The sequence below is a fragment of the Amycolatopsis tucumanensis genome (assembly GCF_021654135.1).
Lineage (GTDB): Bacteria > Actinomycetota > Actinomycetes > Mycobacteriales > Pseudonocardiaceae > Amycolatopsis_E > Amycolatopsis_E tucumanensis.
In genome coordinates, this window is record NZ_JAKGSD010000001.1 from 592,823 (window position 1) to 649,355 (window position 56,533).

53 protein-coding genes and 1 pseudogene (2 of these 54 cut by a window edge) are annotated in these 56,533 nt (G+C 72.6%); 31 read left to right on the forward strand and 23 right to left on the reverse strand.

The window, feature by feature from the left end:
* A protein-coding gene (locus tag L2C96_RS03030; protein ID WP_237335012.1) for an alpha/beta hydrolase crosses the window boundary here: on the forward strand, positions 1–80 show its end. Its footprint begins 811 nt before the window's first position; the window shows 80 of its 891 coding nt (coding positions 812–891); its start codon lies off the left edge, out of view; its stop codon occupies positions 78–80.
* A gap of 14 nt (positions 81–94) precedes the next feature.
* Complete coding sequence (locus L2C96_RS03035; RefSeq protein WP_237335013.1) at positions 95–1,561, forward strand: flavin-containing monooxygenase; 1,467 nt, start codon at positions 95–97, stop codon at positions 1,559–1,561.
* A gap of 53 nt (positions 1,562–1,614) precedes the next feature.
* On the opposite strand, the gene L2C96_RS03040 is transcribed toward L2C96_RS03035, so the two are convergent.
* Complete coding sequence (locus L2C96_RS03040; RefSeq protein ID WP_237335014.1) at positions 1,615–3,060, reverse strand: aldehyde dehydrogenase family protein; 1,446 nt, start codon at positions 3,058–3,060, stop codon at positions 1,615–1,617.
* Positions 3,061–3,063: 3 nt separating this feature from the next.
* Positions 3,064–4,188, reverse strand: a complete 1,125-nt coding sequence (locus L2C96_RS03045) for an NAD(P)-dependent alcohol dehydrogenase (protein ID WP_027936046.1) — start codon at positions 4,186–4,188, stop codon at positions 3,064–3,066.
* 138 nt (positions 4,189–4,326) lie between these two features.
* On the opposite strand from L2C96_RS03045, the gene L2C96_RS03050 reads away from it, so the two are divergent.
* The 3 genes from L2C96_RS03050 to L2C96_RS03060 are packed head-to-tail and all read left to right on the forward strand — an operon-like array spanning position 4,327 to position 7,242.
* Positions 4,327–5,274, forward strand: a complete 948-nt coding sequence (locus tag L2C96_RS03050) for an amidohydrolase family protein (RefSeq protein ID WP_020419185.1) — start codon at positions 4,327–4,329, stop codon at positions 5,272–5,274.
* Positions 5,275–5,311: 37 nt separating this feature from the next.
* Complete coding sequence (locus L2C96_RS03055) at positions 5,312–6,640, forward strand: MFS transporter (protein WP_237335015.1); 1,329 nt, start codon at positions 5,312–5,314, stop codon at positions 6,638–6,640.
* Positions 6,637–7,242 (forward strand): hypothetical protein, encoded by a 606-nt coding sequence (locus L2C96_RS03060; RefSeq protein ID WP_237335016.1) that lies wholly within the window; start codon positions 6,637–6,639, stop codon positions 7,240–7,242. The genes L2C96_RS03055 and L2C96_RS03060 overlap by 4 nt, the downstream gene beginning before the upstream one ends.
* A gap of 9 nt (positions 7,243–7,251) precedes the next feature.
* On the opposite strand, the gene L2C96_RS03065 is transcribed toward L2C96_RS03060, so the two are convergent.
* Positions 7,252–8,160 carry a LysR family transcriptional regulator gene (locus L2C96_RS03065; protein ID WP_237335017.1) on the reverse strand — a complete coding sequence of 303 codons (909 nt, stop codon included), beginning with the start codon at positions 8,158–8,160 and terminating at the stop codon, positions 7,252–7,254.
* Between the two features lie 172 nt (positions 8,161–8,332).
* On the opposite strand from L2C96_RS03065, the gene L2C96_RS03070 reads away from it, so the two are divergent.
* The 5 genes from L2C96_RS03070 to L2C96_RS03090 all read left to right on the forward strand — a co-directional run bounded on the left by L2C96_RS03070 (position 8,333) and on the right by L2C96_RS03090 (position 13,269).
* Positions 8,333–9,511 carry a CynX/NimT family MFS transporter gene (locus L2C96_RS03070; protein WP_237335018.1) on the forward strand — a complete coding sequence of 393 codons (1,179 nt, stop codon included), beginning with the start codon at positions 8,333–8,335 and terminating at the stop codon, positions 9,509–9,511.
* Positions 9,512–9,626: 115 nt separating this feature from the next.
* Complete coding sequence (locus L2C96_RS03075; protein ID WP_425550233.1) at positions 9,627–11,480, forward strand: DNA polymerase domain-containing protein; 1,854 nt, start codon at positions 9,627–9,629, stop codon at positions 11,478–11,480.
* Positions 11,481–11,517: 37 nt separating this feature from the next.
* The gene (locus L2C96_RS03080) at positions 11,518–12,198 is read left to right on the forward strand and encodes a hypothetical protein (protein WP_237335019.1); all 681 of its coding nucleotides are present in this window, start codon (positions 11,518–11,520) and stop codon (positions 12,196–12,198) included.
* A 52-nt stretch (positions 12,199–12,250) separates the two neighbouring features.
* Positions 12,251–12,586, forward strand: a complete 336-nt coding sequence (locus tag L2C96_RS03085) for an L-rhamnose mutarotase (protein WP_237335020.1) — start codon at positions 12,251–12,253, stop codon at positions 12,584–12,586.
* A 5-nt stretch (positions 12,587–12,591) separates the two neighbouring features.
* Entirely contained in the window at positions 12,592–13,269 is a 678-nt protein-coding gene (locus L2C96_RS03090; RefSeq protein ID WP_020419175.1) for a FadR/GntR family transcriptional regulator, read from the forward strand.
* A 15-nt stretch (positions 13,270–13,284) separates the two neighbouring features.
* Here the strand turns inward: L2C96_RS03090 and L2C96_RS03095 are convergent, their stop codons facing one another.
* From L2C96_RS03095 to L2C96_RS03110, 4 genes are all read right to left on the reverse strand, one after another.
* Positions 13,285–14,334: a hypothetical protein gene (locus L2C96_RS03095; protein WP_237335021.1), complete on the reverse strand. Its 1,050-nt coding sequence runs from the start codon at positions 14,332–14,334 to the stop codon at positions 13,285–13,287.
* Between the two features lie 9 nt (positions 14,335–14,343).
* Entirely contained in the window at positions 14,344–14,718 is a 375-nt protein-coding gene (locus L2C96_RS03100; RefSeq protein WP_237335022.1) for a hypothetical protein, read from the reverse strand.
* An 86-nt stretch (positions 14,719–14,804) separates the two neighbouring features.
* Positions 14,805–15,539 carry an SDR family NAD(P)-dependent oxidoreductase gene (locus tag L2C96_RS03105; RefSeq protein WP_237335023.1) on the reverse strand — a complete coding sequence of 245 codons (735 nt, stop codon included), beginning with the start codon at positions 15,537–15,539 and terminating at the stop codon, positions 14,805–14,807.
* Positions 15,539–16,396: a fumarylacetoacetate hydrolase family protein gene (locus tag L2C96_RS03110; RefSeq protein ID WP_237335024.1), complete on the reverse strand. Its 858-nt coding sequence runs from the start codon at positions 16,394–16,396 to the stop codon at positions 15,539–15,541. The genes L2C96_RS03105 and L2C96_RS03110 overlap by 1 nt, the downstream gene beginning before the upstream one ends.
* A 149-nt stretch (positions 16,397–16,545) precedes the next feature.
* On the opposite strand from L2C96_RS03110, the gene L2C96_RS03115 reads away from it, so the two are divergent.
* From L2C96_RS03115 to L2C96_RS03145, 7 genes are all read left to right on the forward strand, one after another.
* A complete protein-coding gene (locus L2C96_RS03115) occupies positions 16,546–17,823 on the forward strand; it encodes an L-fuconate dehydratase (protein ID WP_237335025.1) in 1,278 nt (425 codons plus the stop codon).
* The gene (locus L2C96_RS03120) at positions 17,816–18,763 is read left to right on the forward strand and encodes an aldo/keto reductase (protein ID WP_237335026.1); all 948 of its coding nucleotides are present in this window, start codon (positions 17,816–17,818) and stop codon (positions 18,761–18,763) included. Before L2C96_RS03115 ends, L2C96_RS03120 begins: the two co-directional genes overlap by 8 nt.
* A complete protein-coding gene (locus L2C96_RS03125) occupies positions 18,760–19,608 on the forward strand; it encodes an amidohydrolase family protein (protein ID WP_237335027.1) in 849 nt (282 codons plus the stop codon). The genes L2C96_RS03120 and L2C96_RS03125 overlap by 4 nt, the downstream gene beginning before the upstream one ends.
* Positions 19,605–21,182 (forward strand): sugar ABC transporter ATP-binding protein, encoded by a 1,578-nt coding sequence (locus tag L2C96_RS03130; RefSeq protein ID WP_237335028.1) that lies wholly within the window; start codon positions 19,605–19,607, stop codon positions 21,180–21,182. The genes L2C96_RS03125 and L2C96_RS03130 overlap by 4 nt, the downstream gene beginning before the upstream one ends.
* The gene (locus L2C96_RS03135) at positions 21,179–22,174 is read left to right on the forward strand and encodes an ABC transporter permease (RefSeq protein WP_237335029.1); all 996 of its coding nucleotides are present in this window, start codon (positions 21,179–21,181) and stop codon (positions 22,172–22,174) included. Before L2C96_RS03130 ends, L2C96_RS03135 begins: the two co-directional genes overlap by 4 nt.
* Before the next feature lie 19 nt (positions 22,175–22,193).
* On the forward strand, positions 22,194–23,159 hold the full coding sequence (locus L2C96_RS03140) for an ABC transporter substrate-binding protein (RefSeq protein ID WP_237335030.1): 966 nt from the start codon (positions 22,194–22,196) through the stop codon (positions 23,157–23,159).
* A 236-nt stretch (positions 23,160–23,395) separates the two neighbouring features.
* Positions 23,396–24,784 (forward strand): FAD-dependent oxidoreductase, encoded by a 1,389-nt coding sequence (locus L2C96_RS03145; RefSeq protein ID WP_237335031.1) that lies wholly within the window; start codon positions 23,396–23,398, stop codon positions 24,782–24,784.
* Here L2C96_RS03145 and L2C96_RS03150 read toward each other — a convergent pair.
* The 7 genes from L2C96_RS03150 to rho all read right to left on the reverse strand — a co-directional run bounded on the left by L2C96_RS03150 (position 24,699) and on the right by rho (position 33,275).
* The gene (locus L2C96_RS03150; protein WP_020419161.1) at positions 24,699–25,700 is read right to left on the reverse strand and encodes an NAD(P)H-dependent flavin oxidoreductase; all 1,002 of its coding nucleotides are present in this window, start codon (positions 25,698–25,700) and stop codon (positions 24,699–24,701) included. The two genes, L2C96_RS03145 and L2C96_RS03150, sit on opposite strands and share 86 nt — an antisense overlap.
* 54 nt (positions 25,701–25,754) lie before the next feature.
* Positions 25,755–27,248, reverse strand: a complete 1,494-nt coding sequence (locus L2C96_RS03155; RefSeq protein WP_237335032.1) for an HD domain-containing phosphohydrolase — start codon at positions 27,246–27,248, stop codon at positions 25,755–25,757.
* A gap of 173 nt (positions 27,249–27,421) precedes the next feature.
* Positions 27,422–29,698 carry a catalase/peroxidase HPI gene (katG, locus tag L2C96_RS03160; protein WP_237335033.1) on the reverse strand — a complete coding sequence of 759 codons (2,277 nt, stop codon included), beginning with the start codon at positions 29,696–29,698 and terminating at the stop codon, positions 27,422–27,424.
* Entirely contained in the window at positions 29,699–30,154 is a 456-nt protein-coding gene (locus L2C96_RS03165; protein ID WP_020419158.1) for a Fur family transcriptional regulator, read from the reverse strand.
* A gap of 344 nt (positions 30,155–30,498) precedes the next feature.
* The gene (locus L2C96_RS03170) at positions 30,499–31,311 is read right to left on the reverse strand and encodes a class I SAM-dependent methyltransferase (RefSeq protein ID WP_237335034.1); all 813 of its coding nucleotides are present in this window, start codon (positions 31,309–31,311) and stop codon (positions 30,499–30,501) included.
* Positions 31,312–31,329: 18 nt separating this feature from the next.
* On the reverse strand, positions 31,330–32,172 hold the full coding sequence (locus tag L2C96_RS03175) for a GNAT family N-acetyltransferase (RefSeq protein ID WP_237335035.1): 843 nt from the start codon (positions 32,170–32,172) through the stop codon (positions 31,330–31,332).
* A 53-nt stretch (positions 32,173–32,225) separates the two neighbouring features.
* On the reverse strand, positions 32,226–33,275 hold the full coding sequence (gene rho / locus L2C96_RS03180; protein ID WP_237335036.1) for a transcription termination factor Rho: 1,050 nt from the start codon (positions 33,273–33,275) through the stop codon (positions 32,226–32,228).
* 271 nt (positions 33,276–33,546) lie between these two features.
* On the opposite strand from rho, the gene L2C96_RS03185 reads away from it, so the two are divergent.
* Genes L2C96_RS03185 through L2C96_RS03195 form a run of 3 tightly spaced genes read left to right on the forward strand, consistent with a single transcriptional unit; the run spans position 33,547 to position 36,864 of the window.
* Positions 33,547–34,572, forward strand: a complete 1,026-nt coding sequence (locus tag L2C96_RS03185; protein ID WP_237335037.1) for an amidohydrolase family protein — start codon at positions 33,547–33,549, stop codon at positions 34,570–34,572.
* Entirely contained in the window at positions 34,569–35,483 is a 915-nt protein-coding gene (locus tag L2C96_RS03190; protein WP_237335038.1) for an amidohydrolase family protein, read from the forward strand. The genes L2C96_RS03185 and L2C96_RS03190 overlap by 4 nt, the downstream gene beginning before the upstream one ends.
* 28 nt (positions 35,484–35,511) lie before the next feature.
* A complete protein-coding gene (locus L2C96_RS03195; protein WP_237335039.1) occupies positions 35,512–36,864 on the forward strand; it encodes an MFS transporter in 1,353 nt (450 codons plus the stop codon).
* Between the two features lie 1,253 nt (positions 36,865–38,117).
* On the opposite strand, the gene L2C96_RS03200 is transcribed toward L2C96_RS03195, so the two are convergent.
* Positions 38,118–39,104 carry a crotonase/enoyl-CoA hydratase family protein gene (locus L2C96_RS03200; protein ID WP_020419150.1) on the reverse strand — a complete coding sequence of 329 codons (987 nt, stop codon included), beginning with the start codon at positions 39,102–39,104 and terminating at the stop codon, positions 38,118–38,120.
* Between the two features lie 15 nt (positions 39,105–39,119).
* Positions 39,120–40,307: a PucR family transcriptional regulator gene (locus L2C96_RS03205; RefSeq protein WP_237335040.1), complete on the reverse strand. Its 1,188-nt coding sequence runs from the start codon at positions 40,305–40,307 to the stop codon at positions 39,120–39,122.
* Between the two features lie 166 nt (positions 40,308–40,473).
* Between L2C96_RS03205 and L2C96_RS03210 the strand changes: the two genes are divergently transcribed.
* From L2C96_RS03210 to L2C96_RS03235, 6 genes are all read left to right on the forward strand, one after another.
* On the forward strand, positions 40,474–41,373 hold the full coding sequence (locus L2C96_RS03210; RefSeq protein WP_237335041.1) for a hypothetical protein: 900 nt from the start codon (positions 40,474–40,476) through the stop codon (positions 41,371–41,373).
* The gene (locus L2C96_RS03215; RefSeq protein ID WP_237335042.1) at positions 41,373–43,154 is read left to right on the forward strand and encodes a GMC family oxidoreductase N-terminal domain-containing protein; all 1,782 of its coding nucleotides are present in this window, start codon (positions 41,373–41,375) and stop codon (positions 43,152–43,154) included. Before L2C96_RS03210 ends, L2C96_RS03215 begins: the two co-directional genes overlap by 1 nt.
* Before the next feature lie 294 nt (positions 43,155–43,448).
* Positions 43,449–45,014: an MFS transporter gene (locus L2C96_RS03220; protein ID WP_237335043.1), complete on the forward strand. Its 1,566-nt coding sequence runs from the start codon at positions 43,449–43,451 to the stop codon at positions 45,012–45,014.
* 45 nt (positions 45,015–45,059) lie between these two features.
* A complete protein-coding gene (locus L2C96_RS03225; RefSeq protein ID WP_020419145.1) occupies positions 45,060–46,565 on the forward strand; it encodes an amino acid permease in 1,506 nt (501 codons plus the stop codon).
* A gap of 2 nt (positions 46,566–46,567) precedes the next feature.
* On the forward strand, positions 46,568–47,329 hold the full coding sequence (locus L2C96_RS03230) for an NAD(P)-binding domain-containing protein (RefSeq protein WP_237335130.1): 762 nt from the start codon (positions 46,568–46,570) through the stop codon (positions 47,327–47,329).
* A 71-nt stretch (positions 47,330–47,400) separates the two neighbouring features.
* Positions 47,401–48,087: a haloacid dehalogenase type II gene (locus L2C96_RS03235; protein WP_237335044.1), complete on the forward strand. Its 687-nt coding sequence runs from the start codon at positions 47,401–47,403 to the stop codon at positions 48,085–48,087.
* Here the strand turns inward: L2C96_RS03235 and L2C96_RS03240 are convergent.
* Genes L2C96_RS03240 through L2C96_RS03250 form a run of 3 tightly spaced genes read right to left on the reverse strand, consistent with a single transcriptional unit; the run spans position 48,068 to position 49,432 of the window.
* Complete coding sequence (locus L2C96_RS03240; protein ID WP_237335045.1) at positions 48,068–48,556, reverse strand: iron chaperone; 489 nt, start codon at positions 48,554–48,556, stop codon at positions 48,068–48,070. The genes L2C96_RS03235 and L2C96_RS03240 overlap by 20 nt on opposite strands.
* On the reverse strand, positions 48,556–49,182 hold the full coding sequence (locus tag L2C96_RS03245; protein ID WP_020419141.1) for a VOC family protein: 627 nt from the start codon (positions 49,180–49,182) through the stop codon (positions 48,556–48,558). Before L2C96_RS03245 ends, L2C96_RS03240 begins: the two co-directional genes overlap by 1 nt.
* Positions 49,183–49,237: 55 nt before the next feature.
* Positions 49,238–49,432: a hypothetical protein gene (locus L2C96_RS03250; RefSeq protein WP_237335046.1), complete on the reverse strand. Its 195-nt coding sequence runs from the start codon at positions 49,430–49,432 to the stop codon at positions 49,238–49,240.
* Between L2C96_RS03250 and L2C96_RS03255 the strand changes: the two are divergent.
* A pseudogene (locus L2C96_RS03255) lies at positions 49,421–49,753 on the forward strand (alpha/beta fold hydrolase); the annotation flags it as partial. The gene L2C96_RS03250 and the pseudogene L2C96_RS03255 overlap by 12 nt on opposite strands.
* Here L2C96_RS03255 and lnt read toward each other — a convergent pair.
* Complete coding sequence (gene lnt, locus L2C96_RS03260) at positions 49,725–51,212, reverse strand: apolipoprotein N-acyltransferase (protein WP_237335047.1); 1,488 nt, start codon at positions 51,210–51,212, stop codon at positions 49,725–49,727. The pseudogene L2C96_RS03255 and the gene lnt sit on opposite strands and share 29 nt — an antisense overlap.
* Positions 51,213–51,376: 164 nt before the next feature.
* Positions 51,377–52,063: a hypothetical protein gene (locus L2C96_RS03265; protein WP_237335048.1), complete on the reverse strand. Its 687-nt coding sequence runs from the start codon at positions 52,061–52,063 to the stop codon at positions 51,377–51,379.
* A 134-nt stretch (positions 52,064–52,197) separates the two neighbouring features.
* Between L2C96_RS03265 and L2C96_RS03270 the strand changes: the two genes are divergently transcribed.
* Entirely contained in the window at positions 52,198–52,485 is a 288-nt protein-coding gene (locus L2C96_RS03270) for a hypothetical protein (RefSeq protein ID WP_237335049.1), read from the forward strand.
* 26 nt (positions 52,486–52,511) lie between these two features.
* Positions 52,512–52,907: an MmcQ/YjbR family DNA-binding protein gene (locus L2C96_RS03275; protein ID WP_020419133.1), complete on the forward strand. Its 396-nt coding sequence runs from the start codon at positions 52,512–52,514 to the stop codon at positions 52,905–52,907.
* Positions 52,908–53,268: 361 nt separating this feature from the next.
* On the opposite strand, the gene L2C96_RS03280 is transcribed toward L2C96_RS03275, so the two are convergent.
* Complete coding sequence (locus tag L2C96_RS03280; protein WP_017982288.1) at positions 53,269–53,730, reverse strand: MarR family winged helix-turn-helix transcriptional regulator; 462 nt, start codon at positions 53,728–53,730, stop codon at positions 53,269–53,271.
* Positions 53,731–53,866: 136 nt separating this feature from the next.
* Between L2C96_RS03280 and L2C96_RS03285 the strand changes: the two genes are divergently transcribed.
* Together L2C96_RS03285 and L2C96_RS03290 are read left to right on the forward strand one after the other, a co-directional pair.
* Complete coding sequence (locus L2C96_RS03285; protein WP_237335050.1) at positions 53,867–55,048, forward strand: MFS transporter; 1,182 nt, start codon at positions 53,867–53,869, stop codon at positions 55,046–55,048.
* A gap of 23 nt (positions 55,049–55,071) precedes the next feature.
* Positions 55,072–55,905, forward strand: coding sequence for an aldo/keto reductase (locus L2C96_RS03290; protein WP_237335051.1), 834 nt, complete (start codon positions 55,072–55,074; stop codon positions 55,903–55,905).
* A 28-nt stretch (positions 55,906–55,933) separates the two neighbouring features.
* Here L2C96_RS03290 and L2C96_RS03295 read toward each other — a convergent pair whose 3' ends face one another.
* Positions 55,934–56,533, reverse strand: the 3' portion of a protein-coding gene (locus tag L2C96_RS03295; RefSeq protein ID WP_020419129.1) for a response regulator. It continues 48 nt past the right edge of the window; the window shows 600 of its 648 coding nt (coding positions 49–648); its start codon lies beyond the right edge, outside the window; its stop codon occupies positions 55,934–55,936.

Below are 56,533 nucleotides of genomic sequence, written 5' to 3' on the forward strand. Positions count from 1 at the left end.
AGACCTTCGCCGCGTTCCTCGACGAAGGCAGGCAGGCGCTCAGCGCCGCGGCGGCCTTCCTCGCGTCCCGTTTCGACTGACAGGCGGTGTGCTGATGACCGACTACGACGTGGTGGTGATGGGGGCGGGCGTGGCCGGGCTGGGGCTCGGCGCCCGGCTCAAGGCCCGCGGGCAGCACGACTTCCTCGTGCTGGAGCGGGCCGCGGAGGTGGGCGGCACGTGGCGCGACAACACCTACCCCGGGTGCGCGTGCGACGTGCCGTCGCACCTGTACTGGTACTCCTTCGACGAGGAGCCGCCGGACTGGAGCCGGATCTACCCGAGCCAGGGCGAGGTGTTCGCGCGGCTGCGGGAGTTCGCCGAACGCACCGGCGTCCTCGGGCACGTCCGGCTGAACACGCGGGTCGTCGCGGCGGACTGGGACGAGGCGGACCTGCACTGGCGGGTGACGACCGCGGACGGCGGCACGATCACCGCGCGCGTGTTCGTCTCCGCCTGCGGGCAGCTGGCGGAACCCAGCTACCGCGGCATCGCCGGGCGCGAGCGGTTCACCGGGGTTTCCTTCCACTCCGCTCGCTGGCGCCACGACGTCGACCTGACGGGCAAGCGAGTCGCCTGCGTCGGCAGCGGCGCCAGCGCCGCGCAGCTGATCCCGGAGATCGCCGCGGTCGCGGCGAAACTGACCGTGTTCCAGCGCTCGGCGCCCTACGTGCTGCCCCGCGAGGACCGCCCGTACACCGAGGCGGAGCTGCGGGCGTTCCGGGAGGACCCGGAGGCGCTGGCCAAGAGCCGCGCCGAACAGTACGCCGAACGGGAGCGGCAGTTCTGGGCGCTGGAGCCGGGTTCGGACGTGGGGCGCGAGACCGTGCGGATCGCGCGCGAGCACCTGGAGGCGCAGGTCGCCGATCCGGTGCTGCGCGAGAAGCTGTGGCCCGGCTACGCGTTCGGCTGCAAGCGCCCCGTCATCAGCGACGAGTACCTGCCCGCGTTCACCCGGCCCAACGTGGACCTCGTGACCGCGGGGGTCGCCGGGGTGGAGCCGGACGGCGTGCGGGACGCCACCGGCGCGCTGCACCCGGTGGACGTGATCGTGTACTCGACCGGGTTCGAGTCGCTGAAGTTCCTCAACGGGCTGCGCGTCACCGGCCGTGGCGGGACGGACCTGCACGAGCAGGCGTGGCGCGAGTCGCCGCAGGCCTACCTCGGGATGGCGGTGCCCGGCTTCCCGAACTTCTTCATCCTCTACGGGCCGAACACCAACCTCAACCACAACTCGATCATCGCCATGCTGGAGGCGCAGTACGACTACCTGCTGCAGGCCTTCGAGCGGCTCGGCCCGGACGCCCCGGCCCTGGACGTGCGCCCGGAGGTGGTGGCGGCCTACAACGACCGGCTGCAGCAGGACCTCGCCCGCAGCGCGTTCGCCACCGGGTGCTCGAGCTGGTACGTCGGCGAAGGCGGGCGGGTGGTGACCAACTGGTGGGGCACGGTCGACGCGTACAAGGCCCGCACGGCGCGGTTCGACCCGGCCGAGTACCGCACGGTCGGTTCCCCGGCCTGACCGGGCGAACACGCGGAAGGAGCCGCCCAGGCACGCCTGGGCGGCTCCTTCCGTCATGCCTCGTGCCGGTAGAACGTCCGCTGCTCGGTGAACGTGCGCACCGACTCCAGACCGCCGAGCCGGCCGAACCCGGACGCGCCGAGCCCGCCGAAGGGCACGTGCGGCTCGTCCCCGACCGACGGACCGTTGAGGTGCACCGCGCCGGTGCGCAACCGCCCGGCCAGGCGCTCCGCCGCCGCCGTGTCCGCCGTGATCACGCTGGCGATGAGGCCGTACTCGGAGGAGTTCGCGAGCGCGACCGCCTCCTCGTCGCCGGTCACCGGATGCACCGACACCACCGGGGAGAACGCCTCCTCGGTCCACAGGCGACAGTCCGGGCCCACGCCGGTGAGCACGGTCGGGCGGGCGAGACCGCCGTCGACGTCGGGGCCGCCCGACCGGACGCGCGCACCCTTGCCGACCGCGTCGGCGACCAGCGCGCGGAACCGCTCCGCGGCCCGCCCGTCGATCAGCGGCCCCAGATCGGTGCGCTCGTCGCGGGGATCCCCGGTCACCAGGGCTTCGGCCGCCGCGGACAGGCGCGTCACCAGTTCTCCGGCGCGGTCGGCGTGCACGATGATGCGGTCGGTGCACATGCACACCTGCCCGCTGTTGGCGAACGACGCGGTGACCAGCGCCGGGGTCCACGCTTCCAGGTCCGCGTCGGCGCGCACGATCGTGGCGTTCTTGCCGCCCAGCTCCAGCACCGACGGAGTCAGGGCACGGCCGGCCAGTTCCGCGATCGACCGGCCCACCGGCGTGGAGCCGATGAACACCACCCGCCGCACGTCCGGATGCGCGATCATCGCGGCCGTCACCTCCGGCCCGGCAGCGGCGTCGGTCGTGACGACGCCGACCACGCCCGCGGGCAGGCCGGCCTCGTGCAGCGCGCCGGCCAGCAGGTGGCCCGCGGCGATCGGCGCGTGCTCGCTGGGCCGCACCACCACCGCGTTGCCCACGGCGAGGGCGATGGCGATCGAGCGGGCGCAGAGGATCACCGGCGCGTTCCACGGCACCAGGGCGAGCACAACCCCGGCCGGCTCGTGCCGCGAGAACGTGACGGTCCCCGGGTCGTGGGAGGGCAGGATCTCCCCCGTGGCGACGGTGACCAGGCCCGCCGCCTCCCGCAGGGTCGCCGCCGCCTCCCGCACGTTCATGTCGGCCCACCCGCGGACCGCGCCCGTCTCCAGGGCCAGCGTGTGCCGGTGGGCGTCCAGGTCGCGTTCGAGGATGTCCGCGGCGGTCAGCAGGACGCGCCGCCGTTCGCCGACGCCGGTCGCGGCCCAGGCCCGCTGCGCTGCCGCGGCGGCTGTGACGGCGGCTTCCGCGTCGCGCGCGGTCGCCGCGGCGACGGTCGCCACCGGTTCGCCCGTCACGGGCGAGATGTCGGGAAAGGTGCCACCGGCGGCCGGGTGGTGCTCTCCGCCGTACCAGAGCGGGGTGAGGGTGTCAGTGCGCACGGGTCACGCTCCGAAGACCAGGACGGGCTTGATCGTTTCGCCCGACGCGGCATCCCGCGCGGCGGTCTCGATGTCGGCGAACGGGTAGCGCCGGATCAGCCGGTCCAGCGGGAACCGGCCCGCCCGGTGCAGGGCGATCAGGTGCGGCACGAACGACTCGGGCTCGCTGTCGCCGAGGGTCACCCCGACGATCCGCCGTCCGGGCAGCAGGGCGTTGACGTCGAAGGCGGCGGTGGACCCGGCGTGCGGGGCGCCGATCACCGCGCAGGTGCCGCGCACCGCGAGCGCTCCGATCAGCCCTTCCAGAACGGCGACGTTGCCGGTGGTCTCGATCGCGAGGTCCACCCCGGCGCCGCCGGTGCGGTCGAGCAGGTCCTGCCTAAGGTCCTGCCCGGTCGCGTGAACGGTCTCGGTCGCGCCGAGCGAACGAGCCAGGTCCAGCCGGGACGGCACCCGGTCGACGACGATGATCCGCTCCGCCGCCGTGGACGCGGCGGCCATGACGGCGGCGAGCCCGACCGCGCCGGCGCCTGCCACGACGAGCGAGGCGCCCGGCCGCGGCCGCAGCACGTTGAGCACCGCGCCCGCGCCGGTCTGGAAACCGCAGCCCAGCGGCGCCAGCGTGATCAGCTCGTCGTCGGAGGTGTCCGGAGGTAGCGGGATCACACTGCGTTCGTCGGCGATCGCCATCTCCGCGAAGGACGACTGCCCGAAGAAGTGCGCGTGCAGCGGCCGGCCGGCGGCGTCCCGGACGGTGGGCGAGCCGTCGGCGCGCGCCCCGCCCAGCAGGTTGGCCGTCAGGTGCTGCGCGCAGTACGCGGGGTGGCCGGACCGGCACGCGGCGCACCGGCCGCACGAGGTGAAGGTGAGCAGCACCCGCTCCCCCGGGCGCACCCGGGTGACGTGGCCGCCGGTCGCGACGACCTCGCCCGCGCCCTCGTGCCCGAGGATGCCGGGCAGCGGGAACGGGATGACGCCGGAGCGGACGCTGAGATCGGTGTGGCACATCCCGGCTGCCCGCATCCGTACGAGGACTTCGCCGGGTCGCAGGTGGTCCAGGTGGACGGTGGTGAGCCGGAACGGACTGTCCGGACCGGACACCACCGCGGCCGAGGTCACTACGGGCATCGTCGCCCCTCCAGAGTAGCTGAGTCCTGATTATCAGGTCTTGTATCCTGTGATACGAGACTATACTGTGGCGAGCACGGTCGATGTCCAGCCGCGCACCCGGTTCCCCGGTCCGCGCACTGACCCGGAAGGGCGGAAATGACCTCATCACTCGTCGACGTGCACTCCCACTTCGTCACCGGCGACTACATCGCGGCGGCCCGGCAGGCGGGGCACGACGTTCCCGACGGCATGCCCGGGTGGCCGTCCTGGTCGGCGGAGGAGCACCTGCGGCTGATGGACGACGCCGGGATCGGCCAGGCACTGCTGTCGATCTCCTCCCCCGGTGTCCACTTCGGAGACGACGACATCGCCAGGGACGTGGCCCGGCACGTCAATGACTTCGGCATCGCGGTGGCCGCGGCGCACCCCGGCCGCTTCGGCCTGTTCGCGTCCCTGCCGCTGCCCGATGTGGACGGCGCGATCGCCGAGATCCGCCGGGTCCGCGCCGAAAGCGGGGTCGCCGGGTTCTCGGTGATGTCCAACGCGCACGGCGTGTACCTGGGCGACCCGCGGTACGCGCCGCTGTGGGCCGAACTCGACCGGCACGAGGCCGTGTTGTTCGTGCACCCGACGAAACCGCTCAACGCCGACGCGGTCGCGCTGGGACGGCCGCTGCCGATGATCGAGTTCCCGTTCGACACGGCCCGCACCGTCGTCGACCTGATCTTCGCCGGCGTCCTGCTCCGCCACCCGCGCATCCGGTTCGTGTTCACGCACAGCGGCGGTGTCCTGCCGCTGCTGATGGACCGGGTGGAACTGTTCCGCGGCAGGGCGCTCGGCATCGGCGACGGCGATCCCGCGGAGAGCGCCCGCATCCAGCTCGGCAAGCTGTGGTTCGACTGCGCCGGCACCCCCATGCCGACCGCGCTGTCCACACTCGCCTCCGTCGTGGGCACCGACCGGTTGCTCTTCGGCACCGACTACTGCTTCACCCGGCCCGCCCAGGTGCTGGCCGGGATCGGCGAGATCGAAAAGGCGGGCGCCTGCCCGGCCGGTGGCAGCTGGCTCGATCTGTTCCGCCGCAACACCAAGGCCCTGCGCTAGCCGGCCCCGACCTGTTCGCTTGCACAAGGAGGTCCAAGTGAGCACCACGCCCACCACCGTCGGCCACGGCGCGGCCAGGGTCACCGTGACCCGGACGTCGCCCGCGATCATGCTGCTGTGCGGCGCGGCCCTGATCTTCGAGGGCTACGACATCTACGTCTTCGGCGTCGCCGTGCCCTCGCTGCTCCAGCACCCCGGGTGGACGCTGAGCCCGGGCTACGCCGGGGTGATCGGCTCGGCGGCCGTGTTCGGCATGCTGCTCGGCGCGCTCGTCGCCGGCATGTTCACCGACATCATCGGCCGCCGCCGCATCTACCTGGCCACCGTCACCGTCTTCTCGCTCGGCATGCTGCTGTGCGCCGTGGCGCCCACCCCCGAAGTGCTGCTCGTCGGCAGGCTCATCGTGGGCATCGGCGGCGGCGGGTTCATGCCCACGGCACTGTCCATGGTCGTCGAGTTCTCGCCGGAGGGCAGGCGCAACCTCAACGTCTCCCTCGCCCTCGTCGGAGTGGGGCTCGGCGGCATCCTCTCGGCGTTGCTGGGCATCTGGCTGGTGCCGGCCTGGGGCTACCGCGCGCTGTTCTGGATCGGGGTGCTGCCCCTGCTGATCCTGCTGCCGTTCGCGCTGCGCAGGCTGCCCGAATCCGTGTCGTTCCTGGTCTCGAAAGGACGGATCGCGGCCGCGCGCGAGCAGATCCACCGGTTCCGGCTGCCGCTGGAGCTCACCGAGATCCCGGGCGCGCAGCCGGTCACGGGACGGGAGCGCCCGTTCGCCGCGGCCGGGTCGCTGTTCGGGCGACGGCACCTGCGCGCCACCGTGGTCTTCTGGATCGGCACGGCACTGTGCCTGCTGCTGATGTTCGGCACCAACACGTGGCTGCCCTCGCTGATGATGAAGTCCGGGTACGGCATCAGCTCCGCGCTGTCGTTCCTGGTGTTCCTCAACCTCGGCGCGGTCCTCGGTTCGCTCGCCGGCGCGGCCGTCGCCGACCGGGTCGGCCCCAAGTACGTGGTGATCGCCGGTTTCTGCTCCGCGGCGCTGGCGCTGGCCGCGCTGTCCCAGCAGCCCGCGCCCGCCCTGGTGTACCTGCTGGTGGTCTTCGTCGGCGCGGGCGGGGCGGGCACGCAGAACCTGCTCAACTCCTACATGGCCACCTACTACCCGCCGTCCAACCGCGGCAGCGGGCTCGGGCTGGCGCTCGCGTTCGGCCGCATCGGCGGGGTGGTGGGCCCGATCTACGGCGGCCTCATCGTCGCCTCCGGCGCAGGCACCGCCACCGGGTTCCTGGCCTTCGCGCTCGCCCCCGTGGTGGCCGCGCTGGTGCTGACCTTCGGGCCCCGCGTCCCCGGGCGGGCCGCGTCGTGACCGCGGTGCTCACCGGCCACGAGCACCAGCTCGTGCACCAGATGGACGCCGTCGACGAACTCCTGACCCGGACCGCCGACCCCCACCACCGGCGCATCCTGCTGAACTTCCGGCAGCACGTCCTGCTCGAAGTGGCCGGGCGCCACCACGAGTTCCTGACACCGGCGATGATGGCCGCCGAGCCGGTCTACCGCCTGGGCGAGGGCCGGGCGAACATCGTCCTCACCGGGCTGGAGGAGATCGGGCGGTTCTACGACGAGGTGCGGCGGGCGGAAGCCCTCGTGCTGTGGACGACCGCGCTCCGGCCCGCCGTCGCGGACTGGGGTTTCGCCGCCGAGGCCTGGTTCCACCGCCAGCTGCCCGGCCGCTTCCTGGCCCGCACCGGCGCCGACGTGGACGATCCGGCGGCGACCTACCTGGTCAGCTGCCGCGCGGCCTTCATCTGGCCGTACGACGAGCAGGGCAGGCTCGAAGGCGAGCACGTGTACGAGGATCCGGGCAGCGTCACGACGCGGAAGCTGACGCCCGCGGAGGTTATCCCCCCGGGACGGGCGGCCGAGCTGCTCGCCCCCGTGATCGCAGCCCACCCCGGTCCGGGCTGAGCCAGCCGCTCACCGGGTGAGCAGGGCGGGCGTCAGGCGCTCCAGCTCCGCCAGTGCCGCGGCCACCCCAGCGGCGCCGCGCGCGCCCGGCCGGGTGACCGTCAGAATCTTGCGCCGCGGCTCCTCCGCGCACGTCAGCCGGACCACCGGGGCGGTCTCGGGGACCCGGGCCAGCCTCGGCACCAGCGCCACCCCGAGCCCGTGCGCCACCAGCGCGATCGTCGCCTCCCAGTTGACCGCGTCGTGGGCGACCGGCGGGGTGAAACCGGCCGCGCCGCAGGCGGACAGGACGTGGGTGCGGCACGTGCACGGCGCGCCGGGCACGATCCACGGCTCGTCCGCGGCCTCGGCGAGCTCCACCCGTTCCCGGGCCGCGAGCCGGTGGCCGGCCGGAACCAGCAGGTCGAACGGGTCGTCCAGCAGCGGACGCTGGTCGAACCGGGCCCGGTCGCGGGGCGGCTCGTCCGGTTTGGCCTCCACCACTGCCAGGTCCGCGTCGCCGTCGAACAGCAGGTCGAAGCAGTTCCCGGCCTCGGCCTCGCGGATCCGCGGGGTCAGCCGCGGGTGACGGGCGGCGAGCGCGGCGGCGGCCGGGGCGAGCAGCGCGCTCACCGCGCCCGGGAACCCGGCCAGCCGCAGCAGCCCGGCGGGCTGGTCGTCGTCGGCGCGCAGGTCCCGCTCGGCCACTTCCCAGCGCGCCTGGATCTCGTCCGCGTGCGCCAGGAGCCGTTGCGCCGCCGGCGTCAGCCGCACGCGGCGGCCGTGGGGTTCGAGCAGCGCCACCCCGAGCTCCCGCCCCAGCTGGCGGATCTGCTGCGATGCGGCCGACGGGGTGAAGTGCAGGGCCTCCGCCGCCGCCCGCACCGTGCCGTAGTGGTCCACCGCGCGGAGCACGTGGAGCCGCCGCAGGTCGATCATGTAGCTGATTCTTCACGGTCATGTCCGGAAACACAACCTGGACCTACCCGGTCCGGCGACGCACGCTGGAACCAGGAGGTGCCCGCATGATCACCGTGTGGTTGTCGTTGTTCGCCGAAACCGTGGTGGCGACCGGAATCGCCGCCGCGCTCGTCCGCTGGTCCGCCCGCCGGTGAGGGCGATCTGGCTAGCGGTCGGCCTGGTGCTGCTGACCCTCAACCTGCGCGCGGCCATCACCGGCGTCCCGCCGGTGCTCGGCGAGCTGCGGGAGGAGTTCGGCCTCACCGGCGTCGAGGTCAGCGTGCTCACCACCCTGCCGGAGCTGTGCGTGGGCCTGTTCTCCGCGCTCGCGCCCGCGCTGGCCCGCCGGATCGGCACCGAGGCGGCGATCACCGCGGCGCTCGTGGTGCTCACGGCCGGGCTCCTGCTGCGCGCGATCCCCGGCCGGGCGGCGTTGTTCGCCGGGACCGTGCTGGCCGGAGCCGGTGTCGCGACCGGCAACGTGCTGGTGCCCGCGGTCGTCAAGCACGCCTTCCCCGGCCGCGCGGGCACGTTCACCGGCCTGGCGATGATGCTGATGTCCGTCAGCGGCGCGGCCGCCGCGGGGTTGGCGGTGCCGCTGGAGCAGGCGGGCGGCTGGCGGCTCGCGCTCGTCGCGTGGGCGGTCCCGGCGCTCGTCGCGGCACTCGCGTGGGGCCCGCTCACCCGCCGTCGCGCCGCCGAACCCGTTCAGCAGGCCGCGGGTTCGCTGCTGCGCGAGCCGCTGGCCTGGTCGGTGATGGTGTTCATGGGCATGGCGTCGCTGATGTTCTACACACTGACGTCGTGGCTGCCGCAGATCATGCGCGAGCACGGCTTCCCGGCCGCCACGGCGGGCACGATGAACTCGGTCATCATCGTCATCGGGATCCCGCTCGGGTTCGCCGTGCCGGTCCTCGCCGCCCGGATGCGGGACCAGCGGCCGCTCGTCCTCGCGGTGGCCGCGCTGATGGTCCTCGGACTGGGCGGCCTGCTGGTGGCGCCCGGGGCGGGGTGGCTGTGGACGGTGGTGTTCGGCGTCGCCACCGGCAGCGCGTTCCCGCTCGCCCTCACGCTGCTCAACCTGCGGTCCCCCACGGCGGAGATCACGGCGCGACTGTCGGGCATGGCGCAGTCCGGTGGTTACCTCCTCGCCGCCACCGGCCCGCTGACGTTCGGCCTGCTGCACACCACGACCGGCGGCTGGCACGCCTCCATCTGGCTGCTGCTCCTGCTGGTCGCGCCCGAGCTGGTGTGCGGGCTCGCCGCCGCGCGACCCGGCCTGCTGCGCCCGCCGGAGCCGGTGGTCACCTCCGCCGCGCCGCTGCCCTGATCACGGAGCGGATCCTCCCGGTGGCGCGGCCGTGGCCGCGGCGCGACGGCCGCGAGTTCGCCCGCCACGCCGGGACAGCCGGCGATGTCCAAGGGCCGCCCGCACGATGGCGACCGTGCGGAGCTTCGTGGCGGGCAAGCTGCGCCGCGAACAGGCCGCAGGAACGGTGTCCCCTGAGGCCGAGGTGGAGCTCGTCGCGGAACGCATGGTGCGGATCTCCGCGTCGTTCCTGGTCACCCCGAGCCTGCTCGTCGACCTGGACGACGAGGGAGCAGCTGCGGGACATCGCGCGCCGCTTCCTGGTGCCGATGCTCGCCCTGATCGCGGAGCCCGGAGCATGAGCGCGCCCCGGCCTGGGTACTCACCTGGCGTGAGCCCTGCCCGACGGAAGACCGACCGGCTCGCCTCGTACCGGGCCAAGCGGGACTTCTCGGTCACCGGGGAGCCCGCCGGGGCCGCGGCGGGCGGCGCGTCCGGGCGGCGGTTCGTCGTGCAGCGGCACCGCGCCCGGCGGCTCCACTACGACTTCCGCCTGGAGGTCGACGGCGTGCTCGCGAGCTGGGCGGTGCCGAAGGGGCCGACCCTGGACCCCGGGGTGCGTCAGCTCGCCGTCCACGTCGAGGACCACCCGCTCGAATACGCCGACTTCGAGGGCGTCATCCCGAAGGGCCAGTACGGCGGCGGCGACGTCATCGTGTGGGACCGGGGCACCTGGGAGCCCGCCGACGGCGCCGACCCGGCCCGGGCGATCGACGACGGCGAGCTGCACTTCGACCTGCGTGGGGAGAAGCTCGCCGGCCGGTTCGCCCTGGTCCGCACGGAACGCCGGGGCAAGGAGCAGTGGCTGCTGATCCACAAGCACGACGACGACGCCCGGCCGGGCTGGGACCCCGAGGAGCTGCCCCGGTCGGTCAAGTCCGGCCGCACCAACGACGAGGTCGCCGCCGCGCCGGAGGCGATGTGGCGCAGCGGCGTGCCCGCCGCCGAGGCCGAGGTGCCGCTGGCTCCACAGTGGACTCCCCCATCGGACGAGGAGCTCGCCGCGCTGGACGAGATGGGCAAGTCCGGCACCTGGACGATCGCGGGGCGCCGCCTCAAGCTCACCAACCTGGACAAGGTGCTGTTCCCCGGCGCGGGCGGCGAACCGCCGGTGACCAAACGGGACCTCATCCGCTACAGCGCTCGGATCGCCCCGCACATGCTGCCCTACCTCGCCGGCCGTCCGGTGAACGCGCACCGCTACCCCGACGGCGTGGACCGGCCCGGCTTCTGGCACAAGGAGGTGCCGAGCCACGCCCCGGAGTGGCTCAACCGCTGGCACAACACCGAAGCCGACCCCGGCGAGACCCAGTGCTACGCGGTGCTGGACAGCGTGCCCGCCCTGGTGTGGATGGCCAACTTCGGCGGCGTCGAGCTGCACCCGTGGACCTCGCGGCTGCCCGACGTGCACCAGCCCACCTGGGCGCTGATCGACATCGACCCGGGCACCACCACCGGCTTCGACGACATCGTCGAACTCGCCCGCCTCTACCGCACCGCGCTGGACCACCTGGACCTGCGCGGCATGCCCAAGGTCACCGGGCAGCGCGGCATCCAGATCTGGGTGCCGGTCGCCCCCGGCTACACCTTCACCGACACCCGCAACTGGGTCGAGACCCTGTCCCGGGTCGTCGGCCGCGTGCTGCCCGACCTGGTCAGCTGGCGGTGGTACAAGAACGAGCGCGGCGGTCTCGCCCGCCTCGACTACACCCAGAACGCGATCAACAAGACCCTGGTCGCGCCGTTCAGCCCACGCCCGGCTCCCGGCGCGCCGGTCTCGGTCCCCATCACCTGGGACGAGCTCGACGACCCGGCGCTGCGCCCGGACCGCTGGACCGTCCGCACCGTCCTCGACCGCGTCGCCGAGGCGGGCGACCCGCTCGCGCCGCTCATCGGCCTGCCGCAGCAGCTGCCCGAACTGGAGAGCTGAACCGGAACCACCGCGGCCGGTGGGGGATGATCCGCGCATGAGCTCGCACGACAGCGGTGAACTGCCGGCGTGGCGGCGCGCCACCGCGGGGGCGCACCGGTGGCCTGCCGCGGTCACGATCGGCGCGGTGATCGGCGTCCAGGTGCTCCTGCCCGACCGCCTGGTGATCCAGCCGGACTGGCTGCTGCCCGGGTTGTCGGCGCTGCTGTTGCTGACGCTGGTGGCGCTCGGCCCCGGCCGCGCGGCCGGGGACCACCGGCACGCGCGCAAGGTGGCGTTGTCCCTGCTGCTGGTGGTGAGCGCGGGCAACGCCGGCTCGGCGGTGCTGCTGGTCGGCCACATCCTCGACGGCTCGATCGGCGACCATGCGGGCCCGCTGCTCGCCGCCGGGGCGGGCGTGTACCTCACCAACGTCGTGGTGTTCTCGCTGTGGTACTGGGAGTTCGACCGCGGCGGCCCGGCCGCGCGGGCGGCAGGCACCCAGGAGTACCCGGACCTGCTGTTCCCGCAGATGACCAGCCCCGGGCTGGCGCCGCGCGACTGGGAACCGGCCTATGTGGACTACCTGTACCTGGCCTTCACCAACGCGACCGCGTTCAGCCCCACCGACGTGCTGCCGCTGAGGCCGTGGGCGAAGCTCACCATGCTGGCCCAGTCGGTGGTGTCCCTCGTGCTGGTGGTGCTGGTCGTCGCGCGGGCCGTGAACATCCTGCACTGATCCGCGAAAGATCCGATGTATCCTGCCTCTACGTCGTGGACAAGGAGCGGGTATGCCGGAGATCGCGCTGCACACGGAGCTGAAGCCGGGCTCGGAGCTGGACTACGAGGCCGTGCACCGGTCCATCCCCTCCGATGTGGCGGCCGCACTGGTCGGCAGTGGCGTCCGGAACTGGCGGATCTGGCGCGACGGCACGCACCTGTTCCACCTCGTCGAGGTCGAGGACTACCGGCGGATGCGGCACGCGCTGCGCGACCACCCGGCGAACGTCCGCTGGCAGGAGACCGTCGGGCCACTGCACGCCACGCCGGACGACTACTCCGGCGCCGACGACGGGCTGCCGATGGTGTGGAGCCTCGCCGGGCAGCTGGCCGGGAAGGAACGCTGAGCGGCATGTCCGTCACCGACGACGCCATCGAGGCGATCAAGCAGATGATCGTGGACGGCGAGCTGCGCCCCGGCGACCGCCTGCCCAGGGAGGCCGACCTCGCCGACCGGCTCGGCCTGTCGCGCAACTCCCTGCGCGAGGCGGTGCGCGCGCTGTCGCTGATCCACGTGCTGGACGTGCGCCGCGGCGACGGGACGTACGTGACGAGCCTGGAGCCGTCGCTGCTGATGGACGCGATGGGGTTCGTGGTGGACTTCCACCGCGACGACACCGTGCTGCAGTTCCTGGAGGCGCGCCGCGTCATCGAGCCCGCCGTGACCGAGATGGCGGCGCGGCACATGCCCGACTCCGACCTCGAGGACCTCGCGAAGCTGCTCGACTCGCTCGGCGACCGGCCCACGGTGGACCAGCTGGTGGAGAACGACCTGGAGTTCCACCGCCGCATCGCCGGTGGCTGCGGGAACTCCGTGCTGGCCTCGCTGCTGGAAAGCCTGTCCGGGCGCACGCAGCGGGCGCGGACGTGGCGGGGCATCACGCAGGAGGGCGTGGCGGAGCGGACGCTCGCCGAGCACCGCGCCATCCTGCACGCACTGGCCGCCCGGCAGCCCGACGTCGCCCGCGCCGCCGCGACGGTCCACATCGCCGGCGTGGAGCAGTGGCTGCGCCAGACCCTGGTCGAGTAGCGGCCGGGGACCAGCTCAGGCGATCCCCGGCGCGGGTCCCGTCCAGGACGGGGCGTGCAGGTCGGCATCGGCGATGACGAACTTCGCGTTCATCTCCCTGATCAGGGTGTCGACCTCGTCCACCGTGCGGTGCATCAGCGCGTCGGCTTTCTGCAGGAAGCTGTAGAGGGTGCCGTAGAACCCGCCGCCGTCCAGGTTCTCCGTGCCGTTGGCTTGGAGCACCTCGATCATCTTGTCGGTGATCGTGAACGGGGCCATCGGGCCGGCGGTCGCGAGGTCGACGATCCCCCGGTAGGTCTTCCACCCGGTCGACAGGCCCGGGCTCACCTCGCCCTGCGCGTCGAACTTCTCGAGCTGCTCCACGCACGCGCCCATCAGGCTGTTCAGGTTGAACCGCGCGCCGTGGACGATCGCGCCGAACCGGGTGAGCGACTCGGCCAGCACGGTGAGCGCGGAGGCGCGGAAGTGGTCGTACCACTCGTTGATCGTCGAGCACCGCGCCTGCGCCTCGTGCGGCACCGAGCCCGGCGGCCCGCTCCAGTGCGCGGCCCACCACCCGTTGCCCACCTGCAGGGTTTCCAGGCGGCCGTACTCGGACAGCGATCGGCCGGACGCCCGGGTGTTCTCCAGCGCGCTGCCCGCCCGCTCGATCCAGCCGCCGTCCTGCAGCGCGAGCGCGGCGGGGTCGCGGCCGGCGTTGCCCTTCACCTTGCCGACGTCCTGACCGCTGAGGATCTCCGCGTGGCTGAAGAACTCCTCCACGCTGAGGTCCCGGCTGCCATCGCCGTGCACCGAACCCTGCATGATCGGGTAGAGGGTGACCCCGGGGGCGACGCGGTAGTTGAACGAGGGCCCCAGGTTGTTGTCCGTCGAGCGCAGTTCCGTCGACTGGTCCAGCAGGTCCTCGGTGTGCGCCCACACCGGTCCCCAGGGCGGCCCCTGCGGGTCGACCACGCTCAGCGCCTTCAGCATGCCGTGCAAGGCCGGGGCGTAACCGTCGCGGAACACCGGGTCGAGATCGGCGACCGGACCACCGGCGTCCTCGGAGTACCACCGCTGCGCCATGTCGTCCCCCTACTCCGGATTCAGCGCCTTGGCTATCGAGCTCAGCGATTGGACGTTCTGCGCCTCGACTCCTTCGTAGGCGTCCGCGGAGGCGAGCATCCGCTCACGCAGCCCGTCGAGGAACGCGATGAAATCGCCTTCCTCGTTGACGAACTCCGTCACCTTCGCGGCGAATTCGCGGGCGAACCGCAGCAGCCCCTCCTGGAACTGCCCGGTCTTGCCCCACCCGCCCTGCAGGACACCCTGCTCCGCCTCGATCGCGATGTCGCGCAGCAGGGCATGACCGTCCCGCAGGTAATCGACCACCCCGCCACCGGCGCCCTCGCCACCGAGCACGCTCGTGGCGTACCTGCGCAGCTCCGGCGCGTCCACAACCAGGTCCACGGAACTCCCCTCCCCCAGCGGAATCCGGACAAGGGGAGATTAGCGCCGACCGAGGGGCCTTGTACGCCGTTTCCGGGAAAAGCCGGTCAACGCGGCCGCAGCCGCAGGTCCTGCATCCCGCCGTCCACGGCCACGCCCACCCCGGCCGTGGACGTCGCCAGCGGGCTCGCCAGGTAGACCACCGCGTGCGCGACCTCCGCCGGGGACACGAGCCGCCCGTGGGGTTGCCTCGCCTCCAGCGCCGCGCGCTCCGCCTCGGGGTCCTCCGCCCGCTCCAGCAGCCGCCCGATCCACGGCGTGTCGGCCGTGCCCGGGTGCACGCAGTTGACCCGGATCCCCTCCCGCAGGTGGTCGGCGGCCATCGCCCGCGTCAACGCCGCCACCGCACCCTTCGACGCGCTGTACAACGCCCGCTGCGGCAGCCCGGCCGTCGCCGCGATCGAGCCGACGTTCACGATCGCCGCGGCGCCGGACCGGCGCAGGTGCGGCAGCGCCGCCCGGCTCACCCGCACCATCCCGAGCAGGTTCACGTCCAGCACCCGCAGCCACTCGGCGTCGTCGTTGTCGGCGACCGTGCCCTGCGCCCCGATGCCCGCGTTGTTCACCACGATGTCCAGCCCGCCGAACCGGTCCACCACCGCGGAAATCCCCTGCCGCACCGACTCGTCGTCACTCACGTCGACCCGCACGCCGTCTTCGACCTCGGTCAGGTCCAGCGCCGCCACCCGCGCGCCGCGCTCCCGCAGCGCCGCCACGATCGCCGCGCCGATCCCCGACGCCCCGCCGGTGACCGCGGCGACGAGCCCGTCGAACTCGCCCATCACGCCACCTCCGCCGCGACGAACTCCTGGCGCTGCCTGCCCAGGCCCTCGATCTCCAGCTCCACCACGTCACCCGGCCGCAGGTACGGGTACTTCCCCGACAGCGCGACGCCCTGCGGCGTGCCGGTCATGATCACGTCACCCGGTTCCAGCGCCAGGTACCGGCTCAGGTGCCACACCAGGTGCTCGACCCCGAAGATCATGTCCGCGGTCGTGGAGTCCTGGCGCGGCTCGCCGTTGACCCAGCTGCGCAACCGCAGCCCGGTGTGGTCCACTTCGTCCGGCGTCACCAGCCACGGCCCGAGCGGGTTGAACCCGGGCGCGCACTTGCCCTTGCTCCACTGCCCGCCGGAATCGACGAGCTGGTACTGCCGCTCGGAGACGTCGTTGCCGAGCACGAAACCGGCGACGTGCGCGAGGCTCTGCGACGGCGAGTCGAGGTACAGCGCCCGCTTGCCGATGACGACGCCGAGCTCGACCTCCCAGTCCGTGCGCTCGCTGCCGGGCGGGATCGTCACCGGGTCGTGCGGCCCGGCAAGCGTGTTCGGCGTCTTGAGGAACATGATCGGCACGTCCGGCGGCGCCGAGCCCGACTCGGCGGCGTGCTCGGCGTAGTTCATCCCGATGCAGATGATCGCGCCGGGCCGCGCGATCGGCGCGCCCACCCGCAGGGCGTCCGCATCCGGCAATTCCGGCAGCTCGCCGGCCTCCAACGCGGCCCGGACCGCCGCGATCCCGCCCCCGGCGAGGAACGCGCCGTCGATGTCGGCCGTCAGCCCGGTCAGGTCGTAGGTCGTGCCGCCGGCGACGACGGCGGGTCGTTCCTGGCCGGCGGGACCGAGGCGGACGAGGTGCACGGTTCACTTCCTCACGGTATTGGTCGGGTCTCTTCATCAAGCTCGCCAAGATCCTAGGCCACCTTTCCCGCCGCGCGCGAGCCTTGACGGCGGAGACATCGGATCTCTATCGTCGGCGTCGTCACCGAGGCGTACAAGGGAGTGGGTCCGTGGCACGCATCGTCGCCCTGCACACGCACGACGTCCGGTTCCCGACGTCGCAGACGCTCGACGGTTCCGACGCGATGAACCCGGACCCGGACTACTCGGCCGCCTACCTGCGGCTGGTCACCGACGCCGGCGACGGCCTGGAGGGCCACGGTTTCGTCTTCACGATCGGCCGCGGCAACGACGTCCAGGTCGCCGCGCTCCGCGCGCTGGAGGGCCACCTCCTCGGCCGCGACGTGGAAACCACGCTCGCGGACCTGGGCGGGCTGTGGCGCGAGCTGGTCCACGATTCGCAGCTGCGCTGGCTCGGCCCCGAGAAGGGGATCATGCACATGGCCATCGGCGCGGCCGTCAACGCGCTGTGGGACCTGCGCGCCAAACGGGAGGGCAAACCGTTGTGGCAGCTGCTGTCCTCGCTCACCCCGGAGGAGATCGTCGACCTCGTCGACTTCCGGTACCTGACCGACGCGCTGACCCGCGACGAGGCGCTGGAGATCCTCCGCTCGGCCCAGCCCGGCCGCGCCGAGCGGGAAGCGCGGCTGCTCAGCGAGGGCTACCCCGCCTACACCACCACCCCCGGCTGGCTCGGTTACGACGACGACAAGCTCGCCCGCCTGTGCCGGGAAGCGGTGGACGACGGCTTCCGCCAGATCAAGCTCAAGGTGGGCGCCGACCTCGACGAGGACCTGCGCCGCTTGCGGATCGCGCGCGAGGTGTGCGGCCCGGACGTGCGGATCGCGGTGGACGCCAACCAGCGCTGGGACGTCGGCGACGCGATCGCCTGGATCGAGCGGCTGCGCCCGTTCGACCTCGCCTGGATCGAGGAGCCCACCAGCCCGGACGACATCCTCGGCCACGCCGCCATCGCCAAGGCGGTCGCGCCGATCCCGGTCGCCACCGGCGAGCACGGCGCCAACCGGGTGCTGTTCAAACAACTGCTGCAGGCCAAGGCGCTGTCGGTGCTGCAGCTCGACGCCACCCGCGTGGCCGGGGTCAACGAGAACATCGCGATCCTGTTGCTGGCCGCCAAGTTCGGCGTCCGGGTCTGCCCGCACGCGGGCGGGGTCGGCCTGTGCGAGGCGGTGCAGCACCTGGCGATGTTCGACTTCGTCGCGGTGTCCGGCACCACCGAGGACCGGATGATCGAGTTCGTCGACCACCTGCACGAGCACTTCGTCACCCCGGTCGACGTCCACAGTGGACGTTACTTCGCGCCGAAGGCCCCGGGCGCGGGCACCGAGATGCACGCGGCATCTCTGCGGGAGTACGCCCATGGCTGAGGTTCCGGGCCCGTTCGCGCTCGGCGCCGCGAACCTGGGCAACCTGTACGCGCCGATGAGCGACGAGCAGGCGCACGCGGTGCTGGAAGCCGCGTGGGACAGCGGGATCCGGCACTTCGACACCGCCCCGCACTACGGCCTCGGCCTGTCCGAACGCCGGCTGGGCGCCTTCCTCGCCGGCAAGCCGCGCGCGGAGTTCGTGGTGTCCACCAAGGCCGGCCGGCTCCTGGTGCCCGATCCGGGCGGCGCGAACCGCCTCGACGAGGCGAACCACTTCGCCGTGCCCGCCGGCCACCGCCGGGTGTGGGACTTCTCCGCCGACGGGGTGCGGCGCAGCCTCGACGACTCGCTGACCCGCCTCGGACTGGACTCCGTCGACATCCTCTACCTGCACGACCCGGAGGAGCACGACCTCGGACCGGCGCTGGCGTCCGGCCTGCCCGCGCTCGCCGCCCTGCGCGACGAGGGCGTCGTCCAGGCGATCGGCGTCGGCTCGAAATCGGTGGCCGCGCTCGCCGCGGCCGCCCGCACCGGAGTCGTCGACCTGCTGATGGTCGCCGGCCGGTTCACGCTGCTCGACCAGTCCGCGCTGGACGACGTGCTGCCCGAGTGCCACGCCCGCTCGATCGGCGTCGCGGTCGCGAGCGTGTTCAACTCGGGCCTGCTCGCCACGCCCGAACCCGCCGGCCGCTACGAGTACGCCACCGCTCCCCCGGACGTTGTCGACACCGCACGGGAAATCGCCGGGATCTGCGCCGAGTTCGGCGTCGACCTGCCCACCGCCGCGCTGCACTTCCCGCTGCGGGACCCGGCGGTGCGCGCGGTGGTCGCCGGCGCGGCCACCCCGGACGAGGTCCGGCAGAACGCCGCGCGGCTGACGGCCGCCGTGCCCGCCGACCTGTGGACCACCCTGCGGGACAAGGGGCTGATCCGGACATGACCGAGCACGTCGTGGACACCCACCTGCACCTGTGGGACCTCACGGTCAGCGACTACGCGTGGCTGCCGCCCGGCAGCCCGCTGCACCGGACCTTCACCGCCGGACAGGCGCGGCGGGAACTGGACGCCGCCGGGATCGCCACCGCAGTCCTGGTGCAGGCCGAGGACTCCGAGGCCGACACCGAGTTCATGCTCGCCAAGGCCGACCAACACGACTGGATCGCCGGCGTGGTGGGCTGGGTCCGCCTCGACGACCCGGACACCGCCCGCCGTCAGCTCGACCGCCGGCAGCGGCACCCGGCGTTCCGCGGCGTGCGGCACCTGGTGCACGACGACCCGCGCGCGGACTTCCTCGACCAGCCGGCGGTGCGCCGCTCGCTGGCCCTGCTCGCCGAACGCGGCCTGCCCTTCGACGTCCCCGACGCCTGGCCGCGGCACCTCCGCCAGGTCGCGGACCTCGCGGCCGCCCTGCCGGAGCTGACGATCGTGGTCGACCACCTCGGCAAGCCGCCCGCCGACCCCGCCGGATTCCGCGACTGGCTGGCGACGCTGCGAACGGTGGCCGCGCACCCGAACACGGTCGCGAAGATCTCCGGGCTGCAGCGGCCCGGAGAGCCGCTGACCGTGCAGTCCGCGCGGCCCGCGGTGGAGGCGGCGGTCGAGCTGTTCGGCCCGGACCGGCTGATGTACGGCGGGGACTGGCCGATGACCGTCCCGCACGGCGGGTACGGCCGGGCGTGGGAGGTCCTGTCGGCGCTGATCGGCGAACTGCCCGCGCCCGACCGGGCGCGGGTGCTGTCGGGGACCGCGAGCGCGGTCTACGGGGTGCCGGAGCGGGTGCGATGAGCGAGGTCGCGACGATGACGGAACCACTGCTCGAAGTCGAAGGCGTGGACAAGAGCTTCCCCGGCGTGCGCGCGCTGCACGACATGCGGCTGGAGCTGCGCTCCGGCGAGGTGCTCGCACTGGTCGGCGAGAACGGCGCGGGCAAGTCCACCCTGATGAAGCTGCTGTCCGGCATCCACACCGCCGACGCGGGACACTTCCGGCTGGGCGGCGAGCCCTACCGGCCCGCCGGGCCGCGCCACGCGCTGGAGCTGGGCATCAGCATCATCCACCAGGAGTTCAACCTGGTGCCGCACCTGACGGTCGCGCAGAACATCTTCATCGGCCGGGAGCCGCGCCGCGGGCGGCTGCTGCTCGACGAGCGCAAGCTCAACGCGGACGCCGCCGAGCTGCTCGACCGGCTGCACCTGCGGCTGGACCCGCGGGCCGTGGTCGGCGAGCTCACCGTGGCCAACCAGCAGATGGTGGAGATCGCCAAGGCGCTGTCCTACGACCCGCGCGTGCTGATCATGGACGAGCCGACCGCCGCGTTGAACGACGCCGAGGTCGCGACCCTGCACGAGCTGATCCGCCGGTTCGTGCGGCCGGGCACTGGCGTCATCTACATCTCCCACCGCATGGAGGAGATCAAGCGCATCGCCGACCGGGTCACGGTGATCCGCGACGGCGAGTACATCGACACGCTCGACATGGCCACCGCCGCCACGCCGGACATCATCGCGCTGATGGTGGGCCGGGCCATCGACACCGAAGCCCGTCCCGAGGGCGTGCGCGCGGACCGCGAGGTGGTGCTGCGGGTCGACGGCCTGCGCACCCGGGACCTGCTCAAGGACGTGTCGTTCGACCTGCGGCAGGGCGAGATCCTCGGCTTCGCCGGGCTGATGGGCGCCGGCCGCACCGAGGTCGCGCGGGCGCTGGTCGGCGCGGACAAGACCGAGGCGGGCACGGTGACCCTGCACGGCAAGCCGGTCCGCATCGGCAACCCGGCCGACGCCGCGAAGCTCGGCATCGGCTACCTGTCGGAGGACCGCAAGCGGTTCGGCCTGCTGCTCGACCAGGACGTCAAGGCCAACATCGCGTTGTCGGCGCTGCGGGACCAGTTCACCAGGGCCGGGTTCGTGCGCGACGGCGCGCTGCGCGCGACCGCCGGCCGCTACATCGGCGCGCTGCGCATCAAGACCCCGTCACTCGACCAGACCACGAAGAACCTCTCCGGCGGCAACCAGCAGAAGGTCGTCATCGCCAAGTGGCTGGCCAAGGACTGCGACGTGCTCATCTTCGACGAGCCGACGCGCGGCATCGACGTCGGCGCGAAGGAGGAGATCTACCAGTTGCTGCGGGAACTCACCGGGCAGGGCAAGTCGATCATCATGATCTCCTCGGAGCTCCCGGAGATCCTGCGCATGTCCCACCGCGTCGTGGTGATGAGCGAGGGCCGCGTGACCCGCGTGCTCGACGCCGCCGAGGCGACCCAGGAGAACATCATGCACTACGCCACCCTGCGGCCGGACGAAAACCCGGCCGACGCCGCCGAGCTCGGTCTCGCCCCCGAAGAGAAGGCAGGTCGGTCATGACCACGGTGAAGGCTCCGGTGACGGAGCGGCAGCGGGCCGGCGGAGTCACCGGCGCGATCAGGAGCAGGCTGCAGCAGCTGCTGGCGTTCGCCAGCCTCATCGTGATCTACGCGTTCTTCTCGATCGTCAGCCCGTTCTTCTTCTCCTACGGCAACTTCATCGCGATCCTGTTCTCCACGGTGGTGATCGGGACGCTCGCGATCGGCACCACGTTCGTCATCATCACCGGCGGCATCGACCTGTCCATCGGCACCGGCATGGCGTTGTGCGCGGTGATGTCCGGCGTGTTCATCGTGAACTCGGGACTGCCGCTGGGGATCGGCGTGCCGCTGGCGATCCTGTTCGGCGGGCTGATGGGGCTGGTCAACGGGATCAACGTGGCGCTGCTGAAGATCCCGCCGTTCATCGCGACGCTGGCGATGATGCTGGTCGCCGAGGGGCTGGCGCTGGTGCTGTCCAACAGCACGCCGATCTACTTCAGCGACTCGCCCGGCTACATCGAGATCTCGGCCGGGAACCTGATCCCGAACGTGCCGAACGCGGTGCTGATCCTCGCCGCGATCGCGATCATCGCCGGGGTGCTGCTGACCAAGACGGTGCTCGGCCGCTACACCTACTCGATCGGCAGCAACGAGGAAGCGACCGCGCTGTCCGGCATCGACGTCCGCAAGTGGAAGGTCGGGATCTACGCGTTCGCCGGGCTGTTCACCGGCCTGGCCGGGGTGATGATCTCCGCCCGGCTCGGGTCGGCGCAGCCGGCCACCGGCATGGGCTACGAGCTCCAGGCCATCGCCGCCGTGGTGATCGGCGGGACGTCGCTGTCCGGCGGCAAGGGGTCGATCATCGGCACCCTGATCGGCGCGCTGATCATCTCGGTGCTCAACAACGGGCTGCAGATCATGTCGATTCCGCAGGAGTGGCAGAACGTCATCCTCGGCTGCGTGATCCTGGTGGCCGTCTACACCGACCGGATCCGGAAACGGGAAGCCTGAGAGAACAAAGGAGTTCTTGATGAGGACGCAGAAGATCGTCGCGGCGGTCGCCGGCGCCGTGCTGGCGCTGACGATGACCGCGTGCGGCCAGGGCGGCGGCACCGCGGGCGGCGGGAACGGGCCGCTCATCGCCATCGTGTCGAAGGGCTTCCAGCACCAGTTCTGGCAGGCCGTGAAGAAGGGCGCGGAGGACGAGGCCGCCGCGAAGGGCGCGCGCACGACGTTCGTCGGCCCGGCCACCGAGAAGGACGTCGAGCAGCAGGTCAACATGCTCACCAACGAGCTGGCCAAGTCGCCGCAGGCGCTCGGGTTCGCGGCGCTGGACTCCCGCGCCGCCGCTCCCCTGCTGCAGCAGGCGAAGGCGCAGAACGTCCCGGTGGTGGCGTTCGACTCCGGTGTGGACAGTGACATCCCGGTCACGACGGTGGCCACGGACAACAAGGCCGCGGCGGCGGAGGCGGCCAGGCACCTGGCCGAGCAGATCGGCGGGCAGGGCAAGGTCGCGCTCGTGGTGCACGACCAGACCAGCCTGTCCGGCAAGGACCGGCGGGACGGGTTCCTGGACTGGATGGCGAAGAACGCGCCGGGCATCACGGTGCTCGCGCCCCAGTACGGCGGGGGCGACCAGCTGGAGTCGGCCAACATCACCAAGTCGATCATCGCGGCCAACCCGGACCTGAAGGGGATCTACGCCTCCAACGAGGGCTCGGCGATCGGCGTGATCAAGGGTGTGCAGGAGAGCGGGCGGCAGGGCCTGACGATCGTCGGGTTCGACTCCGGGAAGGCCCAGATCGACGCGATCAACAGCGGCCTGATGGCGGGCGCCGTGACGCAGGACCCGGTGGACATGGGCAGGCAGCTGGTGGACGCCTCGCTGAAGGCCATCAACGGCGAGCAGCTGCCGAAGCGGATCGACACGGCGTACTACTGGTACGACAAGAGCAACATCAACGACCCCAAGATCCAGGCGGCGCTGTACCAGTGACCGCGGGCGAGGGCCGTGGACGGTGACGACGGGGCCGTCCACGGCCCTCGCCGTGGGCGCTCCCCAGGTCTCGCCCGCACCGCGTGGACAACAAACCCGCGAGTTCGGCGAGTCCGGTGTGGACGACGGTCACCGCGGAGTCTCCACACTTTCCCCACCTCTCCTCCATGCATCGCCCCGGCGGTCCGGTCACGCTGGCCGGAGGAAACGGGCGACCACGGAGGAGGCGCGGGACGATGACGACGCAGGAGCGGACGCACGCGGTGGTGCTGGGCGCGGGGATGGGCGGGCTGCTCGCGGCCCGCGTGCTCGCCGGGTTCTACGACCGGGTGACGGTGGTCGAGCGGGACCACCTCGGCGAGACGGTGGCGCACCGGCGCGGCATCCCGCAGGGCCGGCACGTCCACGCGCTGTTGCCGCGCGGCGGGGAGATCGTGGAGGAGTTGTTCCCCGGAATGCTCGGCGAGCTCGTCGCCGACGGCGGCACGGTGCTGACCGACTACTCGCGGTTGCACTTCTCCCCCGGCGGGCACCGGCTGTCGCCGGAGATGGAGCTGCCGCCGATGCACCAGCCGAGCAGGCCGTTCCTCGAGACCCACGTGCGCAACCGGCTCCGGCGACTGTCCACTGTTGACCTTCGCGACGGCTGCGACGTGACCGGCCTGACCGCCACCGCGGCCGGTGACCGCGTCACCGGCGTGCGCCTCCAGCGTCGGGCGCCGGGCAGCCCCGAGGAGGTTCTGAGCGCGGACCTGGTGGTCGACGCGCTCGGCCGCGGCGCGCGCACGCCGGCCTGGCTGGCCGAGCTCGGCTACCGGCGGCCGGCCGAGGTCGAGGTCCCGGTGCAGCTGCGGTACACCAGCCGCCTGGTGCGGCTGCGGCCCGGTGCGGTCCCGGAGACGCTGGTCGTCGTCGGCGCCACCCCGGAGCGGCCCAACGGCATGGCGCTGTTCGCCTACGAGGACGACACCTGGTTGTTCACCGTCGCCGGTTACGCCGGTGACCACCCGTCACCCCGGTACGACGCCATGGTCGACTTCGCCGCCCAGTGCGCGCCCCCGCACCTGATCGAGGCGCTGCGGACGGCCGAGCCGCTGTCCGACGTGGCCACCTTCGCCTTCCCGGCGAGCCGCTGGCGCCGCTACGACAAGCTTCGCCGCTTCCCGGACGGCCTGCTCGTGTTCGGCGACGCGATCTGCAGCTTCAACCCGATCTACGGGCAGGGCATGTCCGTCGCCGCGCTGGAGGCGCTGGCGCTGCGGGACTGCCTGCGCCAGGGCGATCGGCACCTGGCCCGGCGGTTCTTCCGCGCCGCGGCGAAACCGATCGGCGTGGCGTGGAAGCTGTCGGTGGGCAGCGACCTGGCGCTGCCGCAGATCGAGGCGCCGCGACCGCTGCCCGTGCGGCTGGTCAACCGGTACGTGGCGAAGGTGCTCACCGCCGCCGAAGAGGATCCGGTGGTGGCGGCGCAGTTCATGCGGGTGAGCGCGTTCCTGGACCCGCCGTCCGCCCTGATGCGGCCGTCGATCCTGGCACGCGTCACCGGGACGGGACGGGCGCTCCCGCGGCCGGCCGCGGTGCCCGGTCCCGCCCCAGCGCGGACAGGATCGTTTCAGCCTCGCTGACGACGTCACGCACGACCTGCGCCGCGGGACGGACATCCCCGATCAGGCCGACGGACTGCCCCGCGAACGGCAGGTACTCGTGGCCCCGCCCGGTCAGGACGGCCGCGACCACCTCGCGGCCGATCTCGCCGATCCGTTCGGGGAGCTCGTCCCGCCGGTCCGCCCACTCGCGCAGGAACGGGGTGCGCAGCAGGCGCCCCTGCGCGGGGTGGCGCGGCCGGTTGTACGGCGGCAGCAGCACGTCGAGCAGGTCCTCGTGCACCGCGTCGCGGGAGCCGGCCTCGACGAGCAGCTGCTTCCACTCGGGACTGATCGCCATCTCGGTGGTGGCGAGGAACCGGGTGCCCATCGCCACACCCTGCGCGCCGAGCGCGAGCGCCGCGGCCAGGCCGCGGCCGTCGGCGATCCCGCCCGCGGCCACCACGGGCACCGCCCCCGCGACGTCCACCACCTGCGGGACCAGCGCCAGTGTTCCGATGAAGCCGCTGTGCCCGCCCGCCTCGGTGCCCTGGGCGATCAGCACGTCGGCGCCGCGGTCGAGAGCCTGGCGCGCCTGGTCGACGTCCATCACCTGCTGCACCCAGGCGCAACCGGCGTCGTGCGCCCGCTTCACGAGGTCGCCGGGGTCGCCCAGGTGGAAGGAGATCACCGACGGGCGCGCCCGCAGGCTCGCGGCGAACACCTCCTCGTCGAAGGGCCGGGTGGTGTGGTTGATGGCGAAGGGCCGCGCGGTGCGTTCCCGCAGCCGGCGCCACTGCTCGCGCAGGTCGGGCAGCGGCCGGATCGCCGTGCCCAGGCTGCCCAGGCCGCCGGCCTCGCACACGGCGGCCGCGAGGCCGACCGAGTCGAACGGGCCGAACGGGGCGCTGATGATCGGCACCTCGATGCCGAGCAGATCGCAGAGTGTGGTTCGCATGGGGGAAGTCTGCGCGGGCGGCCCGGTCTTCGCCTCGGGCGATCGCCCCATCTTTCACCCGGTCTCGCCGAGGAGGCCGTGGTGCACGGCGTAGAGGGCCGCTCCGGCGCGGCTGGACACCCCGATCTTCGCGTAGGTGTTCTCCAGGTGACGGCCCACCGTCTTGACCGAAATGCACAACGCCTGGGCGACCTGCGGCTTGGACAGTCCGCGGCAGGCCAGCCGCAGCACGTCCACCTCCCGGTCGGTGAGGCCGCCGGGCCAGCGGGACGGCAGCCGCACCGAGGTCTGCCCGGCCGCCGCCGTCACCGCGGCCGCCGCCCGCGGATCGAGCCGGCCGCCGGCGACCTCGGCAGCCAGCTCCCGCGCCGCCTCCGCCGGGGTTCGCGCCCGCCGGTGCGGCCGCTGCTGGAGCATCGCCTGGTAGCAGTCCGCGGCGGCCAGGACCCGCTCGGCCATGCCGAGCGCGGAACCGGGACTGCCGCGGTGGTAGCCACCGCCGTCGAGCCGCTCGTGGTGGGCCCCGGCCAGGCGGGCCAGCGGGCGCAGCAACGCGGTGCGCTCCAGGATGCGTTCGGTGAGGTAGGGGTGCAGGCGGACCCGTTCCCACTCGTCGGCCGACAGCGGCCGGGGCTGGTCCCAGACGACGTTGCTGATGCCGGTGCGGCCGAGATCGTGCAGCAGCCCCGCGCGCCGTAGCCGGACCGCGCACTCGTCGCCGAGTCCCGCGTCGCGGGCGGCGGCTTCGGCCAGCCGCGCCACCTGGCGGGAGTGCCCGAGCGCGTAGGGGATCTTCAGGTCGGCGAAGTCGGCGGCCACCGCCAGCAGGGTGTCCAGCCGGTCGCCTCCGATGTGGACCGGAGCCGGTTCGGCCGCCAGGACCTCCTCCCACGGGGGCACGGCGGTCCCGGCCAGCATCGGCTCGCCGCCGCCGAGGATCGCGTCGACCACGGCCGGGTCGTAGGCGCGGCCGCGACGGTGACGCAGCACCTCGGCTGTCGCCGCGTACCCGGCCCGCCGGTGCCACAGCTCCGCGTCCCGGGCGACGACGGCGACGCGGACCGGCAGCGGCACCGCCTCCGCGGCCAGCCCGGCCGGGTTGCCCCGGCCGTCCCACCGCTCGAACCCGTGCCGCAGGGCGGTGAGCACCCCGGCGCCGAGCCCCAGCCGTCCGGCCAGCAACTCGGCGGCCTCGCAGTGCGTCGCCATCACCACGGCCTTGGCCGCGTTCCCGCCCGGCAGCGCGACGGCGGCGGTCTCCTCGGCCGGCTCCCCCATCACGGCCGGGCCCACCGCCGCGGCGATGCCGATCTCGTCGCCGGCCAGCGCCGCCACCTCGAACGCGTCCGCGGTGCAGCCGATGTACCGCAGCAGCGACACGTAGTAGACATCGGACAGTCCGGCGCCGCCGACGCCGAGCGCGCGGGCGAGCCGCATCGCGAGCAGGCAGGTGCGGGCGGCGTGCCCGGCGGGCTGCCCGAGCCCGAGGTCCGTGGCGATCGACAACGCCGCCAGGACCTCCGCGAGCCGGATCCGCCCGTCCGTCACTCCCCCAGCTTGACGCGCCGGGGCGCCGGTCCGCTACTTCTGCGCTTGAGGTGACGACGGGCCGGCCGCCGGGGGGCGACCTCGCCCAGCCCGGTCCGGCGAACCTCGGCACAACGGGACGAGCCCGGCCGATCCGAGGAGGATCAGCCGGGCTCGCCGCCGCGGAGACCGGATCAGGCCAGGTCGAACCGGTCCAGTTCCATGACCTTCGTCCAGGCCGCGACGAAGTCGTTGACGAACTTCTCGCGCGCGTCGTCGCTGGCGTAGACCTCCGAGAGGGCCCGCAGCTGCGAGTTGGAGCCGAAGATCAGGTCGACCGGGGTGGCCGTCCACTTCAGCTCGTCGGTCGCCACGTCGCGGATCTCGTAGACGTTCTCCTCCGACTCCGACGCCTTCCACCGGGTGCCCGGCGCGAGCAGGTTGGTGAAGAAGTCGTTGGTGAGCACGCCCGGCCGGTCGGTGAGCACGCCGTGCTTGGCGCCGCCGTAGTTGGCGCCCAGCGAGCGCAGGCCGCCGACCAGGACGGTCATCTCCGGCGCGGTCAGGTCCAGCATGTAGGCGCGGTCGACCAGCAGGACCTCCGGCTGGAGCTTCTCCCCGGCCCGCAGGTAGTTGCGGAACCCGTCGGCGCGCGGCTCCAGCACCTTGAACGACTCGACGTCGGTCTGCTCCTGGCTGGCGTCGGTGCGGCCCGGGTGGAACGGCACGGTCACCTCGACGCCCGCGTCACGCGCGGCCTTCTCGACGGCGGCCGAGCCGGCCAGCACGATCAGGTCGGCCAGCGAGATCTTCGCGCCGCCCGCCTCGTTGAACTCGCGCTGGATGGCCTTGAGCTTCTCCAGCACCGGCGCGAGCTGCTCGGGCTGGTTGACCTCCCAGTTGCGCTGCGGCTCGAGCCGGATGCGGGCGCCGTTCGCGCCACCGCGCTTGTCGGTGGAGCGGAAGCTCGCCGCCGACGCCCACGCGGTGGTGACCAGCTGCTGGGTGGTCAGGCCGGACTCCAGGACCTTCGCCTTCAGCGCGGCGATGTCGGACTCGCCCACGAGCTCGTGGTCGACGGCGGGCACCGGGTCCTGCCACAGCTGCGGCTCGGGCACCCACGGGCCGAGGTAGCGGCTGATCGGGCCCATGTCGCGGTGCAGCAGCTTGTACCAGGCCTTGGCGAACGCCAGCGCGAACTCGTCCGGGTTCTCCAGGAACCGGCGCGAGATCTTGCCGTAGACCGGGTCGAACCGCAGCGCCAGGTCCGTGGTCAGCATGGTCGGCTTGTACTTCTTGTTCGGGTCGTAGGGGTCCGGGATGATCTCCGGAGCGTCCTTCGCCACGTACTGCTTGGCGCCGCCGGGGCTCGTGGTGAGCTCCCACTCGTAGCCGAACAGGATCTCGAAGAAGCGGTTGCTCCACTGGGTCGGCTTGTCGGTCCACGTCACCTCGAGACCACTGGTGATCGTGTCCGGGCCCTTGCCGCTGCCGTGGGTGCTCAGCCAGCCGAGGCCCTGCGCCTCCAGCGGGGCGGCCTCCGGCTCCGGGCCGACGTGGTCGTCGGCGATGCCGGCGCCGTGGGTCTTGCCGAAGGTGTGGCCACCGGCGATGAGGGCGACGGTCTCCTCGTCGTTCATCGCCATGCGGCCGAAGGTCTCGCGGATGAAGTGCGCCGCCGCCATGTAGTCGGCGCTGCCGCGCGGGCCCTCCGGGTTGACGTAGATGAGGCCCATCTCGGTGGCGCCGAGCTCGGGCACCATCTCCGAGTCGGTGACGTAGCGCTCGTCGCCCAGCCAGTCGTCCTCGGGGCCCCAGTAGACCTCCTCGGTCTCCCAGATGTCCTCGCGGCCGAAGCCGAAGCCGAAGGTCTTGAAGCCCATCGACTCCAGCGCCACGTTGCCCGCGAGCACGAGCAGGTCGGCCCAGGAGATCTTCTGGCCGTACTTCTGCTTGACCGGCCACAGCAGGCGGCGCGCCTTGTCCAGGTTGGCGTTGTCCGGCCAGCTGTTCAGCGGGGCGAAGCGCTGCGCGCCGTCACCGGCGCCGCCGCGGCCGTCGTGGATGCGGTAGGTGCCCGCGGAGTGCCAGCTCATGCGGATCATCAGGCCGCCGTAGTGGCCGAAGTCGGCGGGCCACCAGTCCTGCGAAGTGGTGAGCACCTCCTCGATGTCGCGCTTGAGGGCGTCGACGTCGAGCTTGGCGAACTCCTTGGCGTAGTTGAAGTCCTTGCCCAGCGGGTTGCTCTTGGAGTCGTGGGCGTGCAGCACCGACAGGTCGAGCTGGTTGGGCCACCAGTCGCGGTTGGTCCGCGGACGCCCGCTCGACTTCGGGGTCGGCGAGTCGATGGCCGGGTTCTCGCTCTCGCTGCCGTGCGAGGTCACCGAGTCGTGCGCGACCGGGCACCCGGCCGCCGCCTTCTTGTCCACCCCCTGCGCGCTCGAGGGGGTGTTGTCCTGGGTGTCGCTCATCTACTTGCCTTCCGAGCTGGCGGTTTCGTTGGGAACTGCGGCGGCCGAGCAGTCGGGGCACACGCCCCAAAAGACGACCTCCGCCTGGTCGATCACGAAGCCGTGGTCGTCCGAGGCGGTGAGACAGGGGGCGTGGCCGACGGTGCAGTCGACGTCGGCGATCGCACCGCAGGAGCGGCAGACGACGTGGTGGTGGTTGTCGCCCACCCGGGACTCGTAGCGGGCGTTCGCGCCGGCCGGCTGGATGCGCCGGATCAGGCCGGCGTCGGTGAGTGCGCGCAGGACGTCGTAGACGGCCTGGTGCGAGACGGTCGGGAGGTCGGCGCGCACCAGCTCGATCACCTTCTCGGTGTCGACGTGCGGGTGGTCGCGCAGCGCGGACAGCACCGCCAGGCGGGGCCGGGTCACACGCAACGAGACAGCCCGCAGCTGCGCCTCGAAGTCCTCCGACGTCACGCGGCAGACCCTAGAGCACTTGTCTGGAACAAATCAAGTTAGGGTCCACCTTCGTGCGGGAGGGGTCGGCCGGTGCCCGGTTCGTGCGGATCGGGCCGTGGTTCGATGGACCATGCCCACAGTCCCGACGGACCCTGACCGAGGGAACGCCGCAGGCCCAGTTCATCGGCAGTGACGAGGGAAACGCTGGCTAGCGAGCACAACTTCGCGATGACCCATGTCATGCAGGTCAGCAATTCGAGAGCGGAGAACGCGGTCTCGCAACAGGCTCGTTCACCCGAACGCGCCCAGGACGAGGTGCACCACCTCGACGGTCTCGTCCGGGACGCCTGGTTGCTCACCGCTCAAAAGCGGTAACGCAGCAGCCTGCCCATCTCGCGGAAGAGGCGGATCCGTTCGAGGACGGCGAGCTGCGCCCGCACCGTCAGGGAAGCCCGGTCCCGCATCGGCGCGGCCATTTCCGGCGCGTAGAGCACCTGCGCCAGCTCCAAGCCCGTCGCCTCCAGCTCGCGTGGGTCGGCGATTCCCCAGCGCAGCCGGGCGCCCGACCGCCGCACCACCGGGTTCAGCTTCTGCAGCCGGATGCCGAGCGGGCTGAACGCGTCGAAGATCGCTTCGCCCGTGGGCAGGTGGTTCACGATCGCCCGGAACATGGCCCTGCCCTCGTCCGGGTCGAGGTACATCGTCAGCCCCTCCGCGACGATCGCCGCGGGGCGGTCCGCCGGCACCTCCGCCAGCCAGCGCGTGTCGGTGACCGACGAGCCGATCGTCCGGTACCCCGGCCGACCGGCCGGGTACACCTGCTCGCGCAGCGCGATGACGTCCGGGTAGTCGATGTCGAACCACGCCACCTCCGGGCCCGGGTCCAGCCGGAACACCCGGCTGTCCATGCCCGCGCCCAGGTGCAGCACGGTCGCGCGCGGGTGCGAGCGCAGGAAGTCGCGCAGCAGGTCGTCGAACACCTTCGCCCGGGCGGCCACGGACAGGGTCAGGTTCCGGTTCATCCCGAACTTGCCGAAGTCGTAGTCGATGCGCTCCAGCGCCTCCGCCGCGGCGGTGTCGCCGAGCAGCGGGTTCGCCGAGCGCGCGTCGAGGGCCCGCCCGTAGAGGGTGGCCAGATTGGTGGATTGCTCTTCGGTGAACCGCACCCCGGGCATCGCTCTCCTTCAGACACTTCACAAGTTTGTGAAGATTGTACCCAGCACCGCGCGGGTGTACAGCAGCTCGAACCCCTGCCGCTGGGCGTTGTGCTGTGACCGGGACGCCGGCTGGGTCGTCACGACGGCGAAGTCACAGCCCGCCCCGGCCGCGTCGGCGAGCCGGGCGGACAACAGCGCGGTCTGCACGCCCCGCCGCCGGTAGCCGGGCCGGGTCGCGGCCCCGGTGAACTGGGCCAGGCCGTCCACCACGCACATGCTGGCGACACCGGCGACGACCCCGTCGCACAGCGCCACGTACCGACGCACGTTCCCCTCGGACAGGTCGCGCATCGCCCGCGTGAGGACCTCGCGCGAGAATTGGTGGTCCGACGGCGGATCCTGGTCGTCCGGGTGACCGAAGCCGTCCGCCGCGACATCGAGCCAGGCGGCGAAGTCGTCGTCGCCGCTCGGCCGGATCTCCACACCCTCCGGCAGGACCCGGTCCGCGGCGCCGCGGAGGTCGCGGCCCAGCACGTTCTCGAAGGACTCCAGCCGGTACCCGCGTGCGGTGAGCGCCGCCCCGATCCCGGGATCGACGAGGTGCGCGAGCTCGACCTGCACCGGGCTCCCCACCGCGGCGAAGGCCTTTTCGACGCCCGCCAGGGTCTCCGCGTCCGGCACGCCGCCGAACCCGAGGCCGGCGACCTTGTTCAACGGCGACCCGGCCTCGGCGAAGGTCGCCACTCCCCCGGCGACGGGCAGCACGAACGCGGCCGAACCGGGCCGCTTCCGCGCTTTCTCGGTGGCTTCGGCCATCCGCCGCGCTTCGGCGCGTTCGATGCGCTCGGCCAGCGGGAAATCACAGAACAGTGCGCTCACGGCCGGGAGCGTAGCGGGCGGGCCCGCCGGAGTTCCTCCCATTTCCGGCGCGCTCAGGCCGCCGCGGGCGTGCGCAGGGTCGCCGACACCCGCGCGACGAACTCCGCGTTCGACCGCGTCGTGCGGAGCTGCTCCAGGAACTGTTCGGTGGCGCGCCGCGGATCCTGGCCGGCCAGCGCGCGCCGGACCTCCGTCATCACCGTCAGTTCCGCGGGCGACAGCAGGAGCTCGTCGCGACGGGTGCCGGACGCGAACAGGTCGATCGCCGGGTAGACGCGGTGGTCGGCGAGGGCGCGGTCGAGCCGGAGCTCGGCGTTGCCAGTGCTCTTGAGTTCCTCGAAGAACACCGTGTCCGCAAGGGAACCGGTGCCGACCAGCGCCGTGGCGATGATCGTGAGCGAGCCGCCGTCCTCGACGTTGCGGGCGGCGCCGAGGATCTTCTTCATCGGGTTCAGCGCGCCCGCGTCGACACCGCCGGACAGGATGCGCCCGGAGGCCCGTCCGGCCAGGTTGTACGCCCGGCCGAGGCGGGTCAGCGAGTCGAGCAGCAGCACGACGTCGCGCCCGGTCTCCACCAGGCGTTTCGCACGTTCCAGAGCCAGTTCGGCGACGGCGGTGTGCTCGGCCGGCGCGCGGTCGAAGGTGGACGCGATCACCTCGCCGCGCACGGAGCGGCGGATGTCCGTGACCTCCTCCGGCCGCTCGTCGGCCAGCAGCACCATCAGGTGCACGTCCGGGTGGTTGGTGGCGACGGCGTGCGCGATCGCTTGCAGGACAGAGGTTTTCCCGGTGCGCGGCGGCGCGACGACGAGCGCGCGCTGCCCCTTGCCGATCGGCGCGGCGAGGTCGAGCACGCGGGTGGCGAGCTGGTGGCGGCCGGTTTCCAGCACGAGCCGCTCGTCCGGGTGGACCGGGGTGAGCCGATCGAACTCCGGACGCCGGCCGCCGGGATCGGCGCCGTTGACCGAAATCAGTTCCTGGCCCTCCAGCAGGATCTCGTCACCGCGCCGGAGGCCGTGCGCGCGAACGAGTCCGAAGGGGACAGTGGTGCCGCCGAGGGTGGCGGTCCTGCCGTGGATGTCGAGAATGCCATGACTGGGCATGGTGGTGCTCCAAAAAGGGAAGACGGCGCGGAAAGCGCCGGAACGGGACGACCCGGACTCGCGGTTCACGGGGAGAGGGGGTCGCAGAGAGAGGAAGGACGATCCCGCAGGCGGCTGGGCCGGCATCCGGGAGATCAAGCGCACTGTAGCCCAGGCTCGGCTCACTCCGCAAGAGACAAGCCCGTCGCACCAATTTTGACGAAGAGATTGTGAACAATTTCGTCGACGGTTAGGCTACTCGGCAGCGAACGACGACGTGCGAGGAACGACCTTGATCATCGACTGCCACGGCCACTACACGACCGCCCCGCCCGCCCTCGCGGCGTGGCGCGACCAGCAGATCGCCGCGCTGGACGGCTCCGGCCCCGCGCCGGCCCGCGCCGGCCTCCGGATCAGCGACGACGAGCTGCGGGAGACGATCGAGCCCAACCAGCTGCGGCTGATGGACGAGCGCGGCATCGACGTCACGATCTTCTCCCCGCGCGCGTCGTTCATGGCCCACCACATCGGCGGGTTCGAGACCTCCGCCGAGTGGGCCGCGATCTGCAACGAGCTGTGCTACCGCGTCAGCACCCTCTACCCGGAGCGGTTCGTGCCGGCCGCGATGCTCCCCCAGTCCCCGGGCGTCGACCCGGCGACCTGCATTCCGGAGCTCACCCGTTGCGTCGAGGAGTACGGCGCCGTCGCGCTGAACCTCAACCCCGACCCGAGCGGCGGTCACTGGACCGCCCCGCCGCTGACCGACCGCTCCTGGTACCCGGTCTACGAGAAGATGGCCGAGTACGACATCCCGGCCATGGTGCACGTGAGCACGAGCGTGAACCCCGCCTTCCACACCACCGGCGCCCACTACCTCAACGCCGACACCACCGCGTTCATGCAGCTCGTGCAGGGCGACCTGTTCCGCGACTTCCCGGACCTGCGGCTGGTCATCCCGCACGGCGGCGGCGCGGTGCCCTACCACTGGGGCCGGTTCCGCGGCCTGGCGATGGCGCTGGGCAAGCCGGAGCTGGAGGAGCACGTGCTGAACAACGTCTTCTTCGACACCTGCGTCTACCACCAGCCGGGGTCGGACCTGCTCTTCGAGGTCGTCCCGGCACGCAACATCCTGTTCGCCTCGGAGATGATCGGCGCGGTGCGCAGCGTCGACCCGCGCACCGGCCACCACTTCGACGACACCCGGCGCTACGCCGAAGCCGCGAAGCTGTCCGAAGAGGACTGGGCCGCCATCCGGGAACACAACGCCCGCCGGGTCTACCCCCGGCTGGACGCGCTGCTGAAGGGCCAGGGCCGGTGACCGCGCCCAAGACCCCGGGCTGGCTCGACTGGCACGCCGACCCGTCCACCCCGCGCTTCCGGCTGCCGCCGGGCACCGTGGACGCGCACTGCCACGTGTTCGGCCCGCAGGCGGAGTTCCCGTTCGCGCCGGAGCGCAAGTACACGCCCTGCGACGCGAGCAAGGAGCAGCTGTTCGCGCTGCGCGACCACCTCGGCGTCAGCCGCAACGTCATCGTGCAGGCCACCTGCCACGGCGCGGACAACTCCGCGATGGTCGACGCCGTCCGGGCCTCGGGCGGGCGGGCGCGCGGGGTCGCGACCGTCCGGCCGGAGGTCAGCGAGGCCGAGCTGCGCGAGCTGGACGCGGCGGGCGTGCGGGGCGTGCGGTTCAACTTCGTGCGACGGCTCGTGGACGCCGCGCCGCACGAGGCGCTGAGCACGATCGCCAGGAAGATCGCGCCGCTGGGCTGGCACGTGGTGCTCTACTTCGAGGCCGCCGACCTGCCCGAGCTGGCGGGCTTCTTCGGGTCGCTGCCCGCGCCGCTCGTGGTCGACCACATGGGACGGCCCGACGTGCGAAAACCCGTGGACGACCCGGAGTTCGGCCGGTTTCTGCGGTTCGTCGAGCGCAACGACGTGTGGGTGAAGGTGAGCTGCCCGGAGCGCCTGAGCGTGTCCGGTCCCCCGGCGCTGCACGGCGAACGCCACGCCTACACCGACGTGGTGCCCTTCGCCCGCCGCGTGGTGACCGAGTTCGAGGACCGCGTGCTGTGGGGCACGGACTGGCCGCACCCCAACCTCACCGATCACATGCCCGACGACGGCCTGCTCGTCGACTACGTCCCGCGGATCGCGGAAACCCCCGCGCTGCAACGGAAACTGCTCGTCGACAACCCGATGCGCCTGTACTGGCCCGGCGAAACCGCCTGAGCCTCCCCCTTCCCCGGAAAGGCATGCAATGCAGCACGCCAACGCGCTGAACCGGTTGAACCGGCTGCCGATCGGCCGGTTCCACAAGATGACCCTGTTCGCGGTCGCGTTCGCCTACTTCTTCGAGTTCGCCGACATCAACAGCTTCGCGACCACCGCGCCCAAGCTGATCAAGCTGTGGGGCGTGACCGTCGACCAGGTCGCGTACGTGACCTCGCTGTCGTTCGTGGGCATGTTCTTCGGGTCGATCGTGGCGAGCACGATCGCCGACCGGTGGGGCCGCAAGAACGCGCTGCTGCTGACCACTGTGTGGTTCGGTGTGTTCTCGTTCGCGGCCGTGTTCTCCTGGGACATCGTGTCGCTGGGCGTGTTCCGCGTCCTGACCTCGGCGGGGCTGTCGGCGATGACGGTCGTCGCGGTCATCTACGTCAACGAGCTGTACCCGGCGGCGAACCGCGGCAAGTACCAGGCCTACGCGATCGTGATCGGCATCTGCGGCACGCCGGTGACCAACCTGATCGCGAGCGCCGTGGTGCCGATCAACGACTGGTCCTGGCGGCTGGTGTACCTGTGGGGCGCGCTCGGGGTGCTGCTGGTGCTGTTCACGCGGCACCTCAAGGAATCGCCGCGCTGGTACGAAAGCCGCGGCGACCACGCGAAGGCCGACGCGGTGCTACGGGAGATCGAGGCGCAGGTCGCCGCCGAGAAGGGCCCGCTGCCGGAGCCGGCGCCGCCGGTCGAGGAGGCCCCGGTGGCCAAGGCGCCGCTGCGGTTGCTGCTGCGCAAGAAGTACCTGATGCCGACACTGCTGCTGACCGTCCTGTGGGTGACCCAGACCATCGGGTTCTTCGGGTACTCGAGCTGGGCGCCGACGCTGCTGGCCAAGGAGGGCTTCAGCGTCGAGAAGTCGGTGTTCTACGTGGCGCTCACGACGGTCGGCGCGCCGCTCGGGTCGTACCTGGCCGCCCTGGTCACCGACCGGTTCGAGCGCAAGTGGTGCCTGGTGGTGTTCGGCACGGTCATCGCGCTGTGCGGGCTGTGCTACGGGCTGACGTTCAACCCGCTGCTGATCGTCGTGTTCGGGTTCCTGGTGAACCTGTTCGAGCGCGGCTACACCGCACTCGGGTACGCGTACTCGCCGGAGCTGTTCGACACCCGCGGCCGCTCCCTGGGCACGGGCGTGTCGTACGGCCTGGGACGGCTGTCGAACGCGGCGGGGCCGCTGATCGTGTCGTCGCTGTACAACGGCAGCGGGTACCAGGCGGTGTTCCTGTTCATCGCGGGGACGTGGATGGTGGGCGCGGTCGTGCTGGCGATCTTCGGGCCACGCACCCGGCCGGCGAAGGCCAAGGCGCGAAAGGCGGAGTCGGCCGAGGTCTGACCGGGGAAAAATGATCACTCGTCCGCGCGCGCGGCCGGTTAGGCTGCGCGCGAGAACGAGTGGAGGAGACGGTGGAGGAACGCGGATGGCGTCCGCGCTGGTGGCTGTTCGCGGTCTTCGCCGTGATCGCCGCGATGCACCTGGTCGCCGGCGGGTGGGATTCGACCGCCGCGGTGGGGCTTCCGGTGGGATTCACCGCGACGCTGGTGCTGGTGTTCGTCCGGCGGCTGCCGTCCTGGGTCACCGGCGAGTGGGAGTCACCGCCGTGGTCGCGCTCGTGGGTGCGGGCGAGCCGCAACCGGATGATCGTCGCCCTTCCGTTCGCGTTGCTCGGTGTGATGGCCGTCCTCATCGGACTGACCGAGCACCCGCCACACGGGACGGACGTGCTGTACGCCGCGTTCGCAGCCGCTCTCGCGGTGGGCCTGGTGGTGGTCCTCGTGGTGCGGTTGGGACGGGCCGTGCGCACGCTCCGGCTGCTCGCCGGTCCGCGAACCGCGCTTCCCGTCCGGTTCGACGACGGCTCCGGCGGGACGGGAACCGTGACTCTCCCGGACGGCACGCGGGCGTATTTCACGCTGCACGACAGTCCGCGCGAGCTGATCAGGGAGATCGAGCGCGCCGGCACGCTCCACGTCACCGCGGCCGCTCCGGGGAAGGTCCTGGCCGGACTTCCCGGTGGTGACGAGTTCGCCCGCGCGACCCTCACCCTGTGCTCATTGCCCCGGTCCTCGGTGATGCGGCGTCTGCGCCGGCGCACGGTCGCGTTCGCGGCCGTCGCCGCCGCGGGGGCCGGGCTCGAAGGCGCCGCGGCCGTCCTGATCGGCGGGGCTCTGCCGTGGGTGCTGCCGGTGCCGGTCCTGCTCGCCGTCGCGGCCACGGCGCTCTGGCGGGCCCGCGTCGCGCACGTGGTGCGGCTGCTCGCGGCCGGGCCGTGGACCTCGATCACCGCCGCGACCATGGCCACCGAGGTCGACGGCGGGCCGGTGTCCGGGTGGGTGGTGTTCCCGGACGGGCTGCGCGGTCGCTTCCACATCGAGCACTGTCCGCCGGACGTCGCGGCCGAGCTCCTGCGGCGGCGGCGGTTGTGGGTCGCGGGCGAGCCGCGTCCGGGCGACGTCGCGGTGGGCCTCCCGGACGGCGACACCGTCGCCGTCGCCTGGCTCGCCGTGAAAGACCGGCGCGCAACCCAGCCCGATCACCGGCGCTCCGGACCCCCGCACCCGGCCCGCGGCGACGGCACGCAACGCCGATCACCCCCGCTTCTGATCTCCGAACGGCTCGTCCCGCTCCCGCACCGCCGCGCGGAAACCCTCCGTCCGCGCCCGCTCCTGGAAGGCGTAACCCTCCCGGGTGTGCCGGGAGATCCCATCGAACACGGTGCTGATCATCGCCGAGTTGTGGATGCCCTGGGTGGTCAGCGCGCTGTTCAACGCCAGCTTCACCATCATCAGCTGGTTCACCGGCAGCAGCGCGATCCTGGCCACCAGCGCCTCGGTCACCTCGTCCAGCCGGTCCGCCGGCGCGGACTCCACGGCCAGCCCCCACTCGGCGGCCTGCCGCCCGGTGATCAGGTCGCCGGTGAAGAGCAGCCGCTTCGCGCGCTGGTCGCCGAGCCGGTGGGCCCACAGGCCGGTCGCGGGCACGCCCCACACGCGGGTGGGCGGGTAGCCGATCCGGGTGTCGTCGGCGGTCACGATCAGGTCGCAGTGCAGCGCGATGTCCGTGCCGCCCGCCACGCAGAACCCGTGCAGCTTCGCCACCGTCGGCTTGTTCGCGTGCAGCAGGCTGGCGTACCCGCGGTTGAACCGGCTCATCAGCGCGTAGTCGGCCATCGGGTCCCACTGCCGGGACGGGTCGTGGTTGCGTGCCTGCGCCGCCGCGTCCAGCACGGTCCCGGCGCGGTCCTGGCCTTCCGGCGCCGCACCCTGCTCGGCGAAGATCGACAGGTCGTAGCCGCCGCAGAAACCCTTGCCCCGCCCGGAAACCAGGATCACGTGCACGCGCGGGTCGAGGTCGGCGCGTTCCACCGCGGCGGCCAGTTCGAACGGGGTGTCGGCGGTGATCGCGTTGCCCCGCTCCGGCCGGTCGAACGTGATCCGGGCGATCCGCCCGGTTACCTCGTAGGTCAGGGTCCGGTAGTCCCCGGCGTGCTGCCCGGGCTCGCCGAACAGCGGGTCCGGCCCCTCGGTCCACCCGTCCCGCCACGCCGCGGGACGCGAGCCTGCGTCATCGGTCATCACCCGACCGTAGCGTCAGCCGCGCACCGGCAGCAGCCGCACGACCTGCAGCGCCGTCGCCAGTTCGGCGACCGCCTTCGGATCGCCCAGCCCGCGGCCGGTCAGCTCCTCGACCCGCCGCAACCGGTAGCGCACGGTGTTGGCGTGGCAGTAGAGCCGCTTGCCCGCCTCCGCGGCGGACCCGGCGCAGGCGAACCACGCGTCGAGGGTGTCGACCAGCACCTTCCGGTCGGCGGGCGGCAGGTCCAGCAGCGGGCCGAACACCGTGCTCGCGACCCGCTCGGCCTCCCCGGGCGCGGCGGCGATCAGCACGGCCACCGGCGCGTCGTCCCAGGGCGCGACGTCGGCCCGCCCGGGCGGCAGGGTGCCCAGCGCCAGCCGCGCGAGCCGCAGCGCCCGCGGGGTTTCCCGCAGGTGCGGGTAGGCGGGGCTGAGCCCGATCCGCGCGGTGGCCCGGCCGCGCAGCAGGTCCGGCAGCCGCTCCCCCAGCGAGGGGTACGGCAGCGCCAGCACGCCGATGTGCTCTTCGGGCGAGAGCCGCCACGCCGAACGGATCCCGCCCGCCCGCAGCCGCGGCTCGATGCCGACCAGAGAGCGTTTTCCCAGCTCCGGGTTCTCGGCGGCCACGACCACGAAGCAGCCCTCGACCGGCAGTCCCAGCGTCTGCGCGGCCTCCCACAGGGTGTCCTGGCTGCCGAGCACACCGGTGAACAGCGCCTCCACCAGCATCGACCGCTCGTGCTCGCGTTCCAGCATGATCTGCGACGCGGTGTCCCGGTAGGCGTCGGCCATCGCGTCGGTGTAGGTGCCGACCAGCCGCCACACCGTCGCCGCGAAGTCGACCAGCACCCGGTCGTCCACCTCGGACGCCCGCGCCTTGGCCACCAGCGCGTCCCACAGGTGCGCGAACCCGACGCGGTAGGCCCGCACCACCTCCGGCAACGGGGCACCCTGCTGGGCGCGCTCGCGTCCGGTGGCCCACGGCGCGGACAGGTCGGGCGCGTGCTCGCTGACGAACTGCCGCAGGATCAGCTCGGCGTTGTCCCGCACCGACTGCCGCAGCGACCCGGCGGGCACCGGATCCCCGGCCTGGTAGAGCACGACCTCGCGGCGGATGCGTTCGGAAACCGCGTCGGCGAGGTCGTCGAGCTCGCCGAGCAGCGCGGTGACCAGGGCGTCGATGCCCGAGTTGTCCGTTGGCACCCCGGCAGCTTAAATGCGCCCGCTTTGTCCCCCGGCACAAAACCCCGCGGTGGTGAGTTGTCGCCGGGGACATGGGCTGCGGTGAACGGTTCACCGAGGATTGCGCCATCCGGCGCAATCCCGGCACCGCCGCCGGGCACGCGCCGCCCACCACAGGAGAACATCGATGCCACACGCTGACAACGACGTCGGCCGCCGGGCCTTCCTGGCCAGGATCGGGGTGCTGGGCGCCGCGGTCGCCGCCGGGAGCCTGCTCCCCGGGACGGCCACGGCCGCACCGCGACCGGTCCGCGCCGCGGGCCTGACCGACGTGGTCGCCGCCCTCCGCCCGGTGCTCGCCGAACTCGCGCGCGACACCCTCAACGGCCTGGTCGTGATGACCTGCCCCGGCCCGGACGCCTACTCCCGCGCCCAGGGCACGCCACGCACCGAACCGGGCGCGCTGGAGGCCAGGGCCACCGACTTCCTGATCAAGGCGCTCGACGAGTACGTCCCGTTCCCGGACCAGCTCGCCACGCCGCTCACGCAGAGCCTCGCCACCGGGCTGTCCGGCACACCACTGCCGTCCACGCTGCTGGATCTGCCGCTCAGCAGCGTGCGGACCCTGGACGCGGCCCTGCGCACGCTGCTGGAGAACGACGACACCCTGCCGCTGTCCTCGGTGATCGCGATGCTGCTGAACCTGGTCGCCACCGAAGTGAACCCGCTCGCGCTCGGCGGCGCGTTCCTCTCCCCGTTCGCGCGGCTGTCCTACGGCGACAAGTGCCGCGTCTTCGAACAGCTCGAAGGCCCGCACGCCGGCCTCGTCGCGCTGCTGGACGCGAACCTGCCCGAGCCGCTCCGCGCCTCGGTGTCCGGGGTCCTGCGGTTCGTGGCCGGTGCGGTGCTGGAGTTCGCCGCCTACGGCAGCAGCTGCGAGTGGGCGGTGTTCGACCGGGCCACGAAGACGATCAGCGCCCGCCCGGTCGGCTGGCAGCTGTCCGGCTACCAGCCGCACGGCGTGGTGCACGGCTGGGACGACTTCCTCGGGTACTACCAGGGCCGCACGAAGGTGGAGAACGTCTGATGCGTGACGTCATCGTCATCGGCGCCGGGGCGGGCGGCTCGGTGGTCGCCAAGGAACTGGCCGGCCGCGGCCTGGACGTGCTCGTCCTCGAAGCGGGCGGGTACGCCGACCCGGAGACCGACTGGACCCACTACGAGAACGACGCGAACAACCCGCTCACCGGCTTCATGCGGTTCGGGCCGTCGGACCGCACCCGGCCGGCGTGGTTCCGCGAGACCCCGCAGAACTCGCTGCTGTGGCAGCTGGCCGGGGTCGGCGGCACCACCCAGCACTACTTCGGCAACTCGCCGCGCGCCTACCCGGGCGTGTTCGCCGGCTACGACGGCCGCGACGCCGGGGCCTACGACACCGCGCACCTGTTCCCGTTCACCTACGCCGACCTGGTGCCCTACTACGAATGGGTCGAGGCGACGCTGCCGGTGCACACCGCGGCGATGGGCACCAAGGAGTCGGTGTTCCTCCGCGGCTGCGAGAAGCTCGGCATGGCGCTGCAGACCACGAAGACCACGACCGGCGACTCCTACCGGCCGCAGGAGAACGCGATCCTGCCGCCCGGCGGCACCGCGGGCCGGTTCAGCGGGCACGACGACCCGCGCGTGCAGTGGCCGCTGGCCACCGGCTGCACCTTCTGCGGCTACTGCTTCCAGGGCTGCAAACACCCGGCGGGCGCGCCGCGCACCATGGCGGCCAAGCGGTCCGCGGACAACTCCTACATGCCGATGGCGCTGACCGCCGACGCGTGGTCGCCGCACGGCAAGCCGGTCTCGCTGGTCACCGACGCGTTCGTCACGCGCATCCGGTCCGAGCAGCGCGGCGGCGAGACGGTCGCGACCGGCGTGTCGTGGCGCTCGGTCACCACGGGCGAGGAGCACACCGAGGACGCCCGGGTGGTGGTGCTGTCCGCTGGCTGCACCGAGAACCCGCGGCTGTGGTTCAACAGCGGGCTGCCCAACCCCAACGACTGGGTCGGCCGCGGCTACACCGACCACTACTTCGACTGGGTGATCGGCCTGTTCGACGACTACACCGGGTCGACCAAGGGCGCGGCGTCGGCGGCGCGGGCGGACTTCCCCGGCCGCGGCGGCATCATGAACGTCGGGCTGCCGCCGGCGATCCAGCAGTTCGCGCTCACCTTCTCCGACAGCGGGATCCGCGGGCAGTACGGCAACGGGCGCGGTTTCACCGGCCCGTGGGACGGCCCCACCGGGCGGCTGATGGGCGAGGAGCTCAAGGAGGTGCTGACCCACGGCGCGGACCGGTTGTTCAACATCCTGGTGATGACCGACGACGACGTCGAGCCGCACAACCGGGCGACGTTGTCGGCGCTGCCCGCGGACGAGCACGGGCCGGTGGCGAAGGTCGAGGTGCGGCAGCGGGCGCGCTCGGCGCGCACGGTGGCGAACCGGGAGTTCCTGGCGCGCAAGGCGGTCGAGGTGGTCCGCGCGGCCGGGGCGCGGAAGGTGTTCCGGATCGACTGGCCGCCGCTGATCCTGCACGTCCACTCGTCGATGCGGATGGGACTGTCCGAACGCGACTCGGTGCTGGACGACGCGGCCGAGGCCCGCTGGGTGCGGCGCCTGTTCGTCGCCGACAACTCCGCGCTGGCCAACGCGCTGGGCGGCCCCAACCCGACGCTGACCAGCCAGGCCGTGGCGACCCGCACGGCGGAGCAGATCGTGCGGCGCTACTTCGGCGGCGACGGCTGGGTGCGCACGGAGTCGCCCGTGGTGTCCACGGAAGCCCGCGTCACCCGGCGATTCGCGCAGGTGGCCGCGGCCTGAGCGCGGCGGCCGCCGGGGAGCAGGGGCCCCGGCGGCCGCCCACACCCGGCACCGCCCCACGCGCGGGATCCGGAGGACCCGGCACCGGGCGCCGCGACCCGCAGCCCGGGCCGCCCCGCCGGACGCACCACCCGCGACACCACAGCACCCGCACCACCGGCAGCCCACCACCCCACCACCACCCGGCCGGGCGACACAACACCAAACCCCGACCCCGCCGCCCGCCGCATGTCGAGAACCCGGCGGCCGCTCCGACCTGTCCGTGGAAACCACCGCGGACCGGAAGGACCTGGCATGACCCACGCGATCCCGGCGAGGGCCGGACGGCGGGAGTGGCTCGCGCTCGCCGTGCTCGCCCTGCCCACCCTGCTCGTCTCCATCGACGTCTACGTCCTGCTGCTCGCCCTGCCGCACCTGGCCGCCGACCTGGGCGCGAGCAGCGTCGAGCAGCTGTGGATCACCGACGTCTACGGCTTCCTCATGGCCGGGTTCCTCATCACGATGGGCACGCTCGGCGACCGGATCGGCCGACGGAAGCTGCTGCTCATCGGCGCGGCCGCGTTCGGGGCCGCCTCGGTCGCCGCCGCCTTCGCGTCCACCCCCTTGGTGCTGATCGCGGCGCGCGCGGTCCTCGGGGTGGCCGGGGCTGCCCTCGCGCCGTCCACGATGTCGCTGATCCGCACCCTCTTCCGCGACCCGCGGCAGATGGGGCTGGCGATCGGGCTGTGGGGCCTGTGCTTCTCGGCCGGGGCGGTGATCGGCCCGGTGGCGGGCGGCGCCCTGCTCGCGCACTTCTGGTGGGGCTCGGTGTTCCTGCTCGGCGTGCCCGCGATGGCGCTGCTGCTCGTCGCGGGCCCGGTCCTGCTGCCCGAGTACCGCGACCCGGACGCCGGAAAGCCGGACCTGGTCAGTGTCGCGTTGTCGCTGGCCGCGGTGATCCCGGCGATCCACGGGCTCAAGGAACTGGCCCAGGACGGCTGGCGGCCGCTGCCGCTGGCGAGCCTGGCCGCCGGAATCTGCTTCGCCGTCCTGTTCGCCCGCAGGCAGCGCCGCCTGGAAAACCCGCTGCTGGACCTGCGGCTGTTCGCGAACCGGTCGTTCAGCACGGCGCTGGGCGCGATGATGTCCGGCACGCTGCTGATCGGCGCGCTGATGCTGTTCATCACCCAGGACCTGCAACTGGTCGAAGGACTCTCCCCGCTCGGCGCGGCGCTGTGGATGATGCCCGCGATCGCCGCCAACACCGTGTCGTTCGTCGTGTCGCCGGTCCTCGCCCGCCGGTTCCGGCCCGCGTACCTGATCAGCGGCGGGCTCGTGATCTCGGTGTGCGGGCTGGTCGTGCTCACCCGGACCGGCGCCGCGTCCGGGCCGGGCGCCGTGGCGACCGGGTTCGCGCTGATCTTCCTCGGCTCCGGCCCGCTGGTCACCCTCAGCACCGGCCTGATCATGGGCTCCGCGCCCGCCGAGAAGGCCGGCTCCGCCGCCGCCCTCAACGAGACCAGCGGCCAGTTCGGGTTCGCGTTCGGGCTCGCCGCGCTCGGCAGCATCGGCGCCGCGGTCTACACCAGCCGCTTCACCCCGCCGGAGGCCGTCCCCGCCGGGGCCGCCGGGGCCGCGCGGGAAAGCCTCGCCGACGCGGTCACCGCCGCCCGCGACCTGCCCCCGGACCTGGCCGCGGCGCTGCTCGCCCCGGCGCGCGAGGCGTTCACCGGCGGGCTGCACCTGGTCGCCGCGATCAGCGCCGCCGCGCTCGCCGTGGTGGCCGCGCTGATCGTCCGCCTGCTGCGCCACGTTCCGCCGACCGGCGCAGCGGAGTCCGTTGTGGACACCCGGACGGACCTTGACGCTCCGCGCGGGTGAGCACTACCGTTTCCGCACCCGTCAACTGAACACCGAGGTGAGCCCGTGGACTCCGACAGCACCCGGCTGCACCAGCTCGGCTACGCCCAGGAACTCAGGCGGACGATGTCGGGGTTCTCCAACTTCGCCGTGTCCTTCACCATCATCTCGATCCTGTCCGGCTGCCTCACGCTCTACGGGTTCGGCCTGGACACCGGCGGGCCGGCCGCGATGATCTGGGGCTGGCCGCTGGTCGGGGTGTTCGTGGTGCTCGTCGGCCTCGGCATGGCGGAGGTGTGCTCCAGCTACCCCACCGCGGGCGGGCTCTACTACTGGGCGGCGAAGCTCGCGCCGCGGCGCTCGGCCGCGGCCTGGTCGTGGTTCACCGGGTGGTTCAACCTCATCGGCCAGGTCGCGGTGACCGCCGGCATCGACTTCGGCGCCGCGTTGTTCCTCAACGCGTTCCTGGACCTGCAGTTCGGGTTCGCCGCGACGCCGGGGCACACGATCCTGCTGCTGGCGATCATCCTGGCGGTGCACGGGCTGCTGAACACCTTCGGCGTGCGGCTGGTGGCCGTGCTGAACAACGTCAGCGTGTGGTGGCACCTGGCCGGCGTCCTGGTGATCGTCGGGGTGCTGGTGTTCGTGCCCGAGAAGCACCAGTCCGCGTCGTTCGTGTTCGGCCACTTCGTGAACAACACCGGCTGGGGTTTCGCGCCGTACGTGTTCGCGCTCGGGCTGCTGGTCGCGCAGTACACGCTCACCGGCTACGACGCCTCGGCGCACATGACGGAGGAGACGAAGAACGCGGCGACGGCCGGACCGCGCGGGATCGTCAACTCGATCCTGGTGTCGCTCGTCGCGGGCTGGATCCTGTTGCTGGGCCTCACGTTCGCGATCCAGGACTACGACGGCGCGGTCAACTCGCCGACCGGGGTGCCGCCCGCGCAGATCTTCCTCGACGCCGCGGGCGCGACCACCGGCAAGTTCCTGCTGCTGATCGCGATCGGCGCTCAGCTGTTCTGCGGGATGGCGTCGGTGACGGCCAACTCGCGGATGATCTACGCGTTCGCCCGGGACGGCGCGATCCCGGGTTCGGGGGTGTGGCACCGCATCAACAAGCGCACCCGCACGCCGACGAACTCGGTGTGGCTGGCCGCGGCCGGCGCGCTGGTCCTCGCACTGCCCTACCTGTGGAGCGCCACCGCCTACGCCGCGGTCACCTCGATCGCCACCGTCGGGCTGTACGTCGCCTACGTCATCCCGGTGTTCCTGCGGGTGCGCAAGGGCGCGGAGTTCGAGCGCGGACCGTGGCACCTGGGGCGGTGGGGCCGCCCGGTCGGCGTCGTCGCGACCGCGTGGGTCGCGGTCATCTTCGTGTTGTTCATGCTTCCGCAGGCGTACCCGGTCACGGTCGGCACGTTCAACTACACGCCGATCGCGTTCCTCGTCGTGCTCGGCGGCGCGGCGGTGTGGTGGTTCGCCTCGGCGCGCAAGTGGTTCACCGGCCCGAAGGTGCAGGGCACGCCCGCCGAACTGGCGGCCGTCGAAGAGGATCTGCGGGCGGTGTGACGATGCGATACGGGTTCGTGGGCGCGGGCGAGATCACCGCCGCGATCGTGGAGGGCCTGAGCACGGGCGACGATCCGCCGGAGGTGTTCCTGTCACCGCGCGGGCGCGCCGTGTCGGCCGCGCTCGCCGAGCGGTTCCCGAACGTGCGGGTGTGCGCGAGCAACCAGGAGGTGCTGGACCACGCGACGGTGGTGGTGCTCGGGGTGCCCGCCCCGGTCGCGCGGGAAGTGCTGGTGGAGCTGGCGTTCCGGCCGGAGCACGTGCTGGTCAGCGCGACGTCCGGGGTGCCGGTGGAGCGGCTGCGCGCGTGGTCGGCGCCGGCCGGGGAGGTGGTCCGGTCCATTCCGCTCCCCCAGGCCACGCGGCGCCGCAGCCTGACCGTGGTGTACCCGGAGAACGCGGCGGCGCGCGAGTTGTTCACGCGCGTGGGCAGTGTGCTGGTGCCCGGCGACGAGGCGGCGCTGGAGACGTTCCTCGGCGCGACCGCGACGTTCGCCGCGCACCTGGACTACCTGGCGACCGTCGTGCACTGGATGGCGGAGCAGGGCGTCGACCACGACGCGGCGAACGCCTTCGTGACGCACGTCTTCGGCGAGCTGGGCCGTTCGCTGCTGGAACGGCCGGACTCCCTGACCGTGATGGCCGGCAGGCACACCACGCCGGGCGGCCTGAACGAGCAGTTCCGCGACGACCTGCGCGGCGACGGCCTGCCGGACGCGGTGCGGCGCGCGCTCGACCGGATCCTCGCCCGCGTGCGGAAGTGACCGCCGGTTTTGACCGGTGCGCCCGGCGCGGGCAAGATCGTCACCAGGCCGAGTGGTGACGAGGGGGAAGCGTGTCCGGCATCCACGACATCGAGGTGGTCGTCTTCGACGTGCTCGGCACGCTGGTCGACGAACCGTCCGGCCTCCGCGCGGCGATCCGCGAGGCGGTACCGGCGGCCGGGGACGAACTCCTCGCCGTGTGGCAGGAGCACATCGAGACCGAGCAGGCACGCATCGGGCGGGGTGAACGCGCCTACGCCGGCTCCGAGGTCCTCGACGCCGAGGCCGCACAGCTGGTGGCCGGCCGCGCGGGGATCACCGATCCGGCGGTGATCGCCCGGCTGGCCACTGCCGGACAGCGGCACCCCGCGTGGCCCGACTCCGTCGCCGGTCTCGACCAGCTGTCCCGGCGGTTCCCCGTGCTCGCCCTGTCCAACGCCGGCCACGCCGCGCTGCTGCGGCTCAACGCGCACGCCGGGTTGCGCTGGCACCAGGCCCTGTCCAGTGCCGACGTGCGGGTGTACAAGCCGGCGCCGGAGATCTACCGGCACGCCATCGACGTCGCCGGTTGCGCGCCGGACCGGGTCCTCATGGTCGCCGCCCACGCCTGGGACCTGCGCGGCGCCCAGGCGGTGGGCATGCGGACCGCCTACGTGCACCGCCCGGTCGGCGACCCGCCCGCGGAGTCCGACTCGTTCGACCTGCGGGTGGACGGGCTGGACGGCCTGGTGACCGCGCTCAGCAGGCCGCCTGCTTGACCAGCAGCGCGATCCGCTCCCCGACCTCGGGGGACGGCTCGGTCAGGGCGAAGTAGGTCGGCCACATCGCACCGTCGTCGAGAGCCGCTTCGTCGCTGAAGCCGAGCGTGGCGTAGCGGGACTTGAACTTGCTCGCGCTCTGGAAGAAACACACGACCTTGCCGTCCCGGGCGTAGGCGGGCATGCCGTACCACAGCTTCGGCGCCAGGTGCGGGGCGCTGGCCGCCACGACCGAGTGCAGGAGTTCGGCCAGCACCCGGTCGGACTCGGGCATCCCGGCGATCTTCGCCAGCACGTCGCGCTCGGCCTCCGCCGCCTTGTCCGCGGCGGACTTGCGGCGAGCCTCCTTCTTCACCTCCTGGGCGTGCTCCTTCATCGCGGCGCGCTCTTCGGCGGTGAAGCCCTGGTACGTGCTCAAGGTGGTCTCTCCTCTGGTTCGCAGGTGTGCGGGTGGTTCGTGCAGGCACATCAGGACAGCGCCGCGGACGTGGTGGCTTCCCAGGCGAACCCGTCCGGGTCGGTGAACGAGCCGCCGTCACCGCCGATCGCGATGCGGTGCGCGCCGCTGCCCTCCGGGGGCACCCCGGCGTCCTTGGCCAGCGCGCGGCGGCGGTACAGGCCCAGCTTGATCGGGCCCTCCCCGGCGGCGAACTCGACGTACATGCGGGCGAAGCTCTTGGCGACGGTGAAGCCGTGGCCGGTGTAGAACTTGCGGCTCGCGGCCACGTCGGACGCGCCCAGCAGCAGCACGATGTTCTGCACCTCGCGGGACGGCGGGCGGGTGTCCTTCTTCGCCGGGGTGGCGACCTTCCAGATCGTGCCGTCCGGGGCCTGGACGACGCCGCCGCAGCCCCACATGTTCTTGGCGACCGGCTTGAGCACGGTGGCGCCGGCGTCCACTGCGGACTGGAACAGCAGCTCCACGTCGGCGGGCTGGGACACGATGAGCGAGAGGGTGAAGCCGCGGAAGCCGGTGGTCTGCTCCTGGGCCGCCCGCAGGCGGAGCCGGGAGCCGAGCCCGAAGGCGGCGGTGTAGAAGCGCTCGGCGGCCGCGATGTCGGCCACTTCCAGGGTGATGGTGTTGATCGAGGTCATGTCAGGAACGTTATTCGCGGCGCCCTGACCTGCGCTTCTTGATTCCTGACCGGTTCTACGGCGGGTCGCCGACGACCTCCCGCAACTGGTGCCGCCCGCTCACGCCGAGCTTCGGGTAGGCGTTGTGCAGGTGCGAGCCCACGGTGCGCGGCGAAGTCGCCGCCCAGGTAGCGGAAGCGGTGCACCACGGCGATTCGGCCGCCTCGTCGAGCAGCTCCGTGGCGTCGGCCCACCGGCCGGTGTCAATCATCGCCGAGGCCAGCGCCGGGACGTGTTCCGGTCGATCTTCGCCGCCGACGTCGACGAAGACCTCGCCCGCGTGCTGGCCGTGTCGCAGCGCCCGCTGGCCGCGGCCGCGTTCGGTGAACCCGCGTCCGCGGCGGCGTGGCGGACCAAGCCGTCCTGGGGTGTGGTGTCCACTTCGGACACGACGATCAACCCGGAGGTGGAGCGGTTCGGCTACCAGCGGGCCGGCATGATGACCGTCGAGATCGACTCCTCGCACCTGGTGATGCTGTCGCACCCGGCCGAGGTCGCCGACGTCATCCGCAAGGCGGCCGCCGCCGTGTAGTGAGCGCCGCCCGCGCGCGGATCAGCAGCGCGCGGGCGGCTGCCGCGGCGGTGATGCCGAACGCCGCGGCCGGAACCCAGTCGCCCCACCGGACGTACGGGGTGGCGCCTTGGTACAGCGGCACGTCCACGACGAAGACGCCGCGCTCGTCCGGCGGCATCCAGGCCAGCCGCCTGCCCTCGGCGTCGAACGCGGCTGACGTGCCGTTCAGTTCGACGAGGACCGCGGACCGTCCGGACTCGACGGCGCGGACCGCTTCGGCGCTCGCCTGCTGCGGCTGCGCCCAGGTGCCGTGGAACGACGTGAGCGAGCCCTGCACGATCGTCATGTCGGCGCCCAGGCGGACGAGCTCGCGGCGCAGGTCGGGGAACATCGACTCGTAGGAGATCAGCGGGCCCGCCCCGGCCTCGCCGATGCGCAGGATCGCCGGCGCGCCGCCCGGGGCGCGGTCCTCCTCGGCGATGCCGGTGCCGCGCAGCACGCCGCCGAGCAGGGGGCGCAGCGGCACGTACTCGCCGAACGGGACCAGGCGGCGTTTCTCGTACGTCCCGGCCAGGCCGTCCGGACCGTACTGCTGGGTGGTCTTGCGAATGCGCCCGTCGGCGGCGCGGGCGTCGACGTTGACCAGCACGTCACTGTCGGCCGCGGCGGCCGCCGCGCGCAGCCGGGCGACCGCGCCGGGGCGCGTGGCCGGGTCGAAGGGGGTGCTGCTCTGGCCCCAGACGACGACGTCCTGCCCCGTGGCGCGGCGGGTCAGCTCCAGGTGCGCGGTGAACCGTTCCTCCGCGCCGTGCACCGGACCGGGCTGCACACCCGCGACGCGGAGGCTGCCGGTGGGCACGGGATCGGGCCGCAGCAGCCCGTAGCCGAGGACCAGCGCGAAGATGCCGAGGGCCAGGCCTGCCCCGAACGTCCGCGCGGGACCCGGGAGCACCGCGACGGCGAGCCCGACGTTGACGGCGACGATGACGAAGCCGAGCAACCAGACGCCGCCGAGCGAGGCGAGCGCGAGGAGCGGCCGCGCCGGCCACTGGGTGAGCCCGAGCAGCCCCCACGCGCCGCCCAGGTGTTCCCAGGAGCGAACCGCCTCGACCGCGACCCACACCGACGGCAGGACGACAGCGGCGAGCGCGGCGCGGCCCGCGGTCGGTTCCCGCAGCAGCCGGTGCGCCACAACGCCGAACGGAACCCACAGCAGGCCGCCGACGAGCCCGAGCACCGGGGCGAGCAGCCCCACGTGCGGCAGCACCCAGTGGAAGAAGGCGAGGAAGAACCCGGCCCCGGCGAGGAAACCGCGCCAGAGCGCCTCGCGGACCGAGCCCGCCCTGGCGAGCAGCACGAGCAGCGGAACGAGCCCGGCCCACGCGAGCCACCACAGGGCCGGCGCGGGAAAAGCGAGTACCAGCAGGCAGCCGCTCGCCACCGCGAGCCCGCGCACGAGCCAGCGGCGCACCCACATGCGAGCACGCTAGCTCGCGCCGGCCTGTGGAGCTGGAAGAATTCCGAAGGGGTTCCGGCGCCGCCGCGCGACAGGGGTCTGACAGCGCGACGCCCGGTGCTGGTTCACGGGACCGCCATCCCCGCATGCGGTAGCAGGACGCGGCCAGGCAGCGGCCACCGCGCTCAGCCCAGTACCCGCTCGGCCAGGCCCCGCACCACGACGCGCATCGGGTCGGTGGGCCTGCGGAACACCCGCGAAACCAGGTCGGTGTGCTCGTCGTCGAGGGCGATGTACTGGGTCTCCGCCCGCACGCCGAACGCCAGCACCGCCGCGGGCTCGGCCATGGCGCGCGCGGCCACGATCAGGAAGTCGTAGGCGGTCGCGTCGTCGGCCTCGCCGGCGGACTCGGCGTTGGTCACCGACTGCGCCCAGTAGTAGAGCGCGTCCGCGGCCCGGCCGCGCCGCAGCATCGCCGTCCCGGCGAGGTCCAGCACGCCGTACTTGCGGGGGCAGCTGCGCAGCCCCTCCTCGATCACCTCGAGTTCCCGGTCCGTGCCCAGGTAGGCCCGCACCAGCCAGCCGTACACGGTGTCCAGGCCGGCGTAACGCTCGTCGGCGGACAACTCGCCGGCCAGCCGGTCCATCTCCGCCGCCGAGCGCACCGCCACGATCCGGCGCAGCGTCGCGTCGTCGAGCATGCGGGGCTCGTCGTGTTCCGGGAACGCCGGGGTCAGGCAGACCGCGGCGTACTCCGGGCTGTCCGGGGCGAGGTCCTGGCGCCGCCACACCTCCAACGGCCACCGCGGCACCCCGGCCGTCGAAACGGGCCGCCGCTGCGCGGCGCGGTTGCGCTTGAACCTGCCGAACACGCTGACCTCCCGGTGTGGAAATGCCGCCCCATCCTCGCGCATCGCGAAGCTTCGCGGCCAGGATTCCGGCGGATGGCGTGCTTGACCGGGCGCAGCGTGGGTACCCGGTTCCGTCAACCCGGAAGGAGGACCCGATGTCGACGAGCGAGACCGGGCAGGTCACGGGCACCCAGGACAAGGACTACAACATCATCTGGTTCGTCGAGGCCTGCCTCAGCAACGCGCTGCGCCTGGAGCAGTACATCGCCGACGCCGAGCGGGACGGCGACAGCGAACTGGCCGAGTTCTTCCGCCGCGCGCAGGGTGAGAGCCGCAAGGGGGCCGAGCAGGGGAAGGCCTTGCTGCGTCAGCGCCTCGCCGACGGGGGCACGTCATCGGTCGACGAGACCGGTCTCGGGCCGACCGACGAGGCGGTCGGCTGACCGCCCGGCGCGCACGCGTCCAGGACGTGCACGACCTGGCCATGGCGATGCCGCACGTCCAGCGCGTCGAAGGCACCCGGGGCAGGCCCGTCTACCAGGTCGGCGGGCGGTCGTTCGTGTTCTTCCGCAACCCGCGCCCGGACGCGGCCGATCCGGTGACGGGCGAGCGCTACCCGGACGTGATCGTGTTCTGGGTCGGCTCCGAGGCCGACAAGGAAGCCCTCGTCGCCGACGAGCGCTCGCCGTTCTTCACGACGCCCCACTTCCGCGGGCACCCGTCGGTGCTGCTGCGGGAGGCGCATGTCGGCCGGCTGGACTACGACGAGCTGGCCGAGATCGTCCAGGACGCTTGGCTGGCCCGCGCGTCGCCGCGCCGGGCCAGAACCTGGCTCGCGGCGCACGGGCTGTCCACTTCGGACTAGCCCGCGAGCGTCACACATCGAAGCGGCGGTCTGCCCTTCCGGGCCACCGGGGATCACCGCCGCGAGCCGGGCGGGATCAGCGCCCAGCGGCCGCTGCCAACTCCAGCGCCTGGTGCCACCTCCGGCAGCTCCTCCACCACCTCCACCACCGCGCACGGAGCAGCCGCGGCCGAACCGCGGCGGCGGTTCCCCGAAGGCGGGCGCGATCAGCGCCCAACCGCCGGCGGGGCGCTCCAGCGCCTGCAGCGCCGCCAACTCGGGGAGCTCCTTCGCCCAGCCAGCACCGGCGGCGGCCAGCAACTCCAGCGCCCGGCGCCAACTCCGGCAGGCCCCAGCCGCCGCCAGCGCCTCCGTCAGCCCGTCAGCGCCCAGCCGCCGCAGGCAACTCCAGCGCCTGCAGCGCCGCCACGAGCGGCGCCAGCTCCGGCAGCTCCTCGGCCGCCGCGAGCGCCTCCGTCAGCGCCCGGTCGTGCGTGGGCCGCGCGGCGTCCAGCAGCTCCCGGCCCGCAGCGGTCACCTCGGTGTAGATCCCGCGCCGGTCGGTCGGGCACAGGTAACGCTGCAGCAGCCCCCGGTCCTCCAGCCTGCTGACCAGCCGCGTCGTCGCGGACTGGCTCAGCACGACGGCACTGGAGAGCTGGTTCATGCGCAGGTGGAAGCCGTCCTGGCGGGACAGCACCTCCAGCACCGTGTACTCGCTCACGGACAGCTCGTGGTCGCGTTGCAGCGCGCGCTCCAGCCGGTCCTCGATCCGGGCGTGCAGCGCCGCCAGGGTCCGCCAGCCGTGTGCGCGGGCTTCGACCGCGTCGTCGGGCAGTGACACGCTTCACCTCTTCCTCGCAGGCCCCCAGTCTACTTGCCTGCTAGTCTAGCCGTCGTTGGCAATAACCGGCGTGTGCAACTATTGCGAAAGCGGGTAGTTGTCCACGCTGATCCCCCAAGCTCTCACGAGGAACCACATGCCTGTCGCCCTCATCGCGCTGGCCATCGCCGCCTTCGGCATCGGCACCACGGAGTTCGTGATCATGGGCCTGCTGCCCGAGGTCGCCACCGACCTCGGCGTCTCGGTGCCCACGGCCGGACTCCTGATCTCCGGTTATGCCCTGGGCGTCGTGGTCGGCGCGCCCCTGCTCACCGCGCTCGGCTCGAAGGTGCCGCGCAAGACGGTCCTCACCGGCCTGACGGTGTTGTTCATCGCGGGCAACGTCGTCTCCGCGATCGCGCCCGGATACGGTCTGCTCATGACCGGCCGCGTGGTCGCCGCCCTCTCGCACGGCGCGTTCTTCGGCGTCGGCTCGGTCGTCGCCGCCTCGCTCGTGCCGAAGTCCCGCCAGGCGAGCGCCATCGCGATCATGTTCACCGGCCTGACCGTCGCCAACGTGCTCGGCGTGCCCGGCGGCACCGCGCTGGGCCAGCAGCTCGGCTGGCGCTCCACGTTCTGGGCGGTGGCCGGCCTCGGCGTGATCGCCCTGCTGGGCGTCGTCGCGCTCGTCCCCCGCCAGCCCGTCACCGAGGGCCAGAGCCTGCGCAGCGAGCTGGCCGTGTTCCGGCGGCCGCAGGTGTGGCTCGCGCTGGCCATGACCGCGCTCGGCTTCGGCGGGGTGTTCGCCTCCTTCACCTACATCGCCCCGATGATGACCGGCGTCGCCGGCTTCTCCCCCGGCGCGGTGACCTGGCTCCTCGTGTTGTTTGGCGGGGGCCTGGTGGTGGGCAACCTGCTCGGGGGCAAGGCCGCCGACCGCGCGCTGATGCCGAGCCTGTACGTCATCCTGGCCGCGCTGGCCGTGGTGCTCGTCGCGTTCGTCTTCACCGCGCACGCGCAGCTGCCCGCCGCGGTCACGATCGCGTTGTTCGGCGCCGCCGGGTTCGCGACCGTGCCGCCGCTGCAGGCACGCGTCATGGCCAAGGCCGGCGACGCGCCGGCACTGGCGTCGGCCGCGAACATCGCGGCCTTCAACCTCGGCAACGCGGGCGGCGCCTGGCTGGGCGGGCTCGCGATCAGCCACGGCCTCGGCTACACCGCTCCGAACTGGATCGGCGCGGTGCTGGCCGCCGCCGGGCTCGGCGTCGCGCTGGTCTCCGGCGCGCTCGACCGGCGCCCGGCCGCCCGGACGCAGCCGGAGATCCCGGCCGTCCACTGATGAACGACAGCGAAAGGAAAGACATGACCGCCATTCCCACGGTCGAACTGAACAACGGCGTCCACATGCCGCAGGTGGGCTACGGGGTCTTCCAGGTCCCCGCGGACGAGACCACCCAGGCGGTCACCGCGGCCCTGGAGGCCGGATACCGCAGCATCGACACCGCGACCGCCTACGCCAACGAGGCCGCGGTCGGCAAGGCGCTGGCCCAGTCCGGCATCGCCCGCGAGGAGCTGTTCGTCACCACCAAGCTGTGGAACTCCGACCATGGCTACGACGAGACGCTGCGCGCGTTCGACAAGAGCATGGCCGACCTGGGCCTGGAGTACCTGGACCTGTACCTGATCCACTGGCCGGTCCCGGAGGCCGACCGCTACGCCGACACCTGGCGCGCGTTCGAAGCGCTCTACTCCGACAGCCGCATCCGCGCGATCGGCGTGTCCAACTTCCAGCCGCACCACCTGGACCGGCTGGCGCAGGAGAGCCAGATCGTGCCCGCGGTCAACCAGATCGAGCTGCACCCCTACCTGCAGCAGGCCGAGCTCCGGGAGTACCACGCCCAGCACGGCATCGTGACCGAGGCGTGGAGCCCGCTGGCCAAGGGCGGCGAGCTGCTCGGCGAGCAGGCGATCACCGCGCTCGCGGACAAGCACGGCCGCACCCCGGCGCAGATCGTGCTGCGCTGGCACCTGCAGCTGGGCAACGTCGTGATCCCGAAGTCGGTCACGCCGTCCCGGATCAAGGAGAACCTCGACGTGTTCGGCTTCGAACTCGACGAGAACGACCTCGCCGAGCTGGCGAAGCTGGAGAAGGGCCTGCGCACCGGGCCCGACCCGGACACCTTCAACGTCCGCTGACGCCGGAACACCCGCGGCCGGGCCGCCGCTACCGGCGGCCCGGCCGGTCCCGGCGCAGGCTCGTGGCCAGCACGGCCGCCTGGGTGCGGCGCTGCATCCCGAGCTTGTGCAGCAGCCGCGACACGTAGTTCTTCACGGTCTTCTCGGCCAGGAACATGCGTTCGGCGATCTCGCGGTTGGTCAGTCCCTCGCCGATCAGGTCGAGCAGTTTGCGTTCCTGCTCCGACAGCCGCGCCACGGCGCCGGACGGCGCGGCCTCGTCCCGGATGCGGGACATCAGCGCCGAAGCGGCCCGGTTGTCCAGCAACGACTTCCCGGCCCCGACCTGCCGCACCGCCGACACCAGTTCCATGCCCCGCACGTCCTTCACGACATATCCGCCGGCGCCGGCCAGTATCGCGTCGAGCATCGCCTGCTCGTCGGTGTAGGACGTGAGGATCAGGCAGTGCAGCTCCGGCATCCGGGACCGCAGCTCCCGGCACAGTTCGATGCCGCTGCCGTCGGGCAGCCGCAGGTCCAGCACCGCCACGTCCGGCCGCGCCGCCGGGATCCGCGCCAGCGCCTCGCCCATCGTCGAGGCCTCGCCCACCACGGTCAGCTCCGGGTCTGCGTCCACCAGGTCCGCGAC

Excerpts from the sequence above, each read along its gene's own strand:
- L2C96_RS03035 (WP_237335013.1), top strand. The coding sequence starts at position 95 with ATGACCGACTACGACGTGGTGGTGATGGGGGCGGGCGTGGCCGGGCTG.
- L2C96_RS03045 (WP_027936046.1), bottom strand. The coding sequence starts at position 4,188 with ATGCCCGTAGTGACCTCGGCCGCGGTGGTGTCCGGTCCGGACAGTCCG.
- L2C96_RS03050 (WP_020419185.1), top strand. The coding sequence starts at position 4,327 with ATGACCTCATCACTCGTCGACGTGCACTCCCACTTCGTCACCGGCGAC.
- L2C96_RS03065 (WP_237335017.1), bottom strand. The coding sequence starts at position 8,160 with ATGATCGACCTGCGGCGGCTCCACGTGCTCCGCGCGGTGGACCACTAC.
- L2C96_RS03080 (WP_237335019.1), top strand. The coding sequence starts at position 11,518 with ATGAGCTCGCACGACAGCGGTGAACTGCCGGCGTGGCGGCGCGCCACC.
- L2C96_RS03085 (WP_237335020.1), top strand. The coding sequence starts at position 12,251 with ATGCCGGAGATCGCGCTGCACACGGAGCTGAAGCCGGGCTCGGAGCTG.
- L2C96_RS03090 (WP_020419175.1), top strand. The coding sequence starts at position 12,592 with ATGTCCGTCACCGACGACGCCATCGAGGCGATCAAGCAGATGATCGTG.
- L2C96_RS03095 (WP_237335021.1), bottom strand. The coding sequence starts at position 14,334 with ATGGCGCAGCGGTGGTACTCCGAGGACGCCGGTGGTCCGGTCGCCGAT.
- L2C96_RS03105 (WP_237335023.1), bottom strand. The coding sequence starts at position 15,539 with ATGGGCGAGTTCGACGGGCTCGTCGCCGCGGTCACCGGCGGGGCGTCG.
- L2C96_RS03120 (WP_237335026.1), top strand. The coding sequence starts at position 17,816 with ATGGCTGAGGTTCCGGGCCCGTTCGCGCTCGGCGCCGCGAACCTGGGC.
- L2C96_RS03125 (WP_237335027.1), top strand. The coding sequence starts at position 18,760 with ATGACCGAGCACGTCGTGGACACCCACCTGCACCTGTGGGACCTCACG.
- L2C96_RS03130 (WP_237335028.1), top strand. The coding sequence starts at position 19,605 with ATGAGCGAGGTCGCGACGATGACGGAACCACTGCTCGAAGTCGAAGGC.
- L2C96_RS03135 (WP_237335029.1), top strand. The coding sequence starts at position 21,179 with ATGACCACGGTGAAGGCTCCGGTGACGGAGCGGCAGCGGGCCGGCGGA.
- L2C96_RS03140 (WP_237335030.1), top strand. The coding sequence starts at position 22,194 with ATGAGGACGCAGAAGATCGTCGCGGCGGTCGCCGGCGCCGTGCTGGCG.
- L2C96_RS03145 (WP_237335031.1), top strand. The coding sequence starts at position 23,396 with ATGACGACGCAGGAGCGGACGCACGCGGTGGTGCTGGGCGCGGGGATG.
- L2C96_RS03150 (WP_020419161.1), bottom strand. The coding sequence starts at position 25,700 with ATGCGAACCACACTCTGCGATCTGCTCGGCATCGAGGTGCCGATCATC.
- katG (WP_237335033.1), bottom strand. The coding sequence starts at position 29,698 with ATGAGCGACACCCAGGACAACACCCCCTCGAGCGCGCAGGGGGTGGAC.
- L2C96_RS03170 (WP_237335034.1), bottom strand. The coding sequence starts at position 31,311 with ATGCCCGGGGTGCGGTTCACCGAAGAGCAATCCACCAATCTGGCCACC.
- rho (WP_237335036.1), bottom strand. The coding sequence starts at position 33,275 with ATGCCCAGTCATGGCATTCTCGACATCCACGGCAGGACCGCCACCCTC.
- L2C96_RS03195 (WP_237335039.1), top strand. The coding sequence starts at position 35,512 with ATGCAGCACGCCAACGCGCTGAACCGGTTGAACCGGCTGCCGATCGGC.
- L2C96_RS03200 (WP_020419150.1), bottom strand. The coding sequence starts at position 39,104 with ATGACCGATGACGCAGGCTCGCGTCCCGCGGCGTGGCGGGACGGGTGG.
- L2C96_RS03210 (WP_237335041.1), top strand. The coding sequence starts at position 40,474 with ATGCCACACGCTGACAACGACGTCGGCCGCCGGGCCTTCCTGGCCAGG.
- L2C96_RS03215 (WP_237335042.1), top strand. The coding sequence starts at position 41,373 with ATGCGTGACGTCATCGTCATCGGCGCCGGGGCGGGCGGCTCGGTGGTC.
- L2C96_RS03220 (WP_237335043.1), top strand. The coding sequence starts at position 43,449 with ATGACCCACGCGATCCCGGCGAGGGCCGGACGGCGGGAGTGGCTCGCG.
- L2C96_RS03230 (WP_237335130.1), top strand. The coding sequence starts at position 46,568 with ATGCGATACGGGTTCGTGGGCGCGGGCGAGATCACCGCCGCGATCGTG.
- L2C96_RS03240 (WP_237335045.1), bottom strand. The coding sequence starts at position 48,556 with ATGTGCCTGCACGAACCACCCGCACACCTGCGAACCAGAGGAGAGACC.
- L2C96_RS03245 (WP_020419141.1), bottom strand. The coding sequence starts at position 49,182 with ATGACCTCGATCAACACCATCACCCTGGAAGTGGCCGACATCGCGGCC.
- L2C96_RS03250 (WP_237335046.1), bottom strand. The coding sequence starts at position 49,432 with ATGATTGACACCGGCCGGTGGGCCGACGCCACGGAGCTGCTCGACGAG.
- lnt (WP_237335047.1), bottom strand. The coding sequence starts at position 51,212 with ATGTGGGTGCGCCGCTGGCTCGTGCGCGGGCTCGCGGTGGCGAGCGGC.
- L2C96_RS03270 (WP_237335049.1), top strand. The coding sequence starts at position 52,198 with ATGTCGACGAGCGAGACCGGGCAGGTCACGGGCACCCAGGACAAGGAC.
- L2C96_RS03285 (WP_237335050.1), top strand. The coding sequence starts at position 53,867 with ATGCCTGTCGCCCTCATCGCGCTGGCCATCGCCGCCTTCGGCATCGGC.
- L2C96_RS03290 (WP_237335051.1), top strand. The coding sequence starts at position 55,072 with ATGACCGCCATTCCCACGGTCGAACTGAACAACGGCGTCCACATGCCG.